A 57,671-nucleotide genomic window follows, 5' to 3' on the forward strand; every position below is an offset into this window, starting at 1 on the left:
GGCGGATCCGGAAACCGTCGCGCTCCGGCTCTTTGCCGCGGGTCAGCGTGTTGATGACGAAATGAGCTTCCCCGTTGCGGATCAGATCCAGGATGTTCGGCACGCCCTCGGTCAGTTTGTTTACGGTCGTGACGTGAATTCCCGCTTCGGTCAGCGCGGAAGCCGTTCCTCCCGTGGCGATGATCTTGTAGCCGAGATTGTAGAAGCCGCGCAGCAATTCAACCGCTTCCTGCTTATCCTTGTCCGCCACAGTGGCGATGATCGCGCCTGTCGAAGGGATTTTCATTCCCGCCCCGATCAGGCCTTTATACAATGCCTTCGCATATTGCGGATCGCGGCCCATCACTTCGCCGGTCGATTTCATCTCCGGTCCGAGCGTAGGCTCAACCCGGCGCAGCTTGGCAAAAGAGAACACCGGCACTTTCACCGATACCTGGTCGCTCTCCGGCCAGAGTCCCTCTTGGTAGCCCAGATCCTTGAGCTTGGCGCCGAGAATGCATTTCGTGGCCACATTGGCCATCGGAATGTTCGTTACCTTGCTGAGGAACGGAACCGTCCGAGAGGAACGCGGATTGACCTCGATCACGTACACTTCGTTTTTGTAAATGACGAACTGGATATTCACCAGGCCGACCGTATTGAGCTCCTTGGCGATCTTTATCGTTATGTCGACGATTTTCTTCTTCAGTTCATCGGACAAATATTGCGGCGGATAGACGGCGATCGAGTCGCCGGAATGGACGCCCGCCCGTTCGACATGCTCCATGATGCCGGGAACGAGTACCGTCTCGCCGTCGCAGATCGCGTCCACTTCCACCTCTTTGCCCAGCATATAGCGGTCGATGAGTACCGGATGCTGCGGGTTGATGTTGACCGCTTCCTCCATGTACTTGAGCAGCTCCGCGTCGGAATACACGATTTCCATCGCGCGTCCGCCGAGGACGTAGGACGGGCGCACCAGCACCGGATAGCCGAGCGATTGGGCGGTCCCGACCGCCTCGTCCACCGAGGTGACCGTGCTGCCTTTCGGCTGCGCGATGTCAAGCCTGGACAGCAGGGCCTCGAATTTCTTGCGGTCCTCGGCCTCGTCGATGCTGTCCAGCGAGGTGCCGAGAATCCGCACACCGGCCGCTTGAAGCGGCGCGGCCAGGTTGATGGCCGTCTGCCCGCCGAACTGAACGATGACGCCGACCGGCTGCTCCTGTTCGATCACGTTCATCACGTCCTCGAAGAAGAGCGGTTCGAAGTAAAGCCGGTCCGAAGTGTTGAAATCCGTGGACACCGTCTCCGGGTTGTTATTGATGATCACGGCCTCGTAGCCGGCATTCTGAATCGCCCACACCGCATGAACCGTAGAGTAGTCGAATTCGATCCCTTGGCCGATCCGGATCGGTCCGGAGCCGAGGACGACGATCTTCTCTTTTTCGGTGTGAGTCACTTCATTCTCAGTTTCGTAAGTCGAATAGTAGTACGGCGTCGAAGCCTCGAATTCGGCGGCGCAGGTGTCTACCATTTTATATACCGGACGGAGCCCTCTGTCTTTCCGGAACAGTGTGACGCTTTCCTCCGTCAGATGCGTGCCGGAAGGTTGGGATGCGGCGCGCAGTTCAGCGATCGCCCGGTCCGTAAAGCCGAGGCGCTTGGCTTCGTAAAGCGTTTCATAGGTCAGTTCCGGCTCGGCGGTGATTTTGCGTTCGAACGCGATCAAGCCTTCGATTTTGTCCAGGAACCACCAGTCGATCTGGGTCAGGTCCTGAATCTGCTGGAGGGAATAGCCGCGACGGAACGCTTCCGCCACCAGGAACAGCCGCTCGTCGTCCGCTTTGACCAGACGCTGGTTCAGGGTGTCCGTATCGAGTTGGTCGGCCCCTTTCAGATAGAGGCGGTGCGTGCCGATTTCGAGCGAACGAACCGCTTTGTGGATCGACTCCTCGAACGTTCGGCCGATCGCCATCACTTCGCCGGTCGCTTTCATCTGCGTGCCGAGCTTCCGGTTGGCATGAACGAATTTATCGAACGGCCAGCGCGGGATTTTGCTCACGATGTAATCCAGGGTAGGCTCGAAGCAAGCGTACGTTTGGCCCGTTACCGGGTTGACGATTTCATCCAGTGTGTAGCCGAGGGCGATTTTGGCCGCCATCTTGGCGATCGGATAACCTGTCGCCTTGGAGGCGAGCGCCGAGGACCGGCTGACCCGCGGATTCACCTCGATCACATAGTATTGGAAGCTTTGCGGGTCCAGGGCAAATTGAACGTTGCAGCCGCCTTCGATGTTGAGCGCCCGGATGATTTTGAGCGAGGCGGAACGCAGCATCTGGTACTCCCGGTCCGACAGCGTCTGGCTCGGAGCCACGACGATACTGTCCCCGGTATGTACGCCGACGGGGTCAAAGTTCTCCATATTACAAACGACGATACAGTTGTCGTTGGCGTCGCGCATCACTTCGTACTCGACTTCCTTCATGCCCGCGATCGATTTCTCGATCAGGCACTGGCCGATGGGGCTGTACCGAATCCCGGAGGCGACGGTTTCCTTCAACTCTTCCTCCGTGGCGCAAATGCCGCCGCCGGTGCCGCCAAGCGTATAGGCAGGGCGTACGATGACAGGGTAGCCGATCTCTTGGGCGAAGCTCAGTGCCTCTTCTTCGGAAGTGATGATCGTGCTTTCCGGAACCGGCTGCTCCAGTTCACGCATCAATTCACGGAACAGATCGCGGTCTTCCGCTTTTTCGATCGAGCTGAGCTGCGTCCCGAGCAGCCTTACGTTCTCGCGCTCAAGGACGCCCGCGCGGGCCAGTTCGACCGCCATATTCAGGCCGGTCTGTCCGCCGAGGGTCGGCAGCAGTCCGTCGGGACGCTCCTGGCGAATAATTTGCGTGACGAATTCCAGGGTGATCGGTTCGATATATACTTTATCCGCCATGTTGGTGTCGGTCATGATCGTTGCCGGGTTACTGTTGATGAGCACAACTTCGACGCCTTCTTCTTTCAGCGCCTGGCAGGCCTGGGTGCCGGCGTAGTCAAACTCCGCCGCCTGACCGATGACGATCGGTCCTGATCCGATGACGAGGATTTTTTTGAGTTCTTTGTTGATCGGCATATTACTGGGCTCCTTTCGCTGCGGCCATCAATTCCGCCTGGCGCGGTTTTTGCGGGTTCAACCGCTTGTGTTCTCTGATCATCTCGATGAAGTGGTCGAACAGGTAGCTGTTGTCATAAGGTCCGGGCGCCGCTTCCGGATGGTACTGCACCGAAAATGCCGGGTATTTGACGTGTTTGACGCCTTCAACGGTTTTGTCGTTGTTATTGATATGCGTGACTACGAGGTCCGTTCCCTCCAGGGAAGCTTCGTTGACCGTATAACCGTGGTTCTGCGATGTGATGTAGCAGCGGCCGGTTTGCAGATCCTTGACCGGATGGTTCCCCCCGCGATGACCGAATTTCAGCTTCTCCGTATCGGCTCCGCAAGCCAAGGAGAGTAGCTGGTGCCCGAGGCAGATGCCGAAAATCGGATATTCGCCCAGCAGTTCGGAGATCATCTTCGCGGCATAAGGAACGTCTTTCGGGTCCCCGGGGCCGTTGGACAGTTGAATGCCGTCCGGGTGGAGGCGGCGGATCTCGTCGGCGGTCGTATCATGCGGCACGATCACCACGTCGCAGTCCCGCTTGTTCAATTCGCGGAGAATCCCGCTTTTCGCGCCAAAGTCGACGAGGACGACGCGCTCCTTCGAGCCCGGGCTGCTGTAAATATGCCGGGTTGAAGTCCGGGCCACCTGATTCCGCAGCTCGTCGATGCTGGTAGACTCCATCAGCGAGAGGAGCTCGGACACCGAACGGTCGGTGGTGGTGATCACGCCCTTCATCGTTCCGTGCTGACGGATAATCCGGGTCAACATCCGGGTATCGATTCCCGTGATTCCGGGGATACCGTATTCCTTCAACAGGTCGCCCAGGTTGTACTGCGCCCGCCAGTTGCTTGGCGTCGGCTCATACCGGCGGACGACGAACCCGTGGATCGACGGGGCGATCGACTCGAAATCATCCCGCGAAATGCCGTAGTTTCCGATCAGCGGGTAAGTCATCGTAACGATTTGTCCGCAGTAAGAAGGATCAGACAATACTTCCTGATAACCTGTAATTCCCGTATTAAAGACGACCTCGCCGGTTTTTTCGACTTCCGCGCCGAACGATGTTCCGGTAAACAGCGTGCCGTCTTCCAATAACAATCTTGCCTGCATCCTGCAGCACTCCTTTTTGTCTGTTTTATAAGTTCTATATACGTTAAATTATGATCTTCAAAAATTGGACAGCGTTGTGAAGGGACTAATGATTCGGTTCAATTAAAGGGATTTCCTCCCGTTAATTTGATGCCTATACGGCTGCAGAGGCGATTTAGCTGGAAAACCTCCCGTTAATCCGTCCCGAAATTGAGTGTATCGGCAATTGGGCCGTGAAATAGATGGAGTTCTTCCCGCTAAATCCGCTCCAGGGGCCACGAGCGGTACATTAACGGGAGGTTTTCCCGTTAATGTTTAAATGTCTACTCGCGATAAACCACGTTCCCGGCCACGACAGTCGCAACCGGCCAGCCTTTCAGCTTCCAACCTCCGAACGGGGTGTTGCGCCCTTTAGAGGCAAATTGTTCGGGATCGACTTCCTTCTCCTTCTCCAAGTCGACGACCGTCAAGTCGGCGGGAGCGCCGACAGCCAGCCGTCCCGTGTCCAGACCGAACACGCTGGCCGGATCTTCGGTCATGCGCTTCACCAGCATTTGCAGACTCCAGCGTCCTTCGGCGACGAACTTGGTATAGAGCAGCGGGAACGCCGTCTCGAAGCCGACGATGCCGAACGGAGCCAACTGCATGCCTTTGGCCTTCTCCTCCGCGCTATGCGGCGCGTGATCCGTTACCACAATATCGATCGTTCCGTCTTCCAGCGCTTCGATGCAAGCTTCCACATCGCGTCTCGAGCGGAGCGGCGGATTCATTTTCCAGTTCGCATCCAATCCCGGGATGTCTTCCTCGGCCAGAATCAAGTGATGCGGACAAACCTCCGCCGTAACGTTGATGCCAATTTGCTTGGCCTGGCGGATCAGCCGGATCGATTGTTCCGTGCTGACATGGCAGACATGGTAGTGTACCCCCGTGGCTTCCGCCAGAAGGATATCGCGGCCGACATGAATGGCTTCCGACTCGTTTGGAATCCCTTTCAGGCCGTGCCGTCTGGCGAATTCGCCTTCGGCTACCGGGGCCCCCTCCACCAGCGAATTATCCTCACAGTGCGCGATGACCGGCATGTTCAGCGAAGCGGCCAAATTCATGGCATCCTTCATCATTTGCGCGCTCTGTACCCCAACGCCGTCGTCGGTAAAACCGATCGCTCCGGCCGCTTTCAATGCGGCAAAATCCGTCAGTTCCCTTCCCAGTTCGCTCTTTGTGATCGCGGCGTAAGGGAGGACGCGTACCAATCCGGCTTCCTTTGCTTTTTCCAGCACGAGCGATACGGTCTCGGGATTATCCGTCACCGGCCGGGTGTTCGGCATACAGGCGATCGTCGTGAAGCCGCCTTTCGCGGCGGAACGAGACCCGGTTTCAATCGTTTCCTTATGTTCAAAGCCAGGCTCTCTAAGGTGAACGTGCATATCGATAAAGCCTGGAGTGACCAGTTTGCCGCCGGCATCCAGCACCTGCGCGCCGTCCGCCACGCTCCCAGATGAGTTCTCCGCCGACGGGCTGATTTGTACGATCACGCCGTTCTTCACCGTTATGTCCTTAAGCTCCAACTGCCCTTCATCATTCAGAACGCTTGCGTTTTTTATAATTAGCTGCATGGATGAATCCTCCGGTTTTCAGTGCGATTTATTGTGAAAGTGACTTGTCTTTTTTCTCTATTTCAATGCTCTTTCCATGACCGCCATGCGGATCGGCACCCCGTTCGCCATCTGCGTAAAAATCCGTGACTGCGGGTGTTCGACAACGGCGTCGTCGATCTCGACGTTCCGGTTGACCGGGGCGGGATGCATGATGATGACATGGGGGGCGAGCTTGGCGGCCCGCTCCTCCGTCAGCCCGTACTGCAGCCGGTACTGGTCCGGCGATTTCAGCAGCCCATCGGCATGGCGCTCCAATTGTACCCGCAGCATCATAACGACATCCGCGCAAAGCGCTTCATCCATCGGTACGTAGGGAGCGTAGCGGCCGAGCTCCGGAGCCTGCATACTTTCCGGGGCGCAAAGTTTGACTTCCGCTCCCATGGTTTGCAATGCCCACAGATTGGACCGGGCCACACGGCTGTGTTTAATGTCGCCGATAATCGATACTTTCAGCCCTTTCAGTTCTCCGAAATGCTTCTGCATCGTGTACAGATCGAGCAGCGCTTGGGTCGGGTGCTCATTATTGCCGTCGCCCGCATTGACGAGCGGCACCGAGACCCGGCTGGCCAGTTCGGCCAGCACGCCGACCGGCTTTAGCCGGATGACCCCGGCGTCGATGCCCATCGATTCCAGCGTGCGTACCGTATCGTAGATGGATTCGCCTTTCTCCACGCTGGATGCGGCGGCCGCAAAGTTCAGCACCTGCGCCCCGAGCCGCTTTTCGGCCATTTCAAAAGAAAACCGGGTCCGCGTACTATTTTCAAAAAACATGTTGGCCACAAACCGATCTTTTAGCACGGGAATAACTTTCTCGCTTCTGCCTTCCCAGTAAGCGGCGCGGTTCAGAATCGACCCGATTTCCGAAGCGCTGAGGTCCTTGAGTCCAAGCAAGCTGCGGTCCTTCAATGCCGGTTGCGCAATCATCATGCTTGCTCCCCCCGATGCTGAATGATCCTGACTTCATCCTGCCCATCCGTTTCCTTCAATGCTACCTCGATCTGCTCCGACTTGGAGGTAGGTACGTTTTTCCCGATAAAATCAGGGCGGATGGGCAGCTCCCGGTGCCCGCGATCCGCGAGTACCGCCAGTTGAATGCTCTGGGGTCTCCCGCAGTCCATCAGGGCGTCCATCGCTGCGCGAATGGTGCGTCCGGTGTACAGCACATCATCAAACAAAACGACCCTTTTGTCGTGAATGGTCAGGGACTCAGGCCTCATCTTGAGGATTTCCTCGCGCTGTGCTCCGATCTGGTCCGAGCGGTCATCGCGGTAAGGAGTTACATCCAGTTCCCCCCAAGGGACCTTGGCGCCTTCAATCTCTTCAATCTTGGCGGCAATCCGTTCAGCGAGGTGTACCCCTCGGGTGCGAATGCCTATCAGCACACAGCCTTCAATTCCTTTATTTTTTTCCAGAATCTCGTGGGCAATCCGCGTTAATGCCCGGCGGATCGCCGTTTCATCCATTATGATATGTGTCTCTGTGCTCATTGCGTCAGCCTCCTCAGGATTTCCCTTCAGATCATGGCCCCGTGACGAGAGAACAAAAAAGACTCCCTGCCGGTGATGATGGCAAGGAGTCTCCAAACTTCAGCGTATGCCGAAGAACGTTTACTCTCGGGATGCATCGTCATATTATTGCCGCAGCAATAAACGATGGATCTTCACGTTACCTTGCCAGTCTCACGGGACTGATTTAAAGGTGCTATTCATGTCGGTCATATTGCAGTGCCTCACGGGGCACTTTGGTTCAATATGTCCGTTTGTCTTCATGAATTATGACAGAAAGACATCCCTCTGTCAACACCTCACCATCGCAGGCGAAAAGATTCTGCTGCGTTTCCTTTAGAATCAGCAGCCCGGCTAAAAAGGATCCATTTCCAGCACAGCTCATTTGTTATTTATAATTATACATTAATGCTGCATATTTATCCACACTAAATGTAAAACCGGCTACATGAACCCTTTACTTTCTTGATTAAAACAGGACTCTACAAGTATGATGAATGAAATCCGATATAACAGGGTAAGAAAAACGTGTGATCATATTGATGAGGAGGAAGGTATGCGCAATATTTGGCACATTTACAAAACGGACTGGCTTCACATTCTTAAGGTGCCAACGGGCATATTTCTGATTGCGGCCATTATTCTGCTCCCCGGAGTTTACGACTGGGTTAACATTAAATCGGTATGGGACCCCTACAGCAATACCCAGGGAATCAAAATTGCGGTCACTTCCGAGGACCAGGGGACAACCGTAATTGGCAAAACGATCAATATCGGAGACGAGCTGATCTCCAGTCTGAAGCAGAACCATAAACTGGGATGGGTCTTCGTGGATCGGGCAGAGGCCGCACGGGGCGTGCAGACGGGTAAATATTACGCCAGTCTGCTGATTCCGGACGATTTTTCTTCTAAAATAACAAGCATCGTGGACGGCAAGCTCGAGCGCCCACAGGTGGTATATACGGTCAATCAAAAAGTGAATGCCATCGCGCCCAAAATTACGGGCTCGGGGGTATCCGCAGTTACGACCCAAATCAACGAAAACTTCACGGAGGCGGTCAGCGAAGCCGTTCTGACCAAGCTCAAGGAAGCCGGGGTCGAAATCAACGCACAGCTTCCGACGCTGCGCAAAATGGAAACCGGGATTTTCACCTTGGAAAAAAACCTTCCCCAAATTCAAAGTCTGGGTCAAAAAATCATTGAAGTGGATCAGGCGATGCCCGGCATCGTTCAGGAAGCGCAAAAAATCGTGGAGATTGAGCAAAGACTGCCCGAAATCAACGAAGCCGCGCAAAACATCCTTAAAGTGCAGCAGCACTGGCCACAGATTGAATCCGCCGCTTCGGAGGTGTTGAAGGTCCAGGAACGCATCCCTGAGCTTCAAAAGGCGGCCAAGTTTATTCAGGACGTGGACCAGCATTTTGGCAAGGTAGCGGAAGTGATCCAGGCTGCTCTGGATCAATCGGATAAAGCGCTGAACATAGTTTCCGCAGCCGAACAGAATCTGGATAATGTGTCCCGGATCGCGGAAGAAGGGAAAGAACTGACGGAAGGGGTTACCCGCTTCATTGCTTCCAGCGAGGAGGCATTCAATCAAATCGGCCCGTCGATCAGGCAAAATCTGCTGCTCGTACAGCAGATTACCGATGCCGCCGGGGATGTGTTGGAACGATTACATAATACCGACTTGAGCAAGCTGCCTACCCCTGATGAACTGGACCGGATTGCTTCCCGTCTGGGAATCGCGGTGCGAATCGTGGACAGTACGGCGGAGCTGCTTGGCAAAATCAACGATTTCCTGCCTTCTCACCCGCTGGGAAACAAGATTTCCAAGCTGAACGACCTGTCGGATAAGCTGCAACTGCAAATCCGTCTGGTTGGAATCGTCAGCGATGCCATGCGCAGCAATGCCACTCCACCCGAAGACGTGATCGCCCGGCTGCATGGACTGTCCCGAGAAATCAGCAGCGGAATCAGCAATGTGCTGAGCACTTATGATAGCGTGATTGCCCCTGCGCTTGCCGAAGGTGCCAATCACTTAAAATCGATGCTTTCCGTTTCTTCTTCGGCTCTCCAAGCCGCCCAAGATGCCATACCGGATGTTGCTGACATTCTCGCATCGGCCAAAAACGGCATTATGCTCGGTCGGGGCGAATTGACGAAGCTGCAAGGCGATCTGCCGCAAATTCAGGACAAAGTTCACGATCTCTCGCAGACCTTGCAGGACAAAAGCAGCGCCTTTATTCAGGCGCTGAATACGGTGGCGCCGTTGATCCGCAATGATCTGCCCAAGGTCAAGGAAAAACTGGATGCAGTTTCTAATTTCGTTAGGAACGATCTGCCCCACGCGGAACAACAGATTGGCAAAGCCTCCGATTTTGTGCAAAATCAGCTTCCCGAGGTACAAAAAGGGGTAAAACGCGTGGCCGACCTGGTGCGCAGCGATCTGCCCGAATTGGAGAATGCCATCCGGAAGGCAGCGGCCAAACTGCGGGAAGTGGAAAATGACAACCATTTTGCGGAGCTTGCACGGCTGCTGCGGGGCGACATTGAGGCCGAGAGCGCTTTTCTTGCCAGTCCGGTACAAATCAAAGAAAACCAGCTGTATCCTATTCCAAATTACGGCTCGGCCATGTCACCGTTTTACGGTGTATTGTCCCTGTGGGTTGGCTCTACCCTGCTCATCTCCCTGCTTCGTGCCGAAGCCGAAAATCCGAATGGGAGTTTCCGCGCATACCAGTTGTATCTTGGTCGGCTCGGTACCTTCCTGACGATTGGATTGCTGCAGGCCGTCTGCGTTACGCTCGGGGATATCTGGATCCTTGGAACGTACGTCGCGGACAAAATATGGTTTGTACTGTTCGCCATGCTGGTGAGTGCTGTGTTCGTCACGATCACGTACACCCTGCTCTCCGTGTTTGGCAATATCGGCAAAGGCATCGCCATTATTTTCATGGTGTTCCAGTTTTCCAGCTCGGGAGGAACGTTCCCGATCAGCATGACTCCGCCTTTCTTTCAGGCACTGAATCCGTTCATGCCATTTACGTACGCCATCAGTCTGCTGCGCGAATCAGTTGGGGGCATTTTATGGGAAACCGCGCTCAAGGATGTGCTGTGTCTCTGCATCTTCATCGCGCTCAGTTTGATTATTGCCCTGGCGCTCAAACGCCCGCTCAGCAGCCTGACCAAACGTTCCGCCGAAAATGCCAAGAAAACCAAAATTATCGCTTGACCAGAACGCTCGATAGATGAAAAGCCATAAATCCGTTTGAAACGGGTTTATGGCTTTTGCTTTCCAGCCTTGACCTGATCCGGCTTACCGTACGGTATGCAGCTGCGCATACGATTCCTTGATCGTTGTCAATGTCTCCATATGACGATAGATATTGTTCCCGGCCATCACCAGCACGCTTAAGGCGAGCAGGCCTATCAGCACTTTTTTGCCCAGCCCCGGACGAAGTCGAATCACGAACCCGCCAGCCAGCAGGAAAAACGCAAACAGGTAATGCCCCGCGTACAGGTACATGTCGTATTGGAATACCGCCAGGCCAAAGCCTACGATGATATGCAGCAAAAACGCAAACAAAATGTACGGAGCCAGCGTCCATGTTTCCCGCTCCCGAATCCCGGCAATGAAACCGGCAAGCGCCAGCAGCAAAATGAAAATCCCCGTGATCTGGGCATAAAGCGGATTGGGAACCGACAGATCGGTGACAATGGCCACTATGCCCGGGTCCAGCATATGGACCTTGGGAGAAAGCATCGGGTTGATGGTCAGCAGAGTCAATGCCTTCCAATGCGCGGCAAACTGGAATGGCGCGGCATAACTTGTTCCTCCATTCTGAATGCCGAGCAGCCAATTGCTGACCCAACTGCGTCCGCCAAAGGCAAAATATTGGATCACGGTCAATACGGCGACCATGCCAACGGCCATTGCCATAATGCCCAAGTATTTTTTCCAGCCATTTCGGCTGCGCCACGCGCGCATGTTAAAGAACAACCCGGCTGCGAACGGCGCGATGTTGGTGGAGGTTAAGCCGAAATTGACGGCGGCCAGCGCGGCATTGGGCATATAGCGCACTTCTTCCCGTTCACGAGCATACTGCATATACAAGATCGAGAACAAAATGACGAACTGCACATACGGATAGGAGTCCGGGATCAATGCCGTAAACATCAGGTACGAGCTAAAGCCGAACAGCAGCGTCACCAGAAGCGAAACGATCCGCCCCCTAGCCTTTCGGCTGAGGAACAGGAAAACGAGCATCACCGACCCTGCATTCACGAAGGACTGTAATAGGAGGAAAAACCAGTTGCCTCCCAGCAGCTTCGCCCCCGCCCCTAGCGCTACCGCCAGGTAAGAGATCAGCGGGTGAATGATGGATGAGCTGTTCACGCCATAGTACATCGAAGGGTCAAAATTGAACAAGTTCAACGGAAATTCCTTCGTGTTAAACGGACTGTGGCCCCCGACAACAGCTGCGTTCCCGGCAATATACGTCACATAGGAAGCATTCATCAGGGCGTAGAATACGGCGAACCCGGCAAACAACAAGAGCGCGGTTCTATTGTTTTTGCGATCGGCAAATATGTAATCCAAAAAATTCATCGTTTCACATCCTGTTTTTTCATCTTTTCTCTAAATAAGTTGAACTATTGACTTACGTGTAAGACAGCCGTGTGAAATGTTCTTCTGAAGGTGGAAATCCGGTCACAAAGGCGAACGTTTAATCCTCAATTTATTTAAAACACCAAAAAACACAAACCACCCATTATGAAGGCGACGCCAAGCCAGCGCAACGGTCCTACCGTTTCCTTGAACGCCCACTTCGCAATCAGGAGCGTCCACACATAGGTTAAGGCATTGGCAGGAAGGACGACGGTCAGCGGCAGAAATTTCAGCAGCACGATGTTGAGCAGCGCACCCATCCCATAGAAGCCTAGCCCGAGCAGGACATGCAGCCGTTTGAGGCTTCCCGAGTAGGCTTTTAGCCCCGCCCCGCCCAGTGCTCCGCAGAGCGTCATTACAATGAGCACCGCGATCATCCAGCTATCGATCCACACTGGTCAACGTCACCCCGATTCCAAGAAGCAGGACGGCGGCCAGCTTCTGCAGTGTAATCTCTTCGCCCAGCAAGAAATACCCATAAACAAGCGCAAACACGTAACTTGCACACATTAACGGATATGCGACAGACAGCTTTTCCAGCGCAAAAGCCTTGATCATCAGAACCGCTCCCAGACCGTAACACAAAAAACCTGCCCCCAGGTAGATCCAGTTCTCCAGCCCCCATTTCCAGAACAACTGCCCCGTTGCCGTCAGGAAGGCGGAAAGCAGCATCAACAGCTTGCCCGTATGGCGCCCCTTCCCGCTTATTTCCCCCATGACAGCTCCTCCATCCCCGGAACGCGTCTGTTGATAAAGTATCGCTTGGCGACCAGCTTCATAACAGGCAGATCGGAGAGGGAATCCGAATAGGCACAGGATTGATCATAATCAATGACCATGTCCTGTTCCTGCAGATAAGCCTGAATGCGGCGCACCTTTTCCTCCCCCTTACAGTTCATTCCTTCAATTCTGCACGTATATCCGTTGGCCTGGCGGACAAGCTGCGTGCCAATGACATGATCCACCCAGGGCAGCGTTTGGAAATATTTCATGTAGGCATAAGGTGACGCCGTTACCAGCAGCACATGATAACCCTCCTGCTTGCGCTGCTGCATCTCCGAGCCGGCCTCGCCGAACATCGCCGTTCGCAAGCGGCTGTCAAAGAAATGCTCCAGGTCCTCCTCGGACATGCGTTCGATGCCTTTGAAATAAGAGCGCTTGACTTGTTCCACGCTCATAAGCCCCGCCTTGAACAAAACCGTATGAACCGCAATAACGGGCAGCCGCCACGTCAATCCGGGATAGCGGCGAATCGCGTAATGGACAAACTGGAACATCGAGTCGCTGCGTATAATCGTTTTATCAATATCAAAGATGGCTACTTTCGTACTTTTCAACCTTGGTCCTCCTTGCTCCGGCCGCGGGGATCATTCAAACACGGCCAAAATAAAAATGACGCTAATAACGTACAGGATGACGGTAATCAGGATGGGCTTGTCCTCAAATAGAACCCGGTCCGGCGAACCCCCCTGATTTTTCATGTGAATGAGATACAAGTAACGGAACATCCCATAGATGACGAATGGAATTGTCCACATCAGGTGAATGGTGCGATCGGACGTAAAGGTAAACAGCGAATAACTGATAATGGTCGCCGTCGTGACGATCGTGTTGAATTGATCCAGCAGCGTGACGGAATAATGATCGAGCACCTTGCGATGAGATCCCGTATTGCCCTCAAGCAGGGTAAGCTCATGGCGGCGCTTGCCGATAGCAAGAAACAGGGACAGCAGCATGGCGCAAATCAGGAACCATGGGGTGAAAGGCACATGAATCAGCAACCCACCTGCGATCGCGCGCAGCACAAACCCGGCGGCAATGGCCATGACGTCGAGAATGACCAGATGCTTGAGCACGAACGAATACAATACGTTCAGCACGAAATAGAAGATGCACAATACACCGAATAGCGGATTCAGGAAAAAGGCCGTGAGCACGGACAGCAGAAGCAGTACGATGCCAAACAGCAGCGCATGTGCCGGATTTACCTGTCCCGAGGCGATCGGGCGATTTTTTTTCACGGGATGCTGCCGATCCCTCTCCCGGTCCACATAATCATTCAAAATATAAACGCAGCCCGCAACCAGACTGAACAAAATAAATCCAGCAACGGTCGATATCATCGTTTCCGTGCGAATTTCCTCAAAGGAAAACAGCAGCGCGGCAAACAGCAGCAAATTTTTCGTCCATTGCTTCGGACGCAGCAGCCGCAGCAAACCGGCGGCGACACTGCCGGTTTCGGCAGACCCCGAGGATGAAGAGTTGGTACGTGAGAATAGCAATTCCAATAAACTCCTTTCAAAAAACGTTTCGACTTTATCATAACAAGTTGGACTACTCTTTTTCCATACCTGGCTTTACTGCACCATACAAATAACGTAAAAAGTTAATCATAGGTTGCTTGGCACTTTTTGTAAAGTGCAAATTTTGGAATCCGAATCCGGCGAACGCCAAAAAAGAGACCGTTTCCGGTCTCTTATAGGTTTGAAGCTATATACAAATCATTAAAATTCAAATGGCACATCACTCAGGCGCCGTTGGATTTCTGCGATCACCCGCTTTTCCTCTTCTTCGCCCCCGGCGATAAAGGTTACGGAGAAACGAACAAAGCTGCCCGCGTCATCCCAAGGCACCGTAGAGATCAGTTTCTCACGGATCAGGTACTGCGAGAAATCTTCGGCCGTGGCGAAGGAAGGTCCGCCTTTAACACCCTTTGGCGCCTTTACGTAAAGAAAGAAAGACCCCTGCGGCTTTTTGGCCTTGAAACCCAGCTCATTCAATGCACCGACGAGCATATCGTGACGGCGGGAATACTTTTCCGCGATCTTTTCGGTAATCTCCGGATGGGCCAGACCATAGGCGGCCGCCTTTTGGATCGCGATAAACTGTCCGGAGTCGTTATTGTCCTTCACATCGCTAAACGCTTTGACAATGAGCGGATTGCCGGCTACAAACCCGATTCTCCAGCCCGTCATATTGTACGATTTGGACAGGGAATGCAGCTCCACTCCGACATCCTTCGCCCCGGGGACGGACAGAAAGCTCAGCGGCTTCAAACCGTCATAGGTTAAAGCGGCATAAGGAGCATCGTGGACTACGATCACCTCATATTTTCGGGCCCATTCCACCACTTCCGCAAAGAATTCCGCCGTTGCGCTGGCTCCTGTCGGATTATTCGGATAATTCAAATAAAGTAGCTTCGCTTTCCGCGCCACCTCTTCCGGGATCGAAGCCAAATCCGGCAGGAAATGGTTCTCTTCCGTCAGCGAAACGGTATATACTTCCCCGCCCAAATATTTCGTGTGCGTCCCAAGGATCGGGTACCCCGGTACCGTCATAATCGTGATGTCACCGGGATTGATGAAGCAGGATGGTAGCATGGCCAACGCCGGTTTTGACCCGATCGAATGCACGATTTCCGTAGCGGGATCGATGCCTTCCACGCCGAACACGGCCTTGAGATACGCCGCCGCCGCTTCCTTGAATTCGGAAATCCCGTTATCCGCATAACCACGGTTTTCCGGTTTTGCCGCTTCCTCGGCCAGCTTGGCCACGATGCCGCTATCCGCCATTTCGTCCGGCTCGCCGACGCCCATATCGATCAGCTCGACGTCGGGGAAATCTTTCTTGGCCGCCGCTTTAGCCCGTTTGATTTTTTCGAATTTATAAATAGCGGTGTCTTTGCCGTAGTTGGCACCGCCGATCCGGTTTGCAAATTGCTGCTGGATGTATGTGCTCTGATAAGTTTCGACGCTCATGAAAAGTCCATCTCCTTCTCGAAATCTCCTTTTAAATATGCGGGATTTGTGCTTGTTAGAGAATGGATTAATCACCAGATCGTTTGTACTTTTCAACCTAGCTACGAGAATGAAGTCAGTTTTTCTGACATTAAAAAAAACACCTGCCGCTCCACCCCTGAGGGTGAAGACAAGCAGATGCTTTATACTCTATCTATTGCGCAGCGAATGAAGAAGATCCTCCATATCTTGCGGGATCGGAGCCTGGAACTCCAGGTATTCCCCGGTCGTCGGATGCACGAATCCGAGGACCGCGGCATGCAGGGCTTGGCCGGCCATTTTAATTCCCTTGCTGCGTCCGTATAACGGATCACCGACAAGCGGGTGTCCGATAAATTTCATATGGACCCGGATTTGGTGGGTGCGACCCGTTTCGAGCTTCAACTCCAACAGCGTGTAGTCGCCAAAACGTTCCGTGACCTGGAAATGCGTGACAGCGGGTTTGCTGTTGCGCTCGATCACTGTATACATTTTGCGGTCATGCGGGTCGCGTCCGATCGGCGCGTCCACGGTTCCTTGATCATGCGCGACGTTTCCGTGCACCAGAGCATAATATTTACGGGTCACCGAATGCTCCTTCAACTGGGCGGCCAGAGATGCGTGCGCCTTGTCATTTTTGGCGGCCATCAAGAGGCCCGAGGTATCTTTATCGATCCGGTGTACAATTCCCGGCCGCAATTCACCGTTGATCCCGGAAAGGTCTCTGCAATGGTACATCAACGCGTTGACCAGCGTTCCCGTGGCATGGCCCGGCGCCGGATGGACGACCATCCCCCGCTTCTTATTGACCACAATGACATCGCTATCCTCGTAGTATACCTCTAAAGGAATATCCTCCGGAGCAATTTCGGTTGTTTCCGCTTCCGGAATCTGAAGCACAATGAGATCACCCGCTGCGATTTTATAATTCGCCTTAACCGGCGAACCGTTTACGGTAATATCTCCATTTTCGATCCACAACTGAATCTGGCTGCGCGAAGTATCCTCGCCCATCTGGGATTTCACATATTTGTCAAGCCGGTCTTTGGCGGACTCGTCATCCGCTGTCCATTCCAATACACCTTCATCCATATCAAACTGCGATATTTCTTCCGTCATACTTGTTTCTGCTCCTCCTGTTTGCTCTCGGCCTACTTACGTTTTTCCCGGCGCATTTCCAGGATGGAATCCAGCACGATCAAGGCCACTCCGATCACGATACAGGAGTCCGCCACATTGAAAATCGGAAATGTGTATGTGCCGAAGTTAAATTGCAGGAAATCGACAACCTCTCCGGCAACCGCCCGGTCCAGAAAATTGCCGACGGCTCCGCCCAAAACGAGCGAGAGCGCGGTAGGCAGCAACTTGTTGCCCGAGGATTTCACCTTATTCAAATACCAAATAATCCCCGCCACCACGATAACGGTGATCGTGACGAAGAACCACCGCTTTCCTTCCAAAATGCCAAAGGCGGCTCCGGTATTCCGATGGGATGTAATCAGAAAAAAATTGCCGATCACCGGAATTTGATCCCCGATGGTCAGGTTGACGGCAATTAAATATTTCGTTCCTTGGTCGATTAAAAACAGAATAAAAGCAAGCAAAAAATAGATCACGCGGAAAGTCACCTCGTTTTTTCGTTGGCTGCCGGCTGAAGTTCCAGGGCAGAATTAACCACATTCAGGACTTGTATATTGTAGCACAGCCGCAATTCCCCCGTCCATGAGCGATAGGATTTTCCTTAGGTAAAACGTCATGGTTCTGCACAAAATACCTGTACGTTCTTATTTCCCTACATTGTTTTACGGAACTACGGAAAGGAGATCAGGCCATGTCTCATTTGACACCCCAGCAGTTGGCTGAACTAAAAGCGGATCTGGAGGCCGCCCGGGAGGATGCTTATCACCTGCTGGTGGACAAGGATCATTATAGTCTTCGCGGCTCACTGCGGGACAATACCAGTGAATTGTCCCCGATCGACAACCATCCCGCCGATGTCGGAACGGAAATGTTTGAACGCGGTAAAGATTTGGCGCTTAACGAGCATAATGAACTGTTGCTTTACCGGATTGAAGATGCCTTGAACCGAATGGCCGAGGGGCGGTATGGCTACTGCCAAACCTGCGGCGAACCGATCAGCTTCGAACGGCTAAAGGCGTTGCCCGAAACGGCCTATTGCCAAAAAGACAGCCCCCAGTCTTTCGTTTCCGCCTCCAGACCGGTGGAAGAGGTGTTCCTCAACCCGCCGTTCGGCCGGACCAGCCTGGATGAACGCGACGATCAGAACGGCTTTGATGGGGAGGACGCCTGGCAGATTGTCGAGAGTTTCGGTACCTCCAATTCTCCCGCACTGGCCGAAGACAATGAAATCGACGACTACAATGATATGGAGATCGAGGCCTCCGAGGAACTGGAAGGATTTGTCGAGCCATACGAATCGTTTGTCGCTACGGACATTTACGGCGAAAACGCCGTCTTCTACCGCAACGGCGTGTACCGCAAGCATATGCAAGCAACGAAACATCTGGAGAGCGAGGACTCGCTCGGGACCGGGTCTAATAGGTATTGAGTTCCAACTGCCTTTGCACGATCCGAACGATATCGGCGATGTAATCGCCGATGATCGGCAGGTTGAGCGCCCCCAGCACTTGCAGGACGTAGATGATTGTGGCGGCAAAAAAAGTAAACCCGATCGCAATCCCGACCCCGCGTGCCGTTCCGGATAGCAGATTCAGCAGGAGAAGGCGCCATGGCCGATTGAGCAGCGCGGTGTATTCGGCAATTCTGGATTTTTCGAGTTGCCTCGTCCACTCTAGCGTTAGCCGGTACATGGCGCCGATCTGTTCTTCGGCGGTCTGTCCGGGAACGGTCCCGCTATTCTCCAATTTATCGGCCGGCTGCGGCCGCTCCTCGTTCTTTGCCTTGCGACGCTTCATGCGGCACCTCCGGGCAAAATGAAACGAGCCAAGACGGGCTCCTTCCCTAAAGTTAGGAAGCATGCCCACCCAAGCTCGTTTCTCTTGGTTATTTCTAGTATGGCCGCCTGGTGGCGGCGTCATACTATTTAAAGAACCGGTCCTTAATCTTTAATAAGAACCCCGATCTGTTTGCTTCCCAGGTCGATGGTTTCTCCCCGTCCGTTCAAGCTTTCAAAAGCCACATCCGTAATCAGGACATTATCCCTCAGCACGTTTTCGAAAGCCTGGATGGCCGCTTTCAGCTCCTCATCCACTTCAAGCGTCAAATGCACTCTTTTTTCAATCGGCAAGTCCAGTTTTTTACGAGTATCCTGAACGGCGCGGACCACTTCGCGAACCCAACCTTCTTGAGCAAGCTCCGGTGTGATATCGGTGTTCAGTGCCACGGTAAGTCCGTAACCCGAGGCGGACGCAAAACCGGCTTTCGCCTGTTTCTCGACAAGTAGTTCATCCACGCTCACATGAAGTTCTTCGCCTTCAGGGGAAGTCACGTTCACCCCGCCGTTCTCCACGATCTTACGGGTTTCACCCGCCGGCAGCCCTTTAAGGAAGCCCTGCAGAAAACCGACGTTCTTCCCGTATTTCTTCCCGGCAACCTTGAGGTTCAGCTTCAGCGTAAAGTCGACAAACCCGCTGTCGCTCGACTCGATTTCAATCGCCTTCACGTTGATTTCGTCCTTGATGATTTCCTCGTATTCGGAAACCGCGAATTCCCGGTCCATCGACACGATCAGACTCGACAGCGGCTGGCGCGTTTTGATGCCCGTTTCGTTGCGTACGTTGCGGGCCAGTTCGACGATTTGCCGCGCGCTTTCCATGTCCGCCTCCAGAGCCTTGTCGATCAAAGCTTCGTCCGCCTGCGGATAATCCGCCAAATGCACGCTTTCTCCTCCGCCCAGATTCGTAAAGATATCCTCGGACAGCATCGGCGTGAACGGAGCCATCAGTTTGGCCAGCGTCAACAGCACATGCACCAGGGTTTGATAGGCGGAAATTTTATCCTCGCCAAGGCCGCTGCCCCAGAAACGGTCGCGCGAACGGCGGATATACCAGTTGCTGAGTTCGTCGATAAAGCCTTCGATCGCTCTCGAGGTGTTAACAAAGTCGTTGACCGCCAGCCCTTTATCAACCGATCCGATCAAGCTGTTAAGCCGGGACAAAATCCAGCGGTCCAGCTTGTTCTCGGATAGGCGGAACGCATGCTCTTCCGGTTTATAACCGTCAATGCTCGCATACAGAGTCAGGAACGCGTGCGTGTTGACCAAGGTATCGATCACCTTGGACTTCGCTTCCGCTACGATCCCCTTGGAGAAGCGTTTGCTGTTCCAAGGAGCGCTGTCGGAAAGCAGAGCCCAGCGGAACGCGTCGGTGCCGAATTCGTTGATGATGTCCCAAGGGTCGATGACGTTGCCTTTGGATTTGGACATTTTTTGCCCGTTCTCGTCCAATACATGCCCTGTGGCGATGACCGCTTTGTAAGGGGCTTTGCCCGTAAACAGCGTCGAAACGGCCAGCAGACTGTAGAACCAGCCGCGGGTCTGGTCGATCCCCTCGCAGATCATATCCGCCGGGAACTGCTCTTCAAACGTTTTTTCGTTCTCGAACGGGTAATGGTGCTGCGCGAACGGCATCGAGCCGCTGTCGAACCAAACGTCGATCACTTCGCTCGTCCGCTCCATGACACCGCCCTCGCAGTGCGGGCAGCTCACGCGGACTTCATCCACATAAGGTTTGTGCAGCTCCAACTCTTCGCTGACTTCGCCGACCGCTTTGGCCCGCAGTTCGGCAATGCTGTGCGGCGCGAACTGACCGCCGCAGTCCTTGCACACCCATACGTTCAGCGGTGTGCCCCAATAGCGGTTCCGGCTGATATTCCAGTCCACCAGTTCCTCCAGGAACTTGCCGAAACGCCCTTCACGAACGTGTCCAGGGTACCAGGTCACCGAATTGTTATTGGCGATCAGTTGGTCTTTCACCGCCGTCGTCGCGATAAACCAGCTGTCCATCGCGTAGTAGAGCAGCGGCGACTTACAGCGCCAGCAGAACGGGTAACTGTGCTCGTATTTCTCTTTGCTGTACAGCAGCCCTTTTTCCGAGAGGGCTTTTACGATATCCAGATCGCAATCCTTAACGAAACGGCCGGCAAAATCGGTCACCGTCTCCGTATAACGGCCTTGCCCATTCACGACGCTGACAAAGCTGATGCCGTTCTCCTTGCAAGTGCGGTAATCGTCTTCCCCGTGAGCCGGTGCCATATGCACGATCCCGGTCCCGCTCGCATCGGTGACGAACGAAGCGCCGACGATGACGTTCACTTTTTCCGCCTGGATATAGCTAAACGGGGAGGCATAGGTTTTTCCGACCAACTCGGAACCTTTCAGGGTCGATTCGACGCTGTAGTCGCCCTTCATCACCTTTTCCACCAGGTTCTTGGCGACGATATAGACACCGTCCTCCTGCTTCACTCTGGCGTATTCCATCTCGGGATTTACCGCCAGCGCCACGTGGGCCGGCAGCGTCCAAGGCGTGGTCGTCCAGGCCAGTACATACTCTCCCGTCCCATCCAGCTTGAATTTGGCGGTCGCACTTAAATCCTTGACATCTTCGTATCCTTGGGCCACCTCGTGCGAACTGAGCGAAGTCTGACAACACGGGCAGTACGGGCTGACCCGGTGGCCTTTGTACAGCAGTCCCTTGTCATGAATCGTAGCCAGAATGTTCCACACGCTCTCGATATACTTATTATCCAGCGTAATGTATGGATCGTCGAGATCCGTCCAGTAGGCGATCGCCTCGGTAAATTCCCGCCACTGCTTCTCGTAGCCAAAAACGCTCGCTTTGCATTTTTTAACGAACGCCTCGATCCCGTAATTCTCGATCTCCTGCTTCCCGGAGATGCCCAGCTCCTTCTCCACGCCGAGTTCCACCGGCAGTCCGTGGGTATCCCACCCGGCTTTCCGGACGACGCGATAACCTTTCATCGTCTGATAGCGGCCGACGAAGTCCTTGATCACCCGGCCGAGCACATGCCCGATATGCGGCATACCGTTGGCCGTCGGAGGGCCTTCAAAAAATACGTAGTTCGGCCGCCCTTCCCGGTTTTCAATACTGCGCTTGAACGTATTCTCACTGCTCCATTTGTTCAGAATCCGCAGATCCCGTGTCCGTGCTTGCTCTTTGACGTCGACTTTTTTCATGTCTTTCTTCGACTTCCTTTCTCTTCAAATCATAAAGTGAAACAAAAAAAGCCTCGCCCCAAAAGGGACGAGACTTACGCTCGCGTTACCACCCTTGTTTCACACGCCAAGACCCGATTTAATCCCGTTACGCGTGACACTTTGATCCCATACGCTTCATATGGGGCCGGTGTAACGGTCGGCGGCCGGCATAGCTTACGCTTTCCACTCGGGAAATTCAGCCAGGCTTCTCCGGGAGGATCTTCCGTCAGCGTCTTGGACATTGGCTTTCAGCGAAGGTGCCAACTCTCTGGGGAACAAAATCGCCGCGTACTGCTTCCCATCATTGAATCATATGTGGGACCGGCATCAGCCAGTCATGTATGATAATATTTATAACGTATGATCGCGGGTCATGTCAACCCGGACTAGGCTTAATAAATTTCTTTGACCTCTCGGCTCTGCTCTTGCTCGAAGGAGCGATCCCGGGTGCTGTCCAGCGATTCCCAGCCTTCCTGGCTGAGCAAATCCAGCTGTGCCTCCACCAGTGTGCGGAACCGTGCTCTGTAAATCGAGGCCTGCTTCTTCAGTTCCTCGACCTCCATGGCGATTCTACGCGATTTGGCCAGCGATTCGTTGACGATCCGGTCCGCGTTCTTCTCGGCTTCCTTCACGATCAACTGCGCTTCCTTCTTCGCGTTATTCTTCACTTCGTCAGCCGCTTCCTGAGCCACGATAATCGTCTTGCTGAGCGTTTCCTCGATATTGGCGAAATGATCCAATTTCTCCTGGAGCGCAAGCAGTTGATTATGAAGTTCTTTATTCTCCCGGATCACGATCTCGTAATCCTTGATGACCTGATCAAGGAATTCATTGACTTCATCTTCATCATAGCCGCGTAAGCGTCTAGAAAACTCCTTGTTATGTATATCCAGCGGGGTTAATGGCATGATCCGCACCTCCTAATGTATTCGAACCTTCCCTTGCGGGAAGCTGCTTCTCAATCGTAGGTAGTTAAATTCGACAGGAATTGCCGATCTCCTGCAAAGTCTTCACACAAATTTACCGACTTTGACACGGTGCCTCCCACTTTTTGTCACGCCCCCGCACTCCAATACCTTGAAGCGGCCAAAGCCTTGCAGAGCTACGACATCGCCTTCTTTCAACAGTTTGGAAGGATCTTCTTCCGTTCTCCAGTTTACCCGGCAACGCCCCGCCTTAATCGGCACCAGAATTTTGCTGCGGCTTAGCCGATAAACGTCGCTGACGATGCCGTCCAAACGTAAAGAAGCCACCGTGAGATCCAGCGGCTCCAGCTCAGGCTCGCTCGTCTTCAGGGCGTCCAGCTCCAAAATATCGGTCATAACGCTAACCCGGTGCACCTGATGCAAATTCAGGCTCAAAAAGGGGACGATTTCCTCCGCGACGATCACATGGCATCCGTCTTCGCGCACATGGATATCACCGACTTTATCCCGTTTGAGCCCGAGCCCCAGAATCGCCCCCAGGTAATCCCCGTGCTGTAAGGAAGACAGCTTCTGATCATTGGAAGAGATGCCGAGCACCTTCATCCCCATATCTTCGCTTTCCAGGTCCCGGTAGTCCGGCCCGACCAGCGCGCGTCTTCGCTCCGCTCCTTCATAACCGCCGTCCAATCTTATTCCGGCATCCGGATGGCGGTTCACGAGCGTCTGCAAAATATAACTTTGCCGCGGATCCAGGAAGTCGCTCAGCTTGACTTCATGATAATCCCCGGCATGGACGACCCACTCCCACGCCCGGTCGACAAACGGGCGTTCCTCCGGCTTGAAATGTTCGTAGATGTCTGTTCGCATAGCTTACGTCACCCGGCAAAGATATAATTCAGCACACTGATCAAACCGAAGGCCGCCAGCCTGAGCACGAATAAAGCGATGATGGGCGAAAAGTCGATCATCCCCATTAATGGGGGGATAAACCGCCGGAACGGAGCCAGATACGGCTCAACCAGTTTCCCCAGAAGCTCGCCAATGAAGCTCTCCCGGATGTTAGGCACCCAAGACATCAAAATATAAACGAGCACCATATAAAAATAAATTTGGTACAGAAGCAGTACTATACTCTCAATCGTATGGCTCGCCAAGCTGCCTTCACCTCATTTTGTTGTAATCGAAATCCTCGGTCAGGATCTCGGTAATCGACCCCTGGATTTCCACCGTGTCCGGTGTGCAGAGGAAGATGTTTCCGCCGATCTTGGAAATACTGCCGCTAAGGGCATAAATCGTCCCGCTCAGAAAATCGATAATTCGCATCGCCTGGTCGTTGCGGACCCGCTGCAAATTCACGACAACACTCCGGTGGGACCGCAGATGATCCGCGATTTCTTGCGCCTCATCATAAGAACGAGGTTCATATAGGATGACCTTGACGTTCTTCTGCGAATGAATACTTACCACATTGGTTCCCCTAGGATTCTTGCGGGGTTCGAAGCTCGGAGGTTCATATTCCGGCTCATCCTGCCCGCGCAGCGTTTCGCGTTCCACGACTTCTTCCTCTTCCTGCAGGCCCAAGAAGTTCATGAACCGATTCATAACTCCCATTATGTCTCCTCCCCTTTCCCGACTAAAAGAGTACCGAGGCGAACCCAGGTCGCCCCTTCTTCGACCGCCACTTCGAAATCACCCGACATCCCCATCGACAATTCCTTGATCGGCTCCTTCCAAGCTCCTTTGGCGTTCAATTGATCCCTCAACTCCCGCAAGCCCCGGAAAACAGGCCGGGTAAGCTCGGGGTCCTCCACCTCAGGCGCCATCGTCATCAAACCGACCACTTTCAGATGGCTTAACTCCCTGATCTCGCGAAGAAAATCTTCCGCCTCTTCCGGCTTGACTCCCTGTTTGGAAGCCTCGCCCGAGACATTGACCTGCAGGAATGTTTTGACTTCACTCCCCGCTGCCGCTGCCCGCTTGTCCAGCTCGAGTGCCAGAGACACCCGATCCAAAGAGTGGATATATTCAAATTTTCCGACAATCTCCTTGACCTTCCTGCTCTGAAGATGGCCGATGAAATGCCATACGCCCTGTCCGCCAAGCTCTTCCCATTTCGGCACCGCCACCCCCGGGCGGTTCTCCCCGATATGACGGATACCCGCATCCAGTACGGCGCGTGTCTTAGCGCTGGACACATACTTGGTCACGGCGATGACACGGACCTCTCCGGCATTTCTGCCGCTGCGTTCACAGGCCGCCGCGATTCTTTCGTTGACATGCTGTATCGCTTCCTGAATAGACAAGAAGGATCACCTCTCTTTCAAACCAACCCAGCTCGCCATCCTTCCGGTGACTCCCCCATCTTTCCGATAAGAGAAAAACACATCATTCCGGCAGCTTGTACACCAACTTGTACATTCGATATGCATCGGCAATATTCCTGCTTTTATCATAATAATTCGATTCATTTCTTTCAAGTTCAGCATCATTCGGCCTTCCTGGGGAGAAGGGACTGCGATTTGGCTCTCCCCGGCCGGCTCCCCCGCCGCTTCAAGCGCTTCCCGCACTTTCACCATGACCCGATCATCCACTTCATAACAACAGCCTCCGATGCTGGGGCCGATGGCGGTCCGGATATCGCCCCGGGAGCTCCCGAACTCGCGCTCCATGGTCTCGATAACGGCCACGGCGATCCTGGCGACCGTCCCTTTCCAGCCGGCATGCGCCAGACCGACGACGCGCCGGACAGGGTCCATGAAATAAAGCGGTACGCAATCGGCGTAAAAAGAAGTCAGAAGCACCCCCGGTTCATCCGTAACCAGTCCGTCCGTATGTTGAAAAGCACCCTCCCGGTTCAAACTGCCTTTTCCCCGGTCCTTTGCCTTGACGACTGCAACTTCGCTTCCATGCACCTGTTCCCCGCAGGTCCACGCCTCAGGCTTAAACCCTAACGCTTCGGACAGCCGGCGGCGGTTAGCCAGGACGTCCTCAACCTCATCTCCGACATGAAGCGCGAGGTTCAAGCTATCGTATGGGCTGCGGCCGACCCCGCCGGAGCGTCCCGTAAACCCGGCGGTAAGCTCCGGCAAGAGATTTTCCCATGCCTTAAGTTCATAGCGTTCAGGCGCGTCCAATATAGGATTTCTAATAAACGGCTCCATCATCCATCTCCCCCTGATGTATTGCGCATCATCCTTAAAGCCCAAGCAAACTTTCTTCGCTCGCGGCTCGCTTTTACCAGTGTACCACAAAGGGATGGCTTTCGTTTACCCGCGGCGCTCGGCCCTGCCGTCACGATCGATATACACGGTTGTCTCATAGGATACCGGTTCCCGCGATTCGCGCAGTTCCTCCATTTTGACGAGGACGACGTCGGAGCCGATTTTTACGATGTTTTTCCAGGGGATAATCAAATCACTGCCGCCGCCGAACAATCCAAGGAATTTAGTACTGGCCGGGACGACGATCGCTTCGATGATCCCCTGCCTCAGGTCCAACTCCAGGTCGCTGATATGTCCAAGACGTTTGCCGTCCACGACATTGATAACATCCTTCGTTTGAAAATCCGAGATTTTCATGCTTGCCCTGACCGCATTATTCATCCGTATCGCCCCCCAAGCGCCCTTTCCTTCCTGTCTCCCTTTACTATATGATCCGAAACCGCAAAACATTAAACATATCCCCGGACCGATTCGGCAAATAAAAAAGGTCCCTATAAAAGGGACCGCATAAAATCGGGCTGCTTCAGTGTCCTTCCGGACTACGATTTCACATGTTTCTGCATTTGCAAAATGGCGGCTTTCTCCAACCTGGACACCTGGGCTTGCGAGATCCCGATTTCGTCGGCGACCTCCATCTGGGTTTTGCCTTCGAAAAAGCGCATCGACAGAATCATCTTTTCCCTGCGCCCCAACCGCTGCATCGCTTCCCTCAAGGCGATCTCCTCAATCCAGGAGACGTCCTTGTTCTTGTCATCGCTGATCTGATCCATGACATAGATCGGGTCTCCCCCATCGTGGTAAATCGGTTCAAACAGCGAGACCGGGTCCTGGATCGCGTCCAAGGCGAAAACGACATCCTCTTTCGGCAAGCCGAGCGCTTCCGAAATTTCAAAGATCGTCGGCTCACGCGAATTTTGGTTCGTCAGGCTATCGCGCATCTGCAGTGCTTTGTAGGCGATATCCCTTAAACTGCGGGAAACGCGGATCGGGTTATTGTCACGCAAATAGCGGCGAATTTCCCCGATGATCATCGGCACTGCATAGGTCGAAAATTTGACGTTCTGCGATAAATCGAAATTATCGATAGCTTTCATGAGTCCGATGCAGCCTACTTGAAACAAGTCGTCTACATACTCCCCCCGATTGTTGAACCGTTGGATGACACTCAGTACGAGTCTGAGGTTGCCATTCACTAACTTTTCTCTGGCTGATCTTACGTGGTCCTGCTGCAAAGAGTGGAACAATTCACGCATTTCCGCATTGGTTAGAACGGGCAATTTTGCGGTATCGACGCCGCAAATCTCGACTTTGTTTCGGGTCATCAAGTCTTTACCTCCCAAGGAGAAACATTAATGATCATTATCTCCCCGGTCTGTATTTTTATTCCTGAAAATCCTCCTCTCGGACGGCAGCTACACCATCTTGTTGAATTCCTTGCGGAGGCGCTTAATTATTCGTTTCTCCAGTCTGGAAATGTAGGATTGTGAAATCCCCAGCAGATCGGCAACATCCTTTTGGGTCTTCTCGTCTCCGTCCACCAGTCCAAACCGGAGCTCCATAATCATGCGTTCCCGCTCGCTCAGCTTGTCGAGCGCCTTATGCAGCAGCTTGCGGTCCACCTGCTCTTCAATATTGCGGTAAATCGTATCGTTCTCCGTCCCCAGCACATCGGACAGTAGCAGCTCGTTTCCGTCCCAATCGATATTGAGCGGTTCGTCAAAAGATACCTCCGTCCGAATTTTGCTGTTTCGGCGCAAGTACATCAAAATTTCATTTTCGATACAGCGGGAGGCATAGGTCGCCAGTTTGATTTTCTTCTCGGGATCAAACGTATTGACGGCCTTGATCAGTCCGATCGTACCGATGGAGACCAGGTCCTCGATATTGATCCCCGTATTTTCGAATTTCCTGGCGATATATACGACCAGCCTGAGATTTCGTTCGATCAGCATGGCCCGGATGGCGGAATCGCCGGTCGAGAGCCTCTGCAGCAAATATTCTTCTTCCTCGCGCGTCAATGGAGGCGGAAGCGCTTCACTCCCGCCGATATAATAGATTTCTTCACTCTTTAGCCCAAATAGAAACAATAAACGATAGTACTGCAGTTGCAGCATCAACTTCCACTTTACACGCATGGCCTTCTTCCCCCCACGATTACGTTCCAGTTTTTCCGATAAACTCGCGCCCTGATTACCCGCTTTTTGCATATCCGCCGAACGGAGTTCCCGGCGTTTCCGAAGGATTCGCCGTATCCGTCCCCTTGAAGTTCCCGGTTTCCGCCAACTCCTCCACTAATGCCGGGTGGACGATTGCTTGAAATCTTCCTTCCGCCGATAAGCTTCCTCGATCCAGCCCCACAAGCACGCGGGCGGTTTTGAATTCCCCGCCGTCTTTTCGGACGACCACCTCGTCCGGCTTCAAAGCCAGCATAAACTGCGATCCTCTGTTCACGCCGCGAAAAGGGACCAAACGCAGCCGATCACGCCAAGGAAAGGAGTCATCCTCCGTCCATTTCAGAATAAGGTTGTCCGCCTCGTTTCCGCTTCCTTGTCCAGCCTCCAAGTCCGGCAGGAAATCCTTCCAGAGGGAGGCCTCCATCACCATGACCGGCAGCCGGCTGAGCGGATCGGTTAAGTGATTGCCCGTATCGATCAGCCCCGTACAGCTCACGTCCGCATCCCCGATCCGTACCCGGATTTCAGCCAGATACGATGTCATCATTTCCTGCCTTCGCCGGGAAGATATGACCCATTTGAACCAGAGCAGGACAATGACAAACAGGGCCAGCGTAAACACGACTCCAACCTGCAGCGAAAATCCGAGTCCGCCTGTCGCCGAGTACCAGATTCCGTTCCATAGCTCACCTGAGCTTTGCAAGAGATAATGAATGCCCAAAATCCCGCCGGCTGCCGCAAAATTCACTATGTAAAACGCTCCTAAGTTCCGCAAGTAGTTCTGCAAACCGCCAAAACCGAAGGCGATCCACAGCATGACGACGGAAAACAAAAATTTGACCAGGAACGTAAACAAAAACGACAATGCCGGTAGAAACATCATCACGACATAGAACGCCCCGACCGCAGCCGAGAGACCCAGGCGCCAATAAACCACCTTGCGTTTTCGCAACCAAGCGGTCATCGCTAGCAGCGCGGCATCGATCAGCAGGTTCATTAGAAATATCAAATCGATATAAACAACCATACGTTCTTCACCTGCCCGCTTTTGGCTCTTAAAATCTAGCGCCTATTGACGTGGAGATGCTTATCAGTATATAGAGTTCCCTATGTAAAGTCTGTCTAAAATTGAAAGCGGAAGCCCACTAATTTTGTCGTTTTTCTCATCTATATAAATTGAGCTATTGATTTACATGTACGGCCGCCGTGTGAAATGTTCTTCCGATCGCTGCCCGTCCCAGATTTTCTTAAATTAAACTTATAAGGTAGAGAAAAAAAGACCTTGTCCTGGCAGCAGGACAAGGTCTTCGGGGAAGACTTGCGAGAAAATATTATTCGTTGTTGTTCCGACGATTGCGAAGGAAAGTAGGTATATCCAACTGGTCTCCGCTTGGCTGATTCCCGAAAGGTCTCAGCGTGGAGGACGTAGCGCGATTCTCCTGCTGTTCCGAGACACCTGCTACCGGCTTGCGGCCAGGCATTACAGGAGGTGCTTTATGCTCGAATCCGGTCGCAATAACCGTCACCTTGATATCGTCCTTCATATTCTCGTCAATGATCGCTCCGAAAATCATATTCACCTCGGGATCGGAAGCCGAAATGACGATTTCCGCGGCTTCATTGACTTCATAAAGCGAAAGATTCGCGCCGCCGGTAATGTTCATAATCACGCCTCGCGCTCCTTCGATCGAGGTTTCCAGCAGCGGGCTCATAATCGCCTTGCGCGCCGCTTCCGCCGCGCGGTTCTCGCCGTTTGCAAGACCGATTCCCATCAACGCGGAGCCGCGTTCGGTCATGATCGTCTTGACGTCCGCAAAGTCAAGGTTGATCAAGCCGGGAACGGCGATCAGGTCGGATATGCCTTGAACAGCCTGACGCAGCACGTTATCCGCCTCACGGAACGCTTCCAGCATCGGCGTTTTCTTATCCACAATTTCAAGCAGACGGTCGTTAGGAATAACGATTAACGTATCGACCTTTTCTTTGAGAGCTTCAATCCCCATATCGGCTTGCGAGGAACGTTTCCGCCCTTCAAAGGTAAACGGACGGGTTACGACGCCAACGGTAAGCGCGCCGCATTCCCGAGCGATCTCCGCAATGACCGGAGCTGCCCCCGTACCGGTTCCGCCGCCCATTCCCGCGGTGACGAACACCATATCAGCGCCTTTCAGCGTATTCGCGATCAGATCACGGGATTCTTCGGCCGCTTTCTTGCCGACTTCCGGATTGGCGCCGGCACCGAGACCGCGGGTCAATTTGTCGCCGATTTGCAGTTTATGCTCAGACTTGGCCAAATGAAGAGCCTGGGCATCCGTATTCACCGTAATGAACTCTACGCCCTGTACTCCGTTTTCGATCATCCGGTTTACGGCATTGCTTCCGCCGCCGCCGCATCCGATGACTTTTATTTGAGCCAAGCTCTCCATTTCAAAATCAAATTCCAACATACTATTCCATCTCCCCCTCATTGTGCATGGATGGCCCGTCCATCGCGGTTTCCCAAATTATATAAATTCGCTGAATAGTTTCTTGAGGCGTTCCATCACGCCCGTTTTCCGGACGGTTTCCTGCGGTCCCGGGGCTTTCGGACGATTCGCCGATTTCTTCGGTCCCGCATTCCGAACCCGGATATTCTTGATCACCTTGTACAATATCCCGACGCCTCCCGTATAGCCCGGGTCGCGCACGCCGATATAATCCGGCACGGCAATACGTACGCTGGCGGCAAGCTCCTGCTGGGCGATCTTCAGCAAGCCCGGCATGGAGACCGTGCCTCCCGTAAGTATATAACCGCCTGGCTGTTCATTGTAACCAAGCCGCTTAACTTCCTGCCCGATCAGTTGGAAAATCTCCTGAACCCGCGGCTCCGCAATCGCAGCCAGGTCTTCTTGAGTGAATTCCTTGTCCACATTGCTGCCGATGCGGGTTACCTTAAAAGTGACTTCCGGCGCGGCGTCTTCGATCGAGGCGCAGCCATATTTCAGCTTCACCTTCTCGGCTTGATCCGTCAGCGTACGCAGTCCGTAAGCGATATCGTTCGTTATGAACTCTCCCCCGATCGGCAACGTGGATGTGGCTACGATCGTTCCGCTTTCAAAAACGGCGATCGTCGTCGATCCGGCTCCGATGTCCACCAGGACAGAGCCCATAACTTTCTCGTCTTTCGAGAGCGCCAATTGCCCCGCGCCCAGCGACAGCAGTACAAGATCGCGGATCTTCAGTCCCGATTTCTCCACACAGCGAAGCAAATTATGTATCGCTGTTTTGGAGCCAGTCACAATCGTCGCTTCCACTTCAAGACGCACACCGATCATTCCCCGCGGATCACTAATGCCCTCCAGGCCGTCCACCACATACTGTTTGGCAACAACGTCGATGATTTCACGTTCCGGAGGAAGTGCGATCACTTCGGCTGCCTTCAAGACACGGTCGATATCGTCTTCGCCGATTTCCCGGTCTTCGTTTTGAACCGCTACTACTCCATGGCTCGTTTGGAGTCCGATATGGTTTCCCGAAATGCCGACATACACTTCCGATATTTGAATACCTACCATCCGTTCGGCATGATCCACAGCACTGCGAATCGACTGAACCGTCTGGTCAATATCTACAATCGCGCCTTTGCGAATTCCTTCCGAGTCGGCAGATCCAACCCCAATAATATTAAAGGTTCCATTATTAATTTCCCCAATAATAGCACGAACTTTGGATGTACCGATGTCCAAACTAACAATGATGTCATTGTTGCTCAAGCCCCTGGCACCTCCTGTTTCCAAATAAAAAATATAATGTCACTGTAAAAACGCACTCTCTACATATTCAACGCCGGTTAACCTTTCCCTCTTTTTTCTACAATATTTTTGGCTTCCAAGTTTTGCATACCCGCATGATAGAAGCAAGTTCCTAACTTGAGTAAAAAAAAGAAAAAAAGAAGAGGGAGGAAACTAGCCCATAAAACGTATTTTATCATTGATTGTTATTTATGAGTAGTATCATTTTCACCGGCCGTTTCATCCTCAGGCGTCTCGTAAGGCACATACGTATCGGCCTCCAAAAGGGTTAAAATTCCCGGGTCCTGTGAATCCATAATCATGTTCATGTACTCCGCCTTATCCGCCAAGACGGAAATCGCCGAAATCACCTCAAATTTGGATCGGGTGTACATCTTGATCCGATCTGGGTAGGACACGGTGGGCGAAGGCGTAATCTCCGAAATTTCTGAGGTTAAGGCATCCGAAATTTTAGCCAAGGTCCCGCATAGTTTAGGCAAATTGGGGTCGTCCGACGACCAGCCCGTCAAAATCGGTTTCTCGATCGGCATGGATCCGTTATCGAGACTGACCCTCGTTCCGTTGCCCAAAAGACCGTTCAATTGACCGTCCGCGGCCAGCTCGTAAGCGACGACGGGGTACTCTTGAATCTCCACCCGGACCTTTCCAGGAAAAGACTTATCCACGCGGACTTCCTGCAGGGACTTTATTCCGGACAATTTGGCCTCAATCTTGGAAGCGCTTGTCCCAAAAAACGGCGCGCCGATCTTTAACCCGGAGATGTCCAGCAGCTCCTTATCGGAAAGATAGGTATTGCCCTCGAAAGAGATTTCCGATATTTTGCTGATAGAGGAACGGAAGAATAATACACAAAGCAAGATGAGAACGAGCAGAAAAAGAATGCCGGCAATCTTCCGGCTGCTTTTCTTTTTCTGCTGGGGTTCTTTGAGTACAGGTACTGTAGTTTTTGGCATATCATTTCTCCGATATCGTCTAAAATAAAGCCTGTATCCCCTCCGCCGGAGGGGACCATCCAGATCAGGATCAGGCCAAATCCAGTTGCTTCAATGCCGGGGTCTCCCGGTGCATAACGCCGCCAAGCCGTCTGAACATCGTTTCAATCCGGTCGTAGCCGCGGTCGATATGGTGAACCTGTTCGACTACCGTTTTTCCTTGGGCCGCCAATCCGGCGATGACGAGAGCCGCCCCCGCTCTTAAATCCGTAGCTTCCACGGTCGCTCCATACAATCTTGCTACCCCGCGGATAAAAGCGGTGTTCAGGTCCACCGAAATGTCGGCTCCCATACGGACCAATTCATCCACATGCTTGAAACGCCCTTCAAACACCGTTTCCTTCATCAGGCTAAGCCCGTCGGCAAGCGACAGCAGCACCATCACCTGGGATTGCAAATCAGTGGGAAAAGAAGGATAGGGCGAAGTTACGATCCGCTCGACAGCTTTCAGACGGCCGCTGCTGCTTACGGTTATTATATCATCGCAGGTCCCGATTTGAACACCGGCGCGCCGCAGCACATGGAACAGAGCGGTCAAGTGGGACGGATTGCAATGGGTAAGCGTCACGGTTCCGCGTGTGGCCGCGGCCGCGATCAGCGCGGTTCCCGCCACGATCCGGTCGGGAATGATTTCGTAATCGCAAGGTTCAAGCGCCCGCACTCCGCGAATCGTGATGGCCTCTGTGCCCGCCCCGATCACGTTCGCGCCCATGGCGTTCAGGAAATTTTGCAGGTCCTGGATTTCCGGCTCCCTGGCCGCATTTGTAATCGTGGTCGTGCCTTCCGCCAGCGTGGCGGCCATCATGATGTTCTCCGTCGCTCCGACGCTGGGAAAGTCCAGATGAATATCGCTTCCTCTCAATTTGGAGGCCCTGCACCAGATTTGGTTGTTGCTTTCTTCAATCTGGGCTCCCAACGCTTGCAACCCTCGCAAATGCAGGTCGATTTTCCGTTCGCCGATCGCGCAACCCCCGGGCTGATAAATGCAAACCTCGCCGAATCTCGCCAGGAGAGGCCCCATCAAAAATATCGATGACCGCATCTGCTTCATTAAGTCTTCCGGCACATGGCTTGAAACGACCCCGCCCGTATCCACGAGAACCGTATCCTCTTTCTGGACTACCGCACACCCCAAACGGTTCAGGATTCCGAGCATGACGTCAATATCGAGCAGCCGGGGGACATTTCGAAGTCTCACCTTGCCTTCCGTCAGCAAGCTGGCCGCCATGATCGGCAAGGCGGCATTTTTTGCTCCATGGATGCGAATGGATCCTGATAGGGGTCTCCCGCCTTCGATCACCAATTTGTCCAATGTATCACCTCCGAGTTTACCGTTCACCCACGAAGTAGACCTCCGGCACCAGTGCGATCTCATATTTGGAAGAAATGGTGTCCTTGATTTGCTCCATGAGCGTAAGAACGTCCTCTGCTGTCGCTTGCCCGTTATTGACGATGAAATTGGCATGCAGTTCGGATATTTCGGCTCCGCCCACCCTCCGTCCTTTCAGGTCGGCAGCTTCAATCAGCCGGGCGGCGTGATCTCCGGGCGGATTGCGAAACACGCTTCCGGCACAGGGCTGCTGCAGCGGTTGCGTCTTGCGGCGCCTGTCCTTATAGGCCGCCATGGCGGCGGCAATCTCCAGCCGGTCGCCCGCCTCCAGCGATAAACGGGCTCGGGCCACAATACCCGGACGGTCGTGCAGAACGGAATGCCGGTAAGCGAATTCCATCTCCTCAGCCCCGTAGGTTACCAATTCACCTGTCTCCAGAACAATTTCAGCGGATTTAAAGATGCGTGACACATCGGACCCATGGGCGCCGGCATTCATATAAACGGCTCCCCCCACCGTTCCGGGTATACCGCCGGCAAATTCCAGACCGGTCAAGCCGTTTTTTCCGGCCATAATGCTTAATCTGACGAAGGATGCGCCGCCTCCGGCCGTAACTTCCGTTCCGTTGAACTCAATGCTCTCCAGATCCTTGCCCAGCTTAATAACGGCACCGCGGATGCCTTTATCCGATACGAGCATGTTGGAGCCCTTGCCGATCATCATCCATGGAATCCGCTCTTCATGCAGCAGGCGAATGAGACTCGCAAGTTGTTCCCTATTCTCCGGAACGACCAAAGCGTCAGCGGGACCGCCGATTTTCCAAGTAGTGTATTTCGACATCGGTTCGTTAAGCAGAACCGTTCCGATTTCAAGTTGCGATAATTTCGACAGCCACTGCTGCATCGCATATCCCTCCTCTTAAACATGCCGGATTCTCGTTTTCTCTCTTTTTAAAGCCCGAATGATCCGGTATTGCCCCGGAGAAAGCCCGGCGCCTGGGTCCGCAATAGACCGGGGGACAAACGCTCTTCTTCCCGATCCCTTACTAAAGTAAGAATGTCACGATGTATAGGGTATCTTATGCCTTCCTTACGAAGAGTGTGACACTCGCCCAAGGCCACCGGCTCCCCCGGTTATTTGCGTATACCTTCGGTAAGCCGCCGTATCTCCTCGACGATCAGGCCGGCCGATTCCGGCTTTCCGAGCTTCCGCGACGCTTCCGACATGGAGGCGTGGAGGCCCGGGTTTGACACAATCTCTTTGATGGACGAGAAAAGCCTCTGTCCGTTCAGATCCGGTTCCAAAATCACGCGGGCCGCCCCCGCTTTTTCCAGGGTTCTCGCATTTTTCTCCTGGTGGTTATTCGTCACGTTCGGCGACGGAATGAGAATGGACGGAATCCCGAGCGAGGTCATTTCCGCGAGGAAAGAAGCGCCGGCTCGGTTGACAATCAACGAGGTCGCCGCGAGCACCTCGGGCATCTCGTGAACGTAAGGCTTAATCATCAGATTCTTCGGGATTCCTCCCGTTTGGGCCTGGATTTCCCGGCGGGTTGGCTCATAATACGCCTCCCCGGTGACGTAAACAAACGCAAGGTGACTCAAATTCCGCACAAATGGGGCCATCTCGATCATTACCCGATTGATCGCCTTCGCCCCGCCGCTGCCGCCGACAACCAGCACAATGGAACTGCCCTGAGACAGTCCCAAGGAGGCAAAGCCTTTGTTTTTGTCCGCTTCAAATACGGTAGTCGCCCGCGGATTCCCGGTATAAATCACATGTTTTACCCCCGGAAAAGCCTGTTCGGAGCCTTCAAAGCTCACGGCGACCGTGGAGACGTATTTGCTCAGGAAACGGTTCGTCAGCCCGGGCACCGCATTCTGTTCATGGATAATGCTAGGAATCCCCAGCTTCGCGGCCGCATATACAACCGGCCCGCAAACATAGCCGCCCGTACCGATCACGACGTCAGGCTTGAATTCCCGAAGCAATTGCTTCGAACGGCCGACGCCTTTCAGGAAACGAATGACTGTTTTCATATTTTCAAAGGAAAGTTTCCGACGAAAGCCGGTAATATCGATCGCTTCAAAGGGAATGCCCGTTTTCGGAACCAGGGTGCTCTCCAAGCCCCGCTGTCCGCCGATATATAAAAATTCGGATTCCGGAAATTCCGCAGCGCACCTGCTTGCCACGGCGAGCGCGGGGTAAATGTGCCCCCCCGTACCGCCGCCGCTCAGAACGACGCGCATATTCCTCACCTCGCATAACGTGATAGATTCAGTAAAATGCCGAGTGCCGTCAGCATCAATGTCAGGGAGGACCCCCCGTAGCTGATCAGCGGGAGTGTAATCCCCGTGACGGGCATGAGGCCAATGACAACCCCGATATTGATGACGACCTGCACGCCCACCATGCCGACAATGCCGACCGCCAGCAGGCTGCCGAACATATCGTCAACCGTCATCGCTACCCTCATGCCTCGCCAAACCAAAATCATAAACAGCAGGAGCACAATCATGCCCCCGATAAAGCCCAGTTCTTCAGTAAGAATAGAAAAAATAAAATCCGTCTGCGGTTCGGGCACGTAGCTGTATTTTTGCCGGCTCATGCCGAGTCCCAGCCCGGCCAGTCCCCCGGGGCCGATCGCGTACAGCGATTGAATGATCTGGTACCCGGCCCCCAGCGGGTCGGACCAGGGATCCAGAAAAGCGGTGATCCGCTGCAGCCGGTAAGGGGCCGCCAGGATCAGCCCGATGAAGCCGAGTACGCCGACCGCCGCCAAGCCCGCCAAATGCTTGATGCGGGCCCCGGCCGTGAATACGATGAGCATCGAGGCGCCCATCATCACTGTGCCCGTCCCCAAATCCGGCTGAAGCATGATCAGTCCGAATGCGAGGCCGATCAACCCGAGCGGCGGCAAAAGGCCCCGCGTAAAGTGGGTAATCCGGTAGTCCTCTTTGCTCAGCCAGACCGATAGAAACAGGATCATGCCGAGCTTCATAAACTCTGAAGGCTGAATGCCGAACGAACTGATGCCGAGCCAACTCCGTGCCCCGCCGCGCACAACCCCGATGCCGGGGATCAGCACGGCGACAAGCAGCACAAAACAGGCGAGCAAAGCGACTTTGGCATACTTTTTCATGATCCGGTAGTCCAGGTTCATAGTGAAGAACATGGCCACCAAACCGAGGACGGCAAAGAACAACTGCCGTTTCACAAAATAAAACGGATCGCCGTAATCGTGAAAACCGAGTACGGAGCCCGCGCTGTAAACCATCACAATCCCGATCACCAGCAGGCCGATAATGCTGGCCATTAACCAAAAATCCGGTGCCGTGCGGTTTTTGACCATCGTGGAAGCCACCTCTTGACAGAAAGTAGGGGCTTTTCCACCCCCCTACTTAAAGGGTATGCACCGCCTCTTTAAAAATGCGTCCACGCTCTTCATAGGACGAGAACATGTCCCAGCTGGCGCAAGCCGGGGACAGCAGCACGATGTCCCCATCGGCGGCCAGTTCCGCGGCAGCATTGATCGCTTCCCGCAGCGTATCGGCGGCGCTGGTTCCAGTATCGACCAGCACGATATCGCTTAGACCCGCCAGTTCGGCGACCCGGCCGATTTTCTCCTTCGTCTGGCCGATCGCCACCACGGCTTTGACTCTCTCCTTAAAGGCGGGCAGCAGCTCCATATAATCGGAGCCCCGGTCCAGGCCGCCGGCAATCAGCACGATCGGCCGATCCAGCGCGCCTAACGCCGTAACCGTCGCTTTCGAATTAGTCGCCTTGGAATTGTTGTAATACGCGACGCCGGATTTCACTTCCACGAACTCGAGCCGATGCTCGACTCCCCGGAAGGAGCGGAGTGGTCCGGCAAGCGCTTCGGGAGCGGCTCCGGCCGCCAGCGATGCCGCCGCGGCCGCCAGTGCGTTCCCCACATTAAAACGGCCCGCCAAGCCGATTTCCGCAATATCGAGAATGCGATGTTCCGCACCCGCTTCATCCCGGTAAACGATATGCCGGGTCAAGTTATCCTGAACGCCGGGAATAAAGGACGGCTGGACATAAACGCCCGCCGTCCGCAGCTCCTCCGCCATGGAGAAGGGGAGCAGCTTCGCCTTGATATAAGGGACCAGCTCGCGGCAGACAGGGTCGTCCCAATTAATGACGGCGATATCGGATTCCGTCTGATTCGCGAACAGTTTGGCTTTGGAAGCAACATAATCCTCCATCGTGCCGTGATAATCCAGATGAGTCTCGGCAACGTTCAGCAACACCGCCACCGCCGGGCGGAACTCCCGCGTCCCCTTGAGCTGAAAGCTGCTCAGTTCGGCCACCAGCCGGTTCTCCGGACGGGCCTCTTCCGCCGCCGCGCACAGCGGCGTTCCGATATTCCCGGCAACGAGCGGATGGAGCCCGGCGGATTCGAGCATGTTGCCGATCCATGTAGTCGTTGTCGTTTTTCCGTTGGAGCCGGTAATGCCGATGATCGGAGCCTCAGTCAGATGATACGCCACCTCCACCTCGGTCACGACTTCGATTCCCAATTCCTCCGCTTTGGCCACGGGTGGCGCACTGTAAGGGATTCCCGGGTTCTTGACCACCAGTTCGACCCCGGCGTGAATCAATCCCTCCGGGTGACCTCCGCATACAACAGAAATTCCCAAAGCTTCCAATTCGGATGCTTCGGGACATTCCTCTCTCGTCTTCCTATCGTTGACGGTAACGACCGCGCCGCTTCGGTGAAGGGTTTTGGCGACCTGCAATCCGCTCTTCGCTAGACCGAGTACAACCACTTGGCGCCCCCGGTATTCATCTGGATGTTTCATTTCTACAGCCCCTTGTTCAAATAAAGTCCGATGCCCGCCAGCAGCAGGCCAACAGCCCAAAACGTGACAACAACACGCCACTCCGACCATCCCGATAGTTCGAAATGATGATGGATCGGGCTCATCTTGAATATTCGTTTCCCGCGCGTCTTGAAAGAAACGATCTGCAGCACGACGGATAGCATTTCAATGACGAAAATGCCGCCGATCACGAGGAACAACAGTTCGCTCTTCGTGATAATCGCGATGGCCCCAATGGCTCCGCCGATCCCGAGCGAGCCCGTATCGCCCATAAACACCTTGGCCGGATGCGCGTTAAATACCAAGAAACCCAAAACCGCGCCGATCATGGCCGCCGCGCAAACCGCCGCCGGAAGAGAGGTCACCTGCATCGCGACAACCGCATAGGCCCCCAGCGCAATCGCGCTTACCCCCGAAAGCAACCCGTCCAGGCCATCGGTAAAATTGACGGCATTGCTGATGGCAATCAGCATAAAAATGATAAACGGATAGTAAAACCACGGGCCCCAATCAAACGAAAAGCCGGTCCCCGGGATGCCGATCGCCGTGCTGTGTCCTTCCGAAATCAAAAGCGCGCAGATGGTGCCGGAAAACAGCAGCTGCCCGAACATTTTTTGCTTCGGCGTCAGCCCCAGCGATCTTTTGAACACGATCTTGATGTAATCGTCCAGAAATCCGACCAGCCCAAAGCCGAGCGTGGCGATCAGCAAGACATAAAAATCGGTGTTCACGACCGAAAATTTAAGAAAAGCGAGCGTGAATGCCAAGATGATAATAATGCCGCCCATGGTCGGCGTTCCCGCCTTCTTCTGGTGGCTTTGCGGCCCTTCGCCGCGGATCTGCTGCCCGAATTTCATGCGCCGCAGCAGAGGAATCAGCAAAGGGGCCGAGATCACCGCTAATATAAAAGATACGCCAATCGTTAATAGTATGAGTCCAAAGTCCATTGGGATCACCCCCCTTTCGCCGGATTTATCGATGAAGGCTGCTGGTTTTGACCGCGTCGACGACTTCCTCCAGCTTCATGCCGCGCGATGCCTTGACGAGAAGAACATCCTGCGGATGCAGCCGGGGAATCAGCGCTTCAATCAGCTCGTTTTTATCCCGATAGGAGAAGATGCGTTCTTTCTCCAAACGCTCCGCCGCCCCTTCGGCGATGGCCGCTCCGAGCTTCCCGTAAGTAAACAGCATATCCGTTTTTCCCGGGCTTAAGAATCTGCCGACTTCCCGATGGTATTCGACCTCATCCTCACCAAGCTCAAGCATATCGCCAAGTACGGCGATTTTTTGCCGGTAGCCGCGCTTCTTCTCCAATACTCCGATCGCCGCTTTCACGGAAGCCGGGCTGGCATTGTAAGCATCGTTCAGGATCGTGATGCCGCTGACGCCGCGAACGGTCTCGATACGCATACCTGTCAGTTCCACCCGCTTTAGCCCTTCGGCAAGCGCTTGTTCGGACACACCAAAGTATGTCGCTACAGCCAGCGCCGCCAAAGCGTTCACGACATTGTGCTCGCCGGGCAGCGGCAGCTCAAGAGAGATATCTCCTAGCGCGTGCGAAGTAAATACCGTTTTGTCCTCCAGGTGCATGATGCCGATCGGATAATCCTCATTGCCGGGATCGAGTCCGAAGGTCGACAGCTTCAACGCTGCCGGTTTAACCGTGGCCGGCTCCGCCAGAACCTGGGTGATGAGAGGTTCGTCCCCATTATAGACAAAAAGCCCTCCCTCTTGGAGCCCGGACAAAATTTCCAGCTTGGCGCGGGCGATTTCCAGCCTGGAGCCGAGCTGCAGCAAATGCGACTCCCCGATGTTCGTGACGATGGCCGCCTCGGGCTCCGCCAGCTTGGACAGAAGCTCGATTTCATGCCGGCCGCTCATCCCCATTTCAAGCACGGCGATTTCCGTATCTTCAGGCATGGACAGAATCGTCAACGGCAGCCCGATGTGATTGTTATAGTTGCCCTGCGTTTTATGAACTTTAAAAGTTGTGGCCAGCAGTGAAAAAAGCAGGTCCTTGGTCGTCGTCTTCCCGTTGCTTCCCGTAATCCCGACCACGCGGGCGCGACTCGCCGCCAAATAACTTTTGGCGAGGCGTTGCAGGGCCTCGAGGGTATCGTCCACAAGCACGCAAGGCCCCGGGGCTTCTCCCCGGGATTTCGACCAAAGAACGGCTCCGGCCCCAGCCTGAAGGCATTCCGCGGCAAAATCATGGCCGTCAAACCGCTCGCCGGCTAACGGGATAAACAGACAGCCCGGCGAAATACGGCGGGAATCGGTGGTAACTCCTTCAATAAGTATATCGGCATCGCCGGGATTTCCTAATTGTCCGCCGGCCATCGCGGCGATTTCCGCTAGTTTACGTTTAATCACTTGTTCAAACCCCTTATCGCTTCTTTGGCGACGATCCGGTCATCAAAATCGTGCACCTCTTTGCCGATCAATTGGTAGGTCTCATGGCCCTTCCCCGCAATCAATACTACATCTTCGGGGCTTGCCATTTCAATAGCCTTTTGAATGGCTTCGCGGCGGTCCACAATCAGTTCGTAACGGTCGCGCGGCACCCGATCCTCTTCAAGTCCCGCCTCGATATCCTTCAGAATGAGCCCGGGGTCCTCTGTGCGCGGGTTATCGGAAGTCACGATGACATGGCCCGACAGACGCGCTGCGATTTTGCCCATGAGCGGCCGCTTGGTCCGGTCCCGGTCGCCCCCGCAGCCGAACACGCAGATGACCCGCCCTTTGGCAAATTCGTTAACGGCGTTCAACACATTTTCGAGGCCGTCCGGCGTATGCGCATAGTCCACGATAACCGCGAACGGCTGACCTTCGTCCACCGCTTCCACCCGGCCGTCCACGCCCGGAACGGCTTCCAGGCTCGCCTTAATGTCCTGCAGTTCAATTCCTTCGAGCAGGGCGGCCGTCATCGCCGCCAGCGCGTTATACACATTGAACTTCCCTACCATTTTTAAGGTGATATCAATATTTCCCAGGAAAGTGGCCGCGTGAAAAGAGGTTCCTTTCGCCGTAATCCGGATGTTCGACGCCCGCACATCCGCTTCTTGATCCACACCATAAGTAATGATCTCAGCCGCCGTCTGCTTGGCGAAATAAGAGGAAGCCGGATCGTCGGCATTAAGCACGGCATAGCTGCGCTCATCCGGGGAAGAAGCATAAGTATTGCCGAGGCGCGAGAAGAACAACCCTTTCGCCGCACGGTATTCCTCCATCGATTTATGATAATCCAAATGGTCCTGCGTCAGGTTGGTAAACACCGCCGTACGGAATTTCGTTCCTTTAACGCGTCCTTGATCCAGCGCGTGCGAGGAAACCTCCATAACACAGTAATCCGTATCTGCTTCCTTCATCTCATGCAAATAACGCTGCAAATCCAGCGACTCCGGCGTCGTTCCGGACATCGGAAACGTCTGTCCGGCATAACGGCGCTGGATCGTTCCGATCAAGCCGGCGGATTTCCCTTGATCCTGCAAGATCCGTTCGATTAAATACGTCGTCGTCGTTTTCCCGTTCGTTCCGGTGACTCCGATCACTTTCATACGGGAGCTGGGGAAATCGAAAACCACATTGCCCAGCACCGCCATCGCCACCCGGCTGTCCTTGACCTTAAGCTGCGGCAGCGGGTTATTCTCCAACCAGCGTTGTACGACAAGCGCCGCTGCCCCCGCTTCCGCCGCCTTCTGCGCAAAGTCATGGCCGTCGACCGTATGGCCCGGCAGGCAGATGAACAAATCCCCGGGCGATATTTTTCGCGAATCGATCGAGATTCCCCGGCATTCCGTGCCGGCATCGCCCCGGATTTCGCTTCCGATGATATAAGTCGCTAAATCTTTAAGCAGCATAAGTTACCCCTCCGTCAATTTCTGAAAAAACAACCTTATTCATAATTATCACCAAAGTTGGCGCGGTTCAGGATGATTCATCCTGATGTTCATGAAGTCCGCCTCGCTCGGCGTCCTCCTCGGTGCCCATATAAATCCGGATGGTCGAACCCCGGTCGACCCGCGTCCCCGGTTTCGGCGCTTGGTTAATCACCACGTTGCCCGCGCCCGATTTGGCCAGATTAAAGTTCATATTGAGATCTTCATAAATTTCCTGAACGGTGTGCCCCATCAAATCGGGAACCGTGACGACCGGAGTTTCGCCATATTTGTACTTTTTGGCGACCTGTTCCTGCCGCGGCGGAATCTTCATGTATTCCAGCGCATCCTTCAGAATATTCCGTACAATCGGCGCCGCCACTACGCCGCCGAACTGAATTCCCTGCGGATTGTCCACCGCGGTGTAAACGACGATCTGCGGGTCGTCCGCCGGAGCAAAGCCGATAAACGAAACGATATGCTCGTTTTGCGAATAGCGGCCGTTAATGACCTTTTGCGCGGTTCCCGTCTTCCCTCCGACCCGGTACCCGTCGATAAAGGCGTTTCCGCCGGTTCCCTTTGCCACCACGCTCTCAAGCGCCTCGCGAACCTGCTTGGACGTTTCTTCGGAAATCACCTGCCGAACGAGCTGGGGTTCATTGGTGAATACCACTTCCCCTGTGTCAGGATTACTCCAGGATTTAGCCACAAACGGTTTAAACAGCTTGCCTCCGTTGATTGCCGCCGAAACCGCCGTAATTTGCTGAATCGGCGTCACCGAGACCCCTTGACCAAAGGAAGTTGTCGCGAGTTCGACAGGGCCTACGCGGGACATCTTGAACAAAATGCCGTTTTCTTCCCCGGCCAGGTCAATCCCCGTTTTTGTACCAAAGCCGAAATCCTTAATGTACTTAAACAAAGTTTCCTTCCCGAGGCGCTGACCAAGCGCGACAAACCCGGGGTTACAGGAATTTTCCACAACCTGAAGGAAGGTTTGGCTGCCGTGTCCGCCTCTTTTCCAGCAGCGCAGCGAAGCTCCGCCCACCTTGACATAGCCCGGGTCGAAGAACTGCTCATGGTGCAGGTCCACCTTTTTTTCTTCCAGAGCGGCCGATAGGGTGATGATTTTAAATGTGGAGCCGGGCTCATAGGTCATCCAGATCGGGAGATTTCGGTTGTATACCGCCGGGTCCACCTCTTGATATTCCGCGGGCTCATATCCCGGCCTCGCGGCCATCGCCAGAATCTCCCCGGTTTTCGGATTCATCGCGATCGACAGCGCCGAATTGGCCTGATGCCGGGCCATCGCCTGATCCAGCTCGCGTTCCATGATGCTCTGAATCGATTTGTCAATCGTCAGCGTCAAGCTCAAACCGTCTTTCGGTTCGACGTACTTTTCGGATGAGCCGGGCATCAGCCTGCCCCCCGCGTCCGACAAGTACGAGACGCTTCCGTTCATGCCGCTCAGCTTATTGTCATACTTGCTCTCCACGCCGGTCAAGCCTTGATTGTAGCCGCCGGTGAACCCTAGAATATGGGCGGCGAGGCCCCCATAGGGATAGTACCTTTTATTGTCCTCGGCAACGACAATACCCGGAAGAGCCAAATCACGAATTTGCTGCGCTTTTTCCATCGTAATTTTGCGTCCGCCGGGCTGCAGCCTGACTATGGATTGTCTCTTGGTAATCGCCTTAAGCACGGCTTCCTCGCTCATTCCCAGCAAGGGAGCCAGGCTTTTCGCCGTCGTTTCGGGCGATTTCACCTGCACCGGAATGGCCATAACGGTCGGCGTCGTAATATTGTAGGCCAGCACCGCGCCGTTCCGGTCGGTGATTTCCCCCCGCTTCGCGGAGTAAGGGATATTGCGGCGCCAGGAATCCTCCGCCTTGGCCGATAGCTCTTCTCCCTGGCCGAGCTGCACATAAGCCAGCCGGATTACTAGAGCGGCGAACAGCAGACAAAGCAGCATGAGCAATACGAATAATCTTCGTCTGACCGTTACTTTGGATATTCTCATCACGATAGCCCCCTGTCCATCCAAAAACATGTGGTCGATCTCTTCACATGAATATTCAGGACAAACAGGGGTTAGAACAAGCTAGGGCGAAGAATCTCCGCTCTCTCCGCCGTTTGCCGCGGCGTTCTCACCGCCACCGCCGCTATCACCGGAAGAGGCGTCCTCCTCGGAATCCGCCTCCGTCTCCGCCGGATCTTTTACCGGCGGCTCGAGCACAAGGTGCACCTTACGCCGGCCTTTTTCCTCGGAGGCCGTCTGGGAAACCACGTACCCTTCGCCTTCGGCCGTCACGGAGACCTGAAGGGCCGAGAGCAGCTCCATCGCTTCTCTTAACGATTTGCCGCTCAGGTTCGGAATGGCCATTTTCTCGCCTTCCTCGGTCAGCAGATACATGTATTGGCCGGCCTTTAACGTACTCCCCGCTTTCGGGAACTGGGACACGAGTTCCTTGCCTCCCCCCAGGGTGACGTAGGAAACCCCCTTTTCCCCAAGTTTATTTTTTGCATCCTGCAAGGAAAGCCCGGTTAACTCCGGCGCTTTAATGCCGCCGCTGCTTTCCGTCCCGGCCGATTGAGCTTTGTCGTTCATATTTTTCGGAACGCCCATGTACTGCAGCGTCTGTTTCATAATTTTTTGAAACACCGGCGCCGCCGCGGCACCGCCGCCGAGCTCCGAGTCCCTTGGTTCGTCGATGAGCACGAGCATGACGACTTTGGGATCATCCACCGGCGCGTAACCGATGAAAGAAACGACCTGTTTCGTGTAGTCGTATTTCCCGTTAACTACTTTAACCGCCGTTCCCGTTTTACCGGCGACCCGGTAGCCCTCGATATACGCGTGCCGCCCGGTACCGATTTTCTGGTCGGAAACGACCTGCTCCAGAATTTCGCTGACTTCCTTCGCTTTGTCCGGGGTAAGGATTTGCCGGATCTCTTTGACTTCTGTTTCCGTCGTTTCCCCGGTTTGCGGGTCGGTAATGGATTTGACGATATGCGGCTCCAGCAGTTTCCCGCCATTTGCCACGGCCGCAACCGCAGCGACCTGCTGCAGTGGCGTGACGAGCAGCTTGCCGTGCCCGTAAGCCATCGCCGCAAAGTCCGCCTGCTGCTTCGGCGTTACGACCCCGGCCGCTTCGCCGGGCAGCTCAATCCCCGTCTTTTGGCCGAAACCAAACTCATCCACATATTGTTTCAGTCGCTCAGGACCTAGCATCTCGTATCCAAGCTTAACGAAGGCGACGTTACTGGAACGTTTAACCCCTAACAAATAGCTAATACGCCCCCATCCCGAACGTTTCATGTCGTGAATGGTTTGCCCGGGAACGCGAATGCTTCCGGACATATATTCCGCCTCGGGATTGAACAATCCCTCCTCGACGGCGCCCGCCAATGTCACGATTTTAAACGTGGATCCCGGCTCGTAGACCGACTTGATCGCATGGTTGTAAAAGTTCTTTTGGTCCACATCGGCCCAGTACTGATTCGGATCATAGGTCGGCAAATTGGCCATGCCGAGAATGTCCATCGTCTTTGGATCCGCGGCAATGACCGTCATACTGATCGGCTTCAATTGATCGAAAGCTTCCTTCATCGCTTCTTCGATATAATACTGTATCGTCCCGTCGATCGTCAGCCGGATATTTTCTCCATTTTTAACGGGCTGATAGATCTCGCTCGCTTTGGGAATCTCGATTCCCCGGCCATCGCTCTTGTATTGGAGCTTGCCGTCAATGCCGCTCAGTTCTTTGTCATAAGCCGCTTCGAGGCCCGAGACCGCTTTCCCGTCCCGGTCCGTATATCCCAGCACATGGGCCGCTAGATCTTTTTTCGGATAATACCGTTTTTGCTCTTTTAGCAAATAAATACCGGCATCCTCAACCTTGTGCTTTTTCTCCAGTTCATTAGTAAAAGCCTCGACTTTGTCCCGCAGCTCCTGATCGATTTTCCAGCCTTCGTAGCGGACCTCCCGCTGCGCTAAGAAAGTTCCGTCCTCCTTCTTGGCGTTGACGATTTCTTCCAGTTGGAGCTTGTCTTTGCCAAGCAAGTTATGGAGCCCTTCCACCACTTCGTTCTGCAAATTCAATTTGTGGATCAGCTTGGGATTGACCGCCACGGTATAGGCCGGGGCATCGATGGCCAATACGTCCCCGTTCCGGTCGGTAATGGTACCGCGCGTAGCCGGCAGTTTTTTCTCTTTTGACCAGATTTCTTCGGCATGGCCCTGCCAAAAGCTGGCCTCCACGACCTGAATCCAGAACACTCTACCTATAAGAACAGTAAAAAAGAGGGTAATGCATCCCCCTATCAGCAGCGTCCGAAGTTTTATTCTCTTGATCATGGCAATACCTCGTGATTCTATGATTTGTGCCCGGACCCGCTTACTCCGCGGACCCGGACGCTTTCAGACCGACAGGAATTTGAATGTGGAACCCTTCTGCCGCAGGCGAAACGTAGCCGAGTTTGGCGGCTTCCTCCGGAATTTTCTCCTCCAGCTTTTCTTTTTGAACGGCCATTTCCTTCACCTGCACCTGAATCTTCTGGATATCCGCGTTCAAATTGAAAATATCACGTTTGATACTGTAGAGATTCGCGTTTTGCACCAACAAGCCGCCCATGATCGCCACGCAAAATACAATCGTCGCCAAATAAAGCAGCTTCTCTTTGACCGGAAGCGGTGCCCGCCGGGTAACTACTTTTGTGGTCTCCCGGTAACGCTGGGACTGGTGACCGCGTTCCGCCGTTTTTTCTTTGACTGCCAAATTCCCCCGTGTATACGCCATTTCACACTTCCTCCGCACTTGATTGCAGTTTCTCCGCTACACGCAATTTCGCCGAACGCGCCCGCGGGTTTTGTTCCAGTTCCTCCGCTGAAGGAACGAGCGGCTTTCTGTTGACCAGTTTCAGTTGTCCCTGACCGCCGCATACACACATGGGAAAATCAGGGGGACAGGTGCACTTTTCCACATAGCTGGCAAAAATTTGTTTACAGATCCGATCTTCCAACGAGTGAAACGTAATCACCGAAGCTCTTCCCCCGGGGGCGAGACACCGGACCGCGGCGTGAAGCCCTTCTTCCAAAGCGCCTAATTCATCGTTTACGGCGATCCGCAACGCCTGAAAGCTTCGCTTCGCCGGATGGCCGCCGGTTCGGCGAGCCGCCGCAGGAATCCCTTCCTTGATTAATTCGACCAATTCTCCGGTCGTTTCCACCGGCGCCTCCTGCCTTCGCTGCGCAATGACCGAGGCGATTCGTCTGGAGAACTTCTCTTCGCCATATTGGAACAAAATTCTTGCTATTTCGCGTTCCGGCCACTCATTCACAATATCCCTGGCCGTTAGCGATGCGGATTGATCCATGCGCATATCCAGCGGAGCGTCGGCGTTATAGCTGAACCCCCGCTCTCCTTCGTCAAATTGGGGAGAGGATACGCCGAGGTCAAACAAAACACCGTCCACCTGCGGTATACCATCTTTCGTCGGAACGCCAACCTCAAGCAGCTTCTGCTGTAAATGGCGAAAGTTGCTCTTGACCAAGGTCAGACGGCCACTGTAGGATGCCAGATGTTCTCTGGCATTGTCCAGAGCCCAGTCATCCTGGTCAAACGCGATCAATCTGCCGCGTTCCCCAAGCCGGGACAGGATCACGGAGCTATGGCCGCCTCCGCCTAAAGTGCAATCCACATAAATGCCGTCCGGCTTGATGCGCAGCCCTTCTGTCGCTTCTTTTTTAAGCACCGTGATGTGATGAAACAAGACTTACGCCTCCAGACTCTATCTTTCTTTCCAAATCAAAAATCAAAATCAACCAGCTTCTCGGCAATTTCGTTAAAGGTGTCTTCGGATTGTTGGAAGTAGTGCTCCCAAATATCCCGGCTCCAAATTTCTACCCGGTTCGACACGCCCAGTACAACGCAATCCTTCTCCAGTTTGGCATACTGCCTCAAATTGGGGGGTAAATTTACCCTTCCCTGTTTATCCCATTCGCATTCCGTCGCCCCGGAGAAAAAAAACCGCGTAAACGCACGCGCATCGGATTTCATCAGCGGCAGGGCTTTAAGCTTTTGTTCCAGGACTTCCCACTCCTGTTGCGGATATACGAAAAGACACTGGTCGAGCCCGCGGGTGACGACGAAAGAAGTCCCTAGGAGGTCGCGAAACTTGGCCGGAATAATGATTCGGCCTTTCTCGTCAATGCTATGTTGGAACTCCCCCATAAACATTGGTTCACTCACTCCTTACCTCTTCCCCCCACTTTGCACCACTTTCCACCACTATGAATAGTACTTATTCTCCACTACGGATAAAAATCCTGCTATCTCTTAAACTTTTTTTGTTGGTAATTATATCCGGGTGAACGGACGTAAAAAAAGCGCGAGCGACGGGGATCATTAAATCCCCACACTCACGCTTCTATGGATCGTTTCATGTTATCAAGCCGTGTTTCCGGTTTCTTAATGCTCCTGCCAACTGTCCAGATAAGCCCGCTGTTCTTCGGACAGCGTATCGATGCCGAGCCCCAGACTTTCCAGCTTGAAGCGGGCCACCTGCTCATCCAACTCATACGGAACATTGATCACGGTCTTGCCGATTTGCTCATACTGTTCGTTCACGTACTTAAGTGACAAGGCTTGAAGGGCGAACGTCATGTCCATGATCTCCGCCGGATGTCCATCACCGGCAGCCAGGTTGACCAGGCGGCCTTCGGCGAGCACATACACTTTGCGTCCGTCCTTCAATTGATATTCTTCAATGTTCCGGCGAACGGTACGTATCGAGCTGGAGCGCTCAGCCAGCTCCGGTTTGTTCACTTCCACGTCGAAGTGGCCGGCATTGGACAGAATGGCTCCGTCCTTCATCACATCGTAATGTTCTCCGCGAATGACGTCGCGATTGCCGGTTACGGTGACAAAGAAATCGCCGATCTTGGCCGCTTCCAGCATCGGCATGACATGGAACCCGTCCATATAAGCTTCGACTGCCTTGATCGCATCCACTTCGGCGACAACGACATTGGCGCCAAGCCCTTTGGCCCGCATCGCCACGCCTTTGCCGCACCAGCCGTAGCCTACAACCACGACGGTTTTCCCCGCCACGACCAGGTTGGTCGTCCGGTTGATGCCGTCCCAGACCGATTGTCCTGTTCCGTACCGGTTATCAAACAAGTATTTGCAATACGCATCGTTTACGGCTACCATCGGGAATTGCAGCTTCCCTTCCTTATCCATCGCTTTAAGCCGCAAAATCCCGGTCGTGGTTTCCTCCGCGCCACCGCGAACATTTTCGAGGAGGTCCGGACGTTCCGAGTGAAGGATCGTCACAAGGTCTCCGCCGTCATCGATAATCAGATCCGGCTTCGTCTCGAGAGCACGAATAAGAAGCGCTTTGTACTCCTCAGGCTCCGGGTTGTATTTGGCAAACACCGTGACGCCGTCTTCGACCAATGCCGCGCATACATCGTCCTGGGTGGAAAGCGGGTTGCTTCCTGTAATCGTCACTTCGGCTCCGCCGGCTTTGACGACCTTCGCCAAATAAGCCGTTTTTGCTTCCAAGTGCAGCGAGATCGTTACTTTTAACCCCTTAAAAGGCTGCTCCTGCTCAAATTGCTTGCGGATCCGTCCAAGCACAGGCATATGAGCCTCGACCCAATCAATCTTCAAGTGCCCCTCGGGGGCCAGTTTCATATCGGCGACGATGCTGTTTTGAATAGCTGAACTCATCGACTTTTCCCTCCTACAAGTTTATAATCCGGTGACTTCCCGTTACATCATAAGGAATTCCCGTCAAACCGTCAATCCAGTCCGAACCATAGCGGTTCAGGTAATAAAAAATATTATAGACTCTTTCCTGCGGTTTCCCGAGCGGGAATAGGGACAACTCAATACGATCGAAATGGCGGAGACCCGCTTCATTCGATTTCTCCAGGGCATCCTTCGTTTTGCCCCGCAGATAGTCGATCTGATCGACGATCTTATCGCGATTGGCCCCGCCCAGCTTGACGAGTCCCGCCTGAATCGTGCCCAACTGCTCGATCAGAGGATTATACATCGCCGTAAAGGCCGCTTTGATTTCTTCAAACCGCTCTTCCAGATTCAGCGAGTCTTGCCCGGCAAGCCAGGCTTCGCGCTTGCTGCGCAGAGCTTCGCGATCCGCTACGTCTTCCCAGCGCAGTCCATATTTCTCCATATGCTTTTGCAAGGTGCCTTCCATCACGGTAAAAGACTCCCGCGGCAGTAAAATCGGCATTTGCAGACCGAGCTTGCGGAAGGCGGAGCGCGTCAGTGCCCAGTAGGCGATTTCTCCCGCGCCCAGCACCGTACCCAGCACCGGCAGAAGCGAATCCTGCATCAGCGGACGGGTCAGCACATTGTTGCTGAAGCGTTCCGGGTGGGCGTGTAGCTCCCCGATCAGTTCTTCCCTCGAAAAAGCCACCTTGCCCTTGCGATCATTAAACTTGCCATCCTGCTTAAATAAAAGCAATCTTTCTCCTTCATGTATGTAGAAAAGATTCGCTCCGTCCTCCCGGACATCCGCCTGAAGCGTAAAGCCCCGTTCCTTTAAGGCCCGGGAGGTTTCCATATACGCTTCTTCCAGCTCATCGTTTCTCTCGATCATCGCTTCAAATACGGGGGCTTCCAGCCGTCTCAATTCGGGATCCGCGGAATCGAGCAGGATCAGTCCGTACCTGCCGAACCAATGCCCCATCAGCTTGGCGAAGCATTCCGTCAATGTTGAGGAGGAAGACGAGCATGTCCGGAACAGCTCCATCAACCCCGGCCGGAATTCGGTCTCCGGCAGCAATTGTTCCAGTTCGGCCGCCGCCTGGTCCCATGCTTCCGGCATCATCTCCGTCCAACTGACCGGCTTGCCCTGCTCATGACCGTCAGCGATCCGTACCCGGCTGACCTCCAGGCTGCCCGACAACACATACGCATGATTGACTTCGTCCCAGTCATGATCCTCGCCGGCAATCCAGAAGACCGGTACGACAGACCGTCCCAGCTTCCGTGAGGCTTCCCGGGCCGCCTTGATAATCGTCACCGCTTTGTATATAACGAGCAGCGGGCCGGTAAACAAACCGCTTTGCTGCCCGCCGACGATGACGGCTGTCCCCGGCTGAGCCAATAGCTCAAGGTTCTTCGCAACCGCGTCCTCCGGGTTGTGAAGGCGATTATATTCCCGCAGCCGGGACACCAGTTCTTCTCGACCTACACGGGAACTTTCGCTTTGATCCAGCCATTCGAGCCGTTCCTTCCAGCTCCGTTCCTCCTTGGGATTATACTCATAGAATGAGCTAACCCGGGCATAATCCTGAATGAGCGCTTCGGCGAGCGGTTGTCCCGTCGGCAGCGGCTCTTTCACCATATTCATCAGGGATCGATCCTCCTGTTCTTTTTTCACAAGCTTTAAACTTCTTAGCTTCTTATAAAATATAGCACAACCCCGGGACAATCGCGAAGCTAAAAAAAGACCCCGCACCGGAACACGGTGCGGGGCTGGGGAACGGGGACCCCAATTATCCTTTTTTCGGCATGGATACCCAGTGGCCTTTCGATACTTCGACCAACTCCGAGTTTTCCAGGTCGAAAGCGCCGCCGCTGGCGGAGCCGTCCTTCGCCGATGAAATCGGTCCGTTGCCGGTATCCTCCAGCAAAATCCGCTTCTTGTTGGCTTCCACTTCCGGATCCGGAATCGGAATGGCCGACAGCAAGGTTTTGGTGTAAGGATGAAGCGGATTGGCGTACAATTCTTCACTTTCCGCCATTTCCACGATCCGGCCCAGATACATAACCGCTACGCGGTCACTGATGTGCTTGACCATCGACAGGTCATGCGCGATGAAGAGATAAGTCAAACCGAGGCGGTCCTGCAGTTCCTTAAGCAGGTTGACCACCTGCGCTTGAATCGATACGTCCAGCGCGGAAATCGGTTCGTCGCAAATAATGAATTTCGGGTTTACCGCTAACGCGCGGGCAATCCCGATCCGTTGCCGCTGACCGCCCGAGAACTCGTGCGGGTAACGCGTAGCGTGATCCGGGTTCAGACCTACCATATCCAGCAGTTCCTCTACCCGTTTCTTCCGCTCGGCGCGGGAACCGGCCATGCCGTGGATGTCCAGCGCCTCCCCGATAATATCCGTGACCGTAAACCGCGGATTCAGCGAGGCGTACGGATCCTGGAAAATCATCTGCATGTCGCGGCGCATCGCTTTCATTTTGCGCGGAGACAGCTTGTTGATATCCGTACCGTTGAAACGAACGCTGCCTGCGGTCGGCTCATATAGACGAAGTATCGTCCGTCCGGCGGTGGACTTGCCGCAGCCCGACTCGCCGACGAGACCCAATGTCTCGCCTTCCGCGATCGAGAAACTGATATCGTTGACGGCTTTAAGCACATTGCCGCTGCCGACGTTAAAATATTTTTTGAGGCCTTCGACTTCGATCAGGTTCTTGCTCATGACGACTGTCCCTCCTTGGCCATCGGGTGAAGATCCCAGCAACGCGCCATATGCGTGTCACTGAACACCGTTGCGCCCGGATCGATGCGTTCGCAGATCTTCATGGCATGTTCGCAGCGAGCTGCGAACGGACAGCCGATCGGCGGCTTGATCAAATCCGGCGGCGTCCCGATGATCGGGATCAACGGCTCGCCCTTCTTCTGGTCAAGGCGCGGCATCGATCTTAGCAATCCTTTGGTGTAAGGGTGCTGAGGGTTTTTGAAAATCTCCCACTTCGTTCCGGTTTCGACGACTTCGCCCGCATACATAACGATGACCCGGTCACACATACCCGCTACAACACCAAGGTCATGGGTGATCAAGATGATCGACGTACCAAGACGCTCCTGCATCTCTTTCATAACGTCCATAATTTGGGCCTGAATCGTTACGTCAAGCGCGGTGGTCGGTTCATCGGCAATAAGCAGAGCAGGCCGGCAAGCCAGCGCGATGGCGATCATCACACGCTGCCTCATCCCCCCGGAAAATTCGTGCGGATATTGATTAAAGCGGGCTTCCGCATTTTTGATGCCTACAAGCTTCAGCATCTCAATAGCCTCTTTTTTCGCTTCGGCCGCTGACATTTTCTGATGTTTGATAAGCACTTCGGTAATTTGTCTACCTACCTTAATCGTAGGATTCAACGAGGTCATCGGGTCCTGAAAAATCATGCCAATATCTTTACCGCGAATGGCTTCCATTTCTTTGTCGCTTTTTTGCAAAAGGTTCTGTCCCTGGAACAGAATTTCACCTTGCTTGATTATGGACGGAGGGGACGGGATCAGTCGCATGACCGTTTGGGCCGTGACGCTTTTGCCACTGCCCGATTCACCGACGATCGCAACCGTTTCCCCCTTGCCTACTTCAAAGTTCATGCCGCGTACGGCTTTCACTTCTCCGCCTTTTACCTGGAAGGAGACATGCAAATCTTTGATTTGTAAAATCGGCTCCATCACTCCACCTCCTATTTCTTCAGTTTTGGATCCAGCGCGTCGCGAAGGCCGTCGCCGAAAATGTTAAACGCCAGCATCGTCAAGCTGATGACAGCCGCCGGGAACAGCATGCGCCATGGGTAGTACAGCCAACCGGTCAAGGCATCGTTGATCATCGAACCGAGCGATGCGATCGGAGCCTGTACGCCCAGACCGAGGAAGCTCAAGAAGGCTTCAGAAAAAATCGCGTTCGGTACGGACAAGGTCACGGTAACGATGATCGGACCTACCGCATTCGGCAGCAAGTGGCGGAACAACAGACGTCCGGAACTGGCGCCCATCGAACGGGATGCAAGAACGAACTCGCGGTTTTTGAGCTGCATAATTTCACCGCGGACGATCCACGACATGTTAATCCAGCCCGTAATCGTCAAGGCCAAGATGATCGTTCCCAAACTAGGTTCCATTACGACCAGCAACAAGATCGTTACCAGCAAATAAGGGATGGAGTACAGAATCTCGGAAAATTTATTCATAATTTCATCGACACGGCCGCCAAAATAACCCATAATGCCGCCGTAAATAACACCGATCATCAAGTCGATACACGCCGCGGCCAAACCTACGATCAGGGAGATCCGGGCCCCCATCCAGGTGCGCACCCACATGTCGCGGCCGAGGTCGTCGGTTCCGAACCAGTGCAGGGCGGACGGTTTTTGGTTTGTATTCATCAGATCGTTGGAATAATAGTTGTATCCGTGCACCCATTTGGAAATCAACGGACCGACAAGAGAGGCAATGACAATCAGCAACAGTACGCCGAGCGCGGTCATGGCCATCTTGTTGGAACGAAGACGATACCAGGCATCACGCCAAGCGGAAATACTTTCCCGTTGGATGACTTCCGCCTGTTTCTCATCCGTCCCGATTTTACGAAAATCTTCCGGCTTCAACTCCACAGGCGTTGGCATCACTTGAATTGGATTGTTATCCACCCTTACCCCTCCTTCCTTTTGCCAAGTTTGATTCTAGGATCAACAAAGATATAAGCAATGTCGGTAAGGAAGCGGGCCAGCATCAAAAGGATTCCGTAGAAGATCGTAATCCCCATGATAACCGGATAGTCACGACCCCCGATTGCTTCAACGAACTGTTTACCGATCCCGCCGATCCCGAAAATCTGTTCGATGACAACCGAGCCGGTGACAATATTCGCGGTCATCGGGCCAATATAGGTGACGACCGGCATAATTCCGTTGCGAATGACATGGCGGAAAAGAATAGCAAACCAGTTCAAACCTTTTGCCTTCGCTGTTTTAATGTAATCCGCATGCAGCACTTCCAGCATGCTCGAACGGGTCAACCGCGCGATAAAGGCGATCGGCTGCGCCGTTAAAGCGGCTACAGGAAGGACATAATACATCGGGCCCTTGAAGCCCATGGTAGGCAGCCAGTGCAGTTTTGACGCGAAAATATACTGTAAAAGCGAGGCCACGACAAAGCTGGGAACCGCGATGCCCAGCACCGCTAACACCATCGCCACATTGTCAATCAGTTTGCGATGATACAGCGCTGCCAGCATTCCAAGCAGTACCCCTACGATAACAGCTACTATAATGGCTACGAGTCCCAATTTAAGAGAAGCGGAAAAGGTTTGCCCGATGATATCGGAAACGTCCTGATTAATCTTCTTCATGGAAATCCCGAAATCCCCTCGAACAACGTCTCCCAAATACTTCAAATACTGCTGATAAACGGGCTTGTCCAGTCCAAATTGTTTATATAGAAGCTCTTGAATTGCAGGCGGCACCTTTTTCTCTGAAGTGAAAGGGTCGCCTGGAATGGCTTTCATCAGAAAGAAGGTGGCGGAGATCAAAATGAACAATGAGACCAACATGTAAAAAAACTTATTGGCAATGTAACGCACCATGCCCGTTAACACCTCCCTATCAAAAATTTCGACATAAACCGATTTTAGGTTAAATCCGGAACTTTGTCTATTCAATATAATTGCCATACCCCTACAAAGCTTGGAAGAAACCCGATGCACACAAAAAAAACGGGATATATATGGAATACCCACATATATATCCCGATGTAGCTATGCAATTCTTTAACGCACTAAACCATCGAATTAGTGTTCAGTCAGGTAGGCGCGAGTGTAGTCAATGGCTCCGCTGAAGTCAACAACTACGCCCTTCAACCATGTTTTTTCAAGGGCAACGTTGGTGTAATAGTACACCGGAAGGATAATCATGTTGTCTTTAACCAGAATCTCTTCAGCCTTTTTGAAGATTTCGTTACGTTTTGCGTTATCTTCCGTAGTTTTAGCCTCTTGAACGAGTTTATCATACTCTTCGCTCTTAAATCCGGTATCATTGTTACCGCTGTTGGAAGTCCACATGTCGATAAATGTCATTGGATCATTGTAGTCCGCGCTCCAGCCGTTGCGGGCGATTTGGTAGTTCTTGTTTTGACGGTTTTCGATGAAGACGCTCCATTCCTGGTTTTCGGTTTTCACGTCAACACCTAGGTTTTTCTTCCACATGTCGGCTGCAGCCAAAGCGAGTTTCTTGTGGGCTTCACTGGAGTTGTAAATCAAAGTGATTTCAGGCAGTGTCGTATAGCCTTCTTCTTTCATACCTTCTTCAAGCAATTTCTTCGCTTCTTCTACATTTTCGGTAAAGAATTCCTTGTCCGGATTTTCATTACGGAATTCATCCTTCACGCCTTTAATGCCTGGAGGCACAAAACCGAAAGCAGGCAACTGTCCGCCCAGCGTGATTTTGTCAACGATAGCTTGGCGTTCAAGCGCCATCGCGAAAGCTTTACGGATTTTCACGTTATCGAACGGTTTAGCCGTTATATTAAATTCATAGAAATAGGTACTGGCGATACCTTTAACTTTGTACTCGTCTTTCAGTTCTTTCTGAACGATTGGAATTTGGTCGGTCGGGATTTCGCCGTTCGGATGGCCCGCACGATCCAACTCGCCATTTCTGTAGCTCGTAAGCTCGGTAGCGCCGCTGTTTACGAGGGACATCGTGATTT

50 protein-coding genes and 1 other annotated feature (2 of these 51 running past the window's edge) are annotated in these 57,671 nt (G+C 53.6%); of the genes, 2 read left to right on the forward strand and 48 right to left on the reverse strand.

Annotated elements, in window-relative coordinates; all coding sequences use genetic code 11:
- From carB to pyrR, 5 genes are all read right to left on the reverse strand, one after another.
- On the reverse strand, positions 1-3,100 hold the 5' portion of the coding sequence (carB, locus tag V4U88_RS03690) for a carbamoyl-phosphate synthase large subunit (RefSeq protein ID WP_334071869.1). Its footprint begins 113 nt before the window's first position; the window shows 3,100 of its 3,213 coding nt (coding positions 1-3,100); its start codon is at positions 3,098-3,100; the stop codon falls past the left edge of the window.
- 1 nt (position 3,101) lies between these two features.
- A complete protein-coding gene (gene carA / locus V4U88_RS03695; RefSeq protein WP_334071870.1) occupies positions 3,102-4,238 on the reverse strand; it encodes a glutamine-hydrolyzing carbamoyl-phosphate synthase small subunit in 1,137 nt (378 codons plus the stop codon).
- A 302-nt stretch (positions 4,239-4,540) separates the two neighbouring features.
- Positions 4,541-5,830 (reverse strand): dihydroorotase, encoded by a 1,290-nt coding sequence (locus V4U88_RS03700; RefSeq protein ID WP_334071871.1) that lies wholly within the window; start codon positions 5,828-5,830, stop codon positions 4,541-4,543.
- Between the two features lie 57 nt (positions 5,831-5,887).
- Positions 5,888-6,799, reverse strand: a complete 912-nt coding sequence (locus tag V4U88_RS03705; protein ID WP_334071872.1) for an aspartate carbamoyltransferase catalytic subunit — start codon at positions 6,797-6,799, stop codon at positions 5,888-5,890.
- Positions 6,796-7,359, reverse strand: coding sequence for a bifunctional pyr operon transcriptional regulator/uracil phosphoribosyltransferase PyrR (pyrR, locus tag V4U88_RS03710; RefSeq protein ID WP_334071873.1), 564 nt, complete (start codon positions 7,357-7,359; stop codon positions 6,796-6,798). The genes V4U88_RS03705 and pyrR overlap by 4 nt, the downstream gene beginning before the upstream one ends.
- Positions 7,360-7,933: 574 nt before the next feature.
- On the opposite strand from pyrR, the gene V4U88_RS03715 reads away from it, so the two are divergent.
- A complete protein-coding gene (locus V4U88_RS03715; RefSeq protein ID WP_334071874.1) occupies positions 7,934-10,609 on the forward strand; it encodes a YhgE/Pip domain-containing protein in 2,676 nt (891 codons plus the stop codon).
- Positions 10,610-10,693: 84 nt separating this feature from the next.
- Here the strand turns inward: V4U88_RS03715 and V4U88_RS03720 are convergent, their stop codons facing one another.
- From V4U88_RS03720 to lspA, 8 genes are all read right to left on the reverse strand, one after another.
- Positions 10,694-11,986: a DUF6080 domain-containing protein gene (locus V4U88_RS03720; protein ID WP_334071875.1), complete on the reverse strand. Its 1,293-nt coding sequence runs from the start codon at positions 11,984-11,986 to the stop codon at positions 10,694-10,696.
- Between the two features lie 134 nt (positions 11,987-12,120).
- Entirely contained in the window at positions 12,121-12,441 is a 321-nt protein-coding gene (locus V4U88_RS03725) for a permease (RefSeq protein WP_334071876.1), read from the reverse strand.
- The gene (locus V4U88_RS03730; RefSeq protein ID WP_334071877.1) at positions 12,428-12,763 is read right to left on the reverse strand and encodes an EamA family transporter; all 336 of its coding nucleotides are present in this window, start codon (positions 12,761-12,763) and stop codon (positions 12,428-12,430) included. The genes V4U88_RS03725 and V4U88_RS03730 overlap by 14 nt, the downstream gene beginning before the upstream one ends.
- A complete protein-coding gene (locus tag V4U88_RS03735) occupies positions 12,751-13,383 on the reverse strand; it encodes an HAD family hydrolase (protein WP_334071878.1) in 633 nt (210 codons plus the stop codon). The genes V4U88_RS03730 and V4U88_RS03735 overlap by 13 nt, the downstream gene beginning before the upstream one ends.
- 30 nt (positions 13,384-13,413) lie before the next feature.
- Positions 13,414-14,328, reverse strand: a complete 915-nt coding sequence (locus V4U88_RS03740) for a decaprenyl-phosphate phosphoribosyltransferase (protein ID WP_334071879.1) — start codon at positions 14,326-14,328, stop codon at positions 13,414-13,416.
- Between the two features lie 222 nt (positions 14,329-14,550).
- Entirely contained in the window at positions 14,551-15,804 is a 1,254-nt protein-coding gene (locus V4U88_RS03745; RefSeq protein ID WP_334071880.1) for an LL-diaminopimelate aminotransferase, read from the reverse strand.
- A gap of 189 nt (positions 15,805-15,993) precedes the next feature.
- On the reverse strand, positions 15,994-16,941 hold the full coding sequence (locus V4U88_RS03750; protein WP_334071881.1) for an RluA family pseudouridine synthase: 948 nt from the start codon (positions 16,939-16,941) through the stop codon (positions 15,994-15,996).
- 32 nt (positions 16,942-16,973) lie between these two features.
- On the reverse strand, positions 16,974-17,438 hold the full coding sequence (gene lspA, locus V4U88_RS03755) for a signal peptidase II (protein ID WP_334071882.1): 465 nt from the start codon (positions 17,436-17,438) through the stop codon (positions 16,974-16,976).
- A gap of 215 nt (positions 17,439-17,653) precedes the next feature.
- Here lspA and V4U88_RS03760 point away from each other — a divergent pair, with 215 nt between their 5' ends.
- Positions 17,654-18,391, forward strand: coding sequence for a TraR/DksA C4-type zinc finger protein (locus V4U88_RS03760; RefSeq protein ID WP_334071883.1), 738 nt, complete (start codon positions 17,654-17,656; stop codon positions 18,389-18,391).
- Here the strand turns inward: V4U88_RS03760 and V4U88_RS03765 are convergent.
- The 35 genes from V4U88_RS03765 to V4U88_RS03935 all read right to left on the reverse strand — a co-directional run.
- Entirely contained in the window at positions 18,378-18,758 is a 381-nt protein-coding gene (locus V4U88_RS03765) for a DUF5665 domain-containing protein (protein ID WP_334071884.1), read from the reverse strand. The genes V4U88_RS03760 and V4U88_RS03765 overlap by 14 nt on opposite strands.
- A gap of 143 nt (positions 18,759-18,901) precedes the next feature.
- On the reverse strand, positions 18,902-21,997 hold the full coding sequence (gene ileS, locus V4U88_RS03770) for an isoleucine--tRNA ligase (protein ID WP_334071885.1): 3,096 nt from the start codon (positions 21,995-21,997) through the stop codon (positions 18,902-18,904).
- Between the two features lie 60 nt (positions 21,998-22,057).
- Positions 22,058-22,332, reverse strand: a binding site (T-box leader).
- Between the two features lie 78 nt (positions 22,333-22,410).
- Positions 22,411-22,926 (reverse strand): DivIVA domain-containing protein, encoded by a 516-nt coding sequence (locus V4U88_RS03775; protein ID WP_334071886.1) that lies wholly within the window; start codon positions 22,924-22,926, stop codon positions 22,411-22,413.
- A gap of 102 nt (positions 22,927-23,028) precedes the next feature.
- Complete coding sequence (locus tag V4U88_RS03780; protein WP_334071887.1) at positions 23,029-23,811, reverse strand: YlmH family RNA-binding protein; 783 nt, start codon at positions 23,809-23,811, stop codon at positions 23,029-23,031.
- A gap of 8 nt (positions 23,812-23,819) precedes the next feature.
- Complete coding sequence (locus V4U88_RS03785) at positions 23,820-24,098, reverse strand: YggT family protein (protein WP_334071888.1); 279 nt, start codon at positions 24,096-24,098, stop codon at positions 23,820-23,822.
- A 7-nt stretch (positions 24,099-24,105) separates the two neighbouring features.
- Positions 24,106-24,555, reverse strand: a complete 450-nt coding sequence (locus V4U88_RS03790) for a cell division protein SepF (protein WP_334071889.1) — start codon at positions 24,553-24,555, stop codon at positions 24,106-24,108.
- Complete coding sequence (locus V4U88_RS03795) at positions 24,555-25,247, reverse strand: YggS family pyridoxal phosphate-dependent enzyme (protein ID WP_334071890.1); 693 nt, start codon at positions 25,245-25,247, stop codon at positions 24,555-24,557. The genes V4U88_RS03790 and V4U88_RS03795 overlap by 1 nt, the downstream gene beginning before the upstream one ends.
- Before the next feature lie 6 nt (positions 25,248-25,253).
- Entirely contained in the window at positions 25,254-26,105 is an 852-nt protein-coding gene (gene pgeF, locus V4U88_RS03800; protein WP_334072068.1) for a peptidoglycan editing factor PgeF, read from the reverse strand.
- 105 nt (positions 26,106-26,210) lie between these two features.
- Positions 26,211-26,546 carry a YlmC/YmxH family sporulation protein gene (locus V4U88_RS03805; RefSeq protein ID WP_334071891.1) on the reverse strand — a complete coding sequence of 112 codons (336 nt, stop codon included), beginning with the start codon at positions 26,544-26,546 and terminating at the stop codon, positions 26,211-26,213.
- A gap of 158 nt (positions 26,547-26,704) precedes the next feature.
- Complete coding sequence (gene sigG, locus V4U88_RS03810) at positions 26,705-27,487, reverse strand: RNA polymerase sporulation sigma factor SigG (RefSeq protein WP_334071892.1); 783 nt, start codon at positions 27,485-27,487, stop codon at positions 26,705-26,707.
- A gap of 90 nt (positions 27,488-27,577) precedes the next feature.
- Positions 27,578-28,300, reverse strand: a complete 723-nt coding sequence (gene sigE, locus V4U88_RS03815; protein WP_334071893.1) for an RNA polymerase sporulation sigma factor SigE — start codon at positions 28,298-28,300, stop codon at positions 27,578-27,580.
- Positions 28,301-28,355: 55 nt separating this feature from the next.
- Positions 28,356-29,366, reverse strand: a complete 1,011-nt coding sequence (spoIIGA, locus tag V4U88_RS03820) for a sigma-E processing peptidase SpoIIGA (protein ID WP_334071894.1) — start codon at positions 29,364-29,366, stop codon at positions 28,356-28,358.
- A gap of 304 nt (positions 29,367-29,670) precedes the next feature.
- Positions 29,671-30,786: a cell division protein FtsZ gene (gene ftsZ / locus V4U88_RS03825; RefSeq protein ID WP_334071895.1), complete on the reverse strand. Its 1,116-nt coding sequence runs from the start codon at positions 30,784-30,786 to the stop codon at positions 29,671-29,673.
- Positions 30,787-30,843: 57 nt separating this feature from the next.
- Positions 30,844-32,091, reverse strand: a complete 1,248-nt coding sequence (gene ftsA, locus V4U88_RS03830) for a cell division protein FtsA (RefSeq protein WP_334071896.1) — start codon at positions 32,089-32,091, stop codon at positions 30,844-30,846.
- A gap of 224 nt (positions 32,092-32,315) precedes the next feature.
- Entirely contained in the window at positions 32,316-33,083 is a 768-nt protein-coding gene (locus tag V4U88_RS03835) for a cell division protein FtsQ/DivIB (RefSeq protein ID WP_334071897.1), read from the reverse strand.
- Positions 33,084-33,153: 70 nt separating this feature from the next.
- Entirely contained in the window at positions 33,154-34,434 is a 1,281-nt protein-coding gene (gene murA, locus V4U88_RS03840; RefSeq protein ID WP_334071898.1) for a UDP-N-acetylglucosamine 1-carboxyvinyltransferase, read from the reverse strand.
- Positions 34,435-34,450: 16 nt separating this feature from the next.
- Complete coding sequence (gene murB / locus V4U88_RS03845) at positions 34,451-35,356, reverse strand: UDP-N-acetylmuramate dehydrogenase (protein ID WP_334071899.1); 906 nt, start codon at positions 35,354-35,356, stop codon at positions 34,451-34,453.
- Positions 35,357-35,586: 230 nt separating this feature from the next.
- Entirely contained in the window at positions 35,587-36,702 is a 1,116-nt protein-coding gene (gene murG / locus V4U88_RS03850; protein ID WP_334071900.1) for an undecaprenyldiphospho-muramoylpentapeptide beta-N-acetylglucosaminyltransferase, read from the reverse strand.
- A gap of 5 nt (positions 36,703-36,707) precedes the next feature.
- Complete coding sequence (spoVE, locus tag V4U88_RS03855; RefSeq protein ID WP_334071901.1) at positions 36,708-37,805, reverse strand: stage V sporulation protein E; 1,098 nt, start codon at positions 37,803-37,805, stop codon at positions 36,708-36,710.
- A gap of 49 nt (positions 37,806-37,854) precedes the next feature.
- Positions 37,855-39,279, reverse strand: coding sequence for a UDP-N-acetylmuramoyl-L-alanine--D-glutamate ligase (gene murD, locus V4U88_RS03860; RefSeq protein ID WP_334071902.1), 1,425 nt, complete (start codon positions 39,277-39,279; stop codon positions 37,855-37,857).
- Between the two features lie 2 nt (positions 39,280-39,281).
- Positions 39,282-40,247, reverse strand: coding sequence for a phospho-N-acetylmuramoyl-pentapeptide-transferase (gene mraY / locus V4U88_RS03865; protein ID WP_334071903.1), 966 nt, complete (start codon positions 40,245-40,247; stop codon positions 39,282-39,284).
- A 25-nt stretch (positions 40,248-40,272) separates the two neighbouring features.
- A complete protein-coding gene (locus V4U88_RS03870) occupies positions 40,273-41,670 on the reverse strand; it encodes a UDP-N-acetylmuramoyl-tripeptide--D-alanyl-D-alanine ligase (RefSeq protein ID WP_334072069.1) in 1,398 nt (465 codons plus the stop codon).
- Positions 41,670-43,160 (reverse strand): UDP-N-acetylmuramoyl-L-alanyl-D-glutamate--2,6-diaminopimelate ligase, encoded by a 1,491-nt coding sequence (locus V4U88_RS03875; RefSeq protein ID WP_334071904.1) that lies wholly within the window; start codon positions 43,158-43,160, stop codon positions 41,670-41,672. Before V4U88_RS03875 ends, V4U88_RS03870 begins: the two co-directional genes overlap by 1 nt.
- A gap of 67 nt (positions 43,161-43,227) precedes the next feature.
- Complete coding sequence (locus V4U88_RS03880; RefSeq protein WP_334071905.1) at positions 43,228-45,195, reverse strand: stage V sporulation protein D; 1,968 nt, start codon at positions 45,193-45,195, stop codon at positions 43,228-43,230.
- 81 nt (positions 45,196-45,276) lie between these two features.
- The gene (locus V4U88_RS03885; RefSeq protein ID WP_334071906.1) at positions 45,277-47,532 is read right to left on the reverse strand and encodes a penicillin-binding transpeptidase domain-containing protein; all 2,256 of its coding nucleotides are present in this window, start codon (positions 47,530-47,532) and stop codon (positions 45,277-45,279) included.
- A 40-nt stretch (positions 47,533-47,572) separates the two neighbouring features.
- The gene (locus tag V4U88_RS03890) at positions 47,573-47,974 is read right to left on the reverse strand and encodes a hypothetical protein (protein ID WP_334071907.1); all 402 of its coding nucleotides are present in this window, start codon (positions 47,972-47,974) and stop codon (positions 47,573-47,575) included.
- Between the two features lies 1 nt (position 47,975).
- Positions 47,976-48,947: a 16S rRNA (cytosine(1402)-N(4))-methyltransferase RsmH gene (gene rsmH, locus V4U88_RS03895; protein ID WP_334071908.1), complete on the reverse strand. Its 972-nt coding sequence runs from the start codon at positions 48,945-48,947 to the stop codon at positions 47,976-47,978.
- Between the two features lie 35 nt (positions 48,948-48,982).
- Positions 48,983-49,414 (reverse strand): division/cell wall cluster transcriptional repressor MraZ, encoded by a 432-nt coding sequence (gene mraZ, locus V4U88_RS03900; RefSeq protein WP_334072070.1) that lies wholly within the window; start codon positions 49,412-49,414, stop codon positions 48,983-48,985.
- A gap of 231 nt (positions 49,415-49,645) precedes the next feature.
- A complete protein-coding gene (locus V4U88_RS03905) occupies positions 49,646-50,911 on the reverse strand; it encodes an adenosylhomocysteinase (RefSeq protein ID WP_334071909.1) in 1,266 nt (421 codons plus the stop codon).
- Between the two features lie 13 nt (positions 50,912-50,924).
- Positions 50,925-52,562 (reverse strand): bacillithiol biosynthesis cysteine-adding enzyme BshC, encoded by a 1,638-nt coding sequence (bshC, locus tag V4U88_RS03910; protein ID WP_334071910.1) that lies wholly within the window; start codon positions 52,560-52,562, stop codon positions 50,925-50,927.
- 145 nt (positions 52,563-52,707) lie between these two features.
- Positions 52,708-53,649, reverse strand: a complete 942-nt coding sequence (locus tag V4U88_RS03915; RefSeq protein WP_334071911.1) for an ABC transporter ATP-binding protein — start codon at positions 53,647-53,649, stop codon at positions 52,708-52,710.
- On the reverse strand, positions 53,646-54,641 hold the full coding sequence (locus V4U88_RS03920; RefSeq protein ID WP_334071912.1) for an ABC transporter ATP-binding protein: 996 nt from the start codon (positions 54,639-54,641) through the stop codon (positions 53,646-53,648). Before V4U88_RS03920 ends, V4U88_RS03915 begins: the two co-directional genes overlap by 4 nt.
- Before the next feature lie 11 nt (positions 54,642-54,652).
- Entirely contained in the window at positions 54,653-55,591 is a 939-nt protein-coding gene (locus tag V4U88_RS03925) for an ABC transporter permease (RefSeq protein ID WP_334072071.1), read from the reverse strand.
- A gap of 26 nt (positions 55,592-55,617) precedes the next feature.
- Complete coding sequence (locus tag V4U88_RS03930; protein WP_334071913.1) at positions 55,618-56,550, reverse strand: ABC transporter permease; 933 nt, start codon at positions 56,548-56,550, stop codon at positions 55,618-55,620.
- A gap of 204 nt (positions 56,551-56,754) precedes the next feature.
- Positions 56,755-57,671: the 3' portion of a peptide ABC transporter substrate-binding protein gene (locus V4U88_RS03935; protein WP_334071914.1), read on the reverse strand. The gene runs 790 nt beyond the window's last position; only the last 917 of its 1,707 coding nucleotides appear in the window; its start codon lies off the right edge, out of view; it ends in the stop codon at positions 56,755-56,757.

It is taken from the genome of Paenibacillus sp. A14, from assembly GCF_036864815.1.
Classification (GTDB): domain Bacteria; phylum Bacillota; class Bacilli; order Paenibacillales; family Paenibacillaceae; genus Fontibacillus; species Fontibacillus sanfengchensis.

Bases quoted from the DNA above. Each gene is read 5' to 3' on its own strand.
- carA (WP_334071870.1), bottom strand. From the start codon at position 4,238: ATGCAGGCAAGATTGTTATTGGAAGACGGCACGCTGTTTACCGGAACA.
- V4U88_RS03700 (WP_334071871.1), bottom strand. From the start codon at position 5,830: ATGCAGCTAATTATAAAAAACGCAAGCGTTCTGAATGATGAAGGGCAG.
- V4U88_RS03705 (WP_334071872.1), bottom strand. From the start codon at position 6,799: ATGATGATTGCGCAACCGGCATTGAAGGACCGCAGCTTGCTTGGACTC.
- pyrR (WP_334071873.1), bottom strand. From the start codon at position 7,359: ATGAGCACAGAGACACATATCATAATGGATGAAACGGCGATCCGCCGG.
- V4U88_RS03715 (WP_334071874.1), top strand. From the start codon at position 7,934: ATGCGCAATATTTGGCACATTTACAAAACGGACTGGCTTCACATTCTT.
- V4U88_RS03720 (WP_334071875.1), bottom strand. From the start codon at position 11,986: ATGAATTTTTTGGATTACATATTTGCCGATCGCAAAAACAATAGAACC.
- V4U88_RS03730 (WP_334071877.1), bottom strand. From the start codon at position 12,763: ATGGGGGAAATAAGCGGGAAGGGGCGCCATACGGGCAAGCTGTTGATG.
- V4U88_RS03745 (WP_334071880.1), bottom strand. From the start codon at position 15,804: ATGAGCGTCGAAACTTATCAGAGCACATACATCCAGCAGCAATTTGCA.
- V4U88_RS03750 (WP_334071881.1), bottom strand. From the start codon at position 16,941: ATGACGGAAGAAATATCGCAGTTTGATATGGATGAAGGTGTATTGGAA.
- V4U88_RS03760 (WP_334071883.1), top strand. From the start codon at position 17,654: ATGTCTCATTTGACACCCCAGCAGTTGGCTGAACTAAAAGCGGATCTG.
- V4U88_RS03765 (WP_334071884.1), bottom strand. From the start codon at position 18,758: ATGAAGCGTCGCAAGGCAAAGAACGAGGAGCGGCCGCAGCCGGCCGAT.
- ileS (WP_334071885.1), bottom strand. From the start codon at position 21,997: ATGAAAAAAGTCGACGTCAAAGAGCAAGCACGGACACGGGATCTGCGG.
- V4U88_RS03775 (WP_334071886.1), bottom strand. From the start codon at position 22,926: ATGCCATTAACCCCGCTGGATATACATAACAAGGAGTTTTCTAGACGC.
- V4U88_RS03780 (WP_334071887.1), bottom strand. From the start codon at position 23,811: ATGCGAACAGACATCTACGAACATTTCAAGCCGGAGGAACGCCCGTTT.
- V4U88_RS03790 (WP_334071889.1), bottom strand. From the start codon at position 24,555: ATGGGAGTTATGAATCGGTTCATGAACTTCTTGGGCCTGCAGGAAGAG.
- pgeF (WP_334072068.1), bottom strand. From the start codon at position 26,105: ATGGAGCCGTTTATTAGAAATCCTATATTGGACGCGCCTGAACGCTAT.
- V4U88_RS03805 (WP_334071891.1), bottom strand. From the start codon at position 26,546: ATGAATAATGCGGTCAGGGCAAGCATGAAAATCTCGGATTTTCAAACG.
- sigG (WP_334071892.1), bottom strand. From the start codon at position 27,487: ATGACCCGAAACAAAGTCGAGATTTGCGGCGTCGATACCGCAAAATTG.
- sigE (WP_334071893.1), bottom strand. From the start codon at position 28,300: ATGCGTGTAAAGTGGAAGTTGATGCTGCAACTGCAGTACTATCGTTTA.
- spoIIGA (WP_334071894.1), bottom strand. From the start codon at position 29,366: ATGGTTGTTTATATCGATTTGATATTTCTAATGAACCTGCTGATCGAT.
- ftsZ (WP_334071895.1), bottom strand. From the start codon at position 30,786: ATGTTGGAATTTGATTTTGAAATGGAGAGCTTGGCTCAAATAAAAGTC.
- V4U88_RS03835 (WP_334071897.1), bottom strand. From the start codon at position 33,083: ATGCCAAAAACTACAGTACCTGTACTCAAAGAACCCCAGCAGAAAAAG.
- murB (WP_334071899.1), bottom strand. From the start codon at position 35,356: ATGCAGCAGTGGCTGTCGAAATTATCGCAACTTGAAATCGGAACGGTT.
- murG (WP_334071900.1), bottom strand. From the start codon at position 36,702: ATGCGCGTCGTTCTGAGCGGCGGCGGTACGGGGGGGCACATTTACCCC.
- spoVE (WP_334071901.1), bottom strand. From the start codon at position 37,805: ATGGTCAAAAACCGCACGGCACCGGATTTTTGGTTAATGGCCAGCATT.
- murD (WP_334071902.1), bottom strand. From the start codon at position 39,279: ATGAAACATCCAGATGAATACCGGGGGCGCCAAGTGGTTGTACTCGGT.
- mraY (WP_334071903.1), bottom strand. From the start codon at position 40,247: ATGGACTTTGGACTCATACTATTAACGATTGGCGTATCTTTTATATTA.
- V4U88_RS03875 (WP_334071904.1), bottom strand. From the start codon at position 43,160: ATGCTGCTTAAAGATTTAGCGACTTATATCATCGGAAGCGAAATCCGG.
- V4U88_RS03880 (WP_334071905.1), bottom strand. From the start codon at position 45,195: ATGAGAATATCCAAAGTAACGGTCAGACGAAGATTATTCGTATTGCTC.
- V4U88_RS03885 (WP_334071906.1), bottom strand. From the start codon at position 47,532: ATGATCAAGAGAATAAAACTTCGGACGCTGCTGATAGGGGGATGCATT.
- V4U88_RS03890 (WP_334071907.1), bottom strand. From the start codon at position 47,974: ATGGCGTATACACGGGGGAATTTGGCAGTCAAAGAAAAAACGGCGGAA.
- mraZ (WP_334072070.1), bottom strand. From the start codon at position 49,414: ATGTTTATGGGGGAGTTCCAACATAGCATTGACGAGAAAGGCCGAATC.
- V4U88_RS03905 (WP_334071909.1), bottom strand. From the start codon at position 50,911: ATGAGTTCAGCTATTCAAAACAGCATCGTCGCCGATATGAAACTGGCC.
- bshC (WP_334071910.1), bottom strand. From the start codon at position 52,562: ATGAATATGGTGAAAGAGCCGCTGCCGACGGGACAACCGCTCGCCGAA.
- V4U88_RS03915 (WP_334071911.1), bottom strand. From the start codon at position 53,649: ATGAGCAAGAACCTGATCGAAGTCGAAGGCCTCAAAAAATATTTTAAC.
- V4U88_RS03920 (WP_334071912.1), bottom strand. From the start codon at position 54,641: ATGGAGCCGATTTTACAAATCAAAGATTTGCATGTCTCCTTCCAGGTA.
- V4U88_RS03925 (WP_334072071.1), bottom strand. From the start codon at position 55,591: ATGCCAACGCCTGTGGAGTTGAAGCCGGAAGATTTTCGTAAAATCGGG.
- V4U88_RS03930 (WP_334071913.1), bottom strand. From the start codon at position 56,550: ATGGTGCGTTACATTGCCAATAAGTTTTTTTACATGTTGGTCTCATTG.